57 protein-coding genes and 1 other annotated feature (1 of these 58 running past the window's edge) are annotated in these 57,174 nt (G+C 35.2%); of the genes, 43 read left to right on the top strand and 14 right to left on the bottom strand.

The window, feature by feature from the left end; translation table 11 throughout:
- The coding region (locus tag BM260_RS05100) for an IS3 family transposase (RefSeq protein WP_139219897.1) at positions 1-102 on the top strand (102 nt) is incomplete at its 5' end.
- A 481-nt stretch (positions 103-583) separates the two neighbouring features.
- Here the strand turns inward: BM260_RS05100 and BM260_RS05095 are convergent.
- Positions 584-772 (bottom strand): YjzD family protein, encoded by a 189-nt coding sequence (locus tag BM260_RS05095; RefSeq protein ID WP_093535621.1) that lies wholly within the window; start codon positions 770-772, stop codon positions 584-586.
- A 163-nt stretch (positions 773-935) separates the two neighbouring features.
- Between BM260_RS05095 and BM260_RS05090 the strand changes: the two genes are divergently transcribed.
- From BM260_RS05090 to BM260_RS05060, 7 genes are all read left to right on the top strand, one after another.
- Positions 936-1,871, top strand: coding sequence for a beta-ketoacyl-ACP synthase III (locus tag BM260_RS05090; RefSeq protein WP_093535619.1), 936 nt, complete (start codon positions 936-938; stop codon positions 1,869-1,871).
- Positions 1,872-1,899: 28 nt separating this feature from the next.
- Positions 1,900-3,135 (top strand): beta-ketoacyl-ACP synthase II, encoded by a 1,236-nt coding sequence (gene fabF / locus BM260_RS05085; RefSeq protein WP_093535617.1) that lies wholly within the window; start codon positions 1,900-1,902, stop codon positions 3,133-3,135.
- Positions 3,136-3,536: 401 nt separating this feature from the next.
- A complete protein-coding gene (locus BM260_RS05080; RefSeq protein WP_245762632.1) occupies positions 3,537-4,550 on the top strand; it encodes an ABC transporter ATP-binding protein in 1,014 nt (337 codons plus the stop codon).
- Complete coding sequence (locus BM260_RS05075; protein ID WP_093535613.1) at positions 4,547-5,494, top strand: ATP-binding cassette domain-containing protein; 948 nt, start codon at positions 4,547-4,549, stop codon at positions 5,492-5,494. Before BM260_RS05080 ends, BM260_RS05075 begins: the two co-directional genes overlap by 4 nt.
- Before the next feature lies 1 nt (position 5,495).
- Positions 5,496-6,458, top strand: coding sequence for an oligopeptide ABC transporter permease (opp4B, locus tag BM260_RS05070; protein ID WP_093535611.1), 963 nt, complete (start codon positions 5,496-5,498; stop codon positions 6,456-6,458).
- A 28-nt stretch (positions 6,459-6,486) separates the two neighbouring features.
- Positions 6,487-7,395, top strand: a complete 909-nt coding sequence (locus tag BM260_RS05065) for an ABC transporter permease (protein ID WP_093535609.1) — start codon at positions 6,487-6,489, stop codon at positions 7,393-7,395.
- Between the two features lie 63 nt (positions 7,396-7,458).
- Complete coding sequence (locus BM260_RS05060) at positions 7,459-9,300, top strand: oligopeptide ABC transporter substrate-binding protein (protein WP_093535607.1); 1,842 nt, start codon at positions 7,459-7,461, stop codon at positions 9,298-9,300.
- Between the two features lie 242 nt (positions 9,301-9,542).
- On the opposite strand, the gene trpS is transcribed toward BM260_RS05060, so the two are convergent.
- Together trpS and BM260_RS05050 are read right to left on the bottom strand one after the other, a co-directional pair.
- A complete protein-coding gene (gene trpS / locus BM260_RS05055) occupies positions 9,543-10,535 on the bottom strand; it encodes a tryptophan--tRNA ligase (RefSeq protein WP_093535605.1) in 993 nt (330 codons plus the stop codon).
- A gap of 53 nt (positions 10,536-10,588) precedes the next feature.
- Positions 10,589-10,804, bottom strand: a binding site (T-box leader).
- 53 nt (positions 10,805-10,857) lie between these two features.
- On the bottom strand, positions 10,858-11,202 hold the full coding sequence (locus BM260_RS05050) for a DUF3899 domain-containing protein (protein WP_093535603.1): 345 nt from the start codon (positions 11,200-11,202) through the stop codon (positions 10,858-10,860).
- Positions 11,203-11,439: 237 nt separating this feature from the next.
- On the opposite strand from BM260_RS05050, the gene BM260_RS05045 reads away from it, so the two are divergent.
- The 10 genes from BM260_RS05045 (at position 11,440) to pepF (ending at position 23,807) form a co-directional block, all read left to right on the top strand.
- Positions 11,440-13,152 carry a peptide ABC transporter substrate-binding protein gene (locus BM260_RS05045; RefSeq protein ID WP_093535601.1) on the top strand — a complete coding sequence of 571 codons (1,713 nt, stop codon included), beginning with the start codon at positions 11,440-11,442 and terminating at the stop codon, positions 13,150-13,152.
- Between the two features lie 197 nt (positions 13,153-13,349).
- Entirely contained in the window at positions 13,350-14,282 is a 933-nt protein-coding gene (gene opp3b / locus BM260_RS05040; RefSeq protein WP_093535599.1) for an oligopeptide ABC transporter permease, read from the top strand.
- Entirely contained in the window at positions 14,282-15,301 is a 1,020-nt protein-coding gene (opp3C, locus tag BM260_RS05035) for an oligopeptide ABC transporter permease (protein WP_093535597.1), read from the top strand. The genes opp3b and opp3C overlap by 1 nt, the downstream gene beginning before the upstream one ends.
- A gap of 15 nt (positions 15,302-15,316) precedes the next feature.
- Entirely contained in the window at positions 15,317-16,381 is a 1,065-nt protein-coding gene (locus BM260_RS05030) for an ABC transporter ATP-binding protein (RefSeq protein ID WP_093535595.1), read from the top strand.
- Entirely contained in the window at positions 16,381-17,325 is a 945-nt protein-coding gene (locus BM260_RS05025) for an ABC transporter ATP-binding protein (protein WP_093535593.1), read from the top strand. Before BM260_RS05030 ends, BM260_RS05025 begins: the two co-directional genes overlap by 1 nt.
- Before the next feature lie 434 nt (positions 17,326-17,759).
- Entirely contained in the window at positions 17,760-18,968 is a 1,209-nt protein-coding gene (locus BM260_RS05020) for a putative glycoside hydrolase (protein WP_093535591.1), read from the top strand.
- A gap of 392 nt (positions 18,969-19,360) precedes the next feature.
- Entirely contained in the window at positions 19,361-19,756 is a 396-nt protein-coding gene (gene spxA, locus BM260_RS05015; protein WP_175453953.1) for a transcriptional regulator SpxA, read from the top strand.
- Positions 19,757-19,980: 224 nt separating this feature from the next.
- Positions 19,981-20,649 carry an adaptor protein MecA gene (gene mecA, locus BM260_RS05010; protein ID WP_093535589.1) on the top strand — a complete coding sequence of 223 codons (669 nt, stop codon included), beginning with the start codon at positions 19,981-19,983 and terminating at the stop codon, positions 20,647-20,649.
- Between the two features lie 123 nt (positions 20,650-20,772).
- Entirely contained in the window at positions 20,773-21,924 is a 1,152-nt protein-coding gene (locus BM260_RS05005; protein WP_245762640.1) for a competence protein CoiA, read from the top strand.
- A 62-nt stretch (positions 21,925-21,986) separates the two neighbouring features.
- A complete protein-coding gene (gene pepF, locus BM260_RS05000; protein ID WP_093535585.1) occupies positions 21,987-23,807 on the top strand; it encodes an oligoendopeptidase F in 1,821 nt (606 codons plus the stop codon).
- Positions 23,808-24,298: 491 nt separating this feature from the next.
- Here pepF and BM260_RS04995 read toward each other — a convergent pair whose 3' ends face one another.
- The 4 genes from BM260_RS04995 to BM260_RS04980 form a co-directional block, all read right to left on the bottom strand.
- Positions 24,299-25,114 carry a ClpXP adapter SpxH family protein gene (locus BM260_RS04995; protein WP_245762631.1) on the bottom strand — a complete coding sequence of 272 codons (816 nt, stop codon included), beginning with the start codon at positions 25,112-25,114 and terminating at the stop codon, positions 24,299-24,301.
- Positions 25,111-25,509 carry a globin domain-containing protein gene (locus BM260_RS04990; RefSeq protein WP_093535583.1) on the bottom strand — a complete coding sequence of 133 codons (399 nt, stop codon included), beginning with the start codon at positions 25,507-25,509 and terminating at the stop codon, positions 25,111-25,113. Before BM260_RS04990 ends, BM260_RS04995 begins: the two co-directional genes overlap by 4 nt.
- A gap of 248 nt (positions 25,510-25,757) precedes the next feature.
- Positions 25,758-26,408 (bottom strand): lytic transglycosylase domain-containing protein, encoded by a 651-nt coding sequence (locus BM260_RS04985; protein WP_245762630.1) that lies wholly within the window; start codon positions 26,406-26,408, stop codon positions 25,758-25,760.
- Between the two features lie 5 nt (positions 26,409-26,413).
- The gene (locus BM260_RS04980; RefSeq protein ID WP_093535581.1) at positions 26,414-26,989 is read right to left on the bottom strand and encodes a CYTH domain-containing protein; all 576 of its coding nucleotides are present in this window, start codon (positions 26,987-26,989) and stop codon (positions 26,414-26,416) included.
- A gap of 98 nt (positions 26,990-27,087) precedes the next feature.
- On the opposite strand from BM260_RS04980, the gene BM260_RS04975 reads away from it, so the two are divergent.
- The 6 genes from BM260_RS04975 to BM260_RS04950 all read left to right on the top strand — a co-directional run bounded on the left by BM260_RS04975 (position 27,088) and on the right by BM260_RS04950 (position 32,043).
- Positions 27,088-27,471, top strand: a complete 384-nt coding sequence (locus BM260_RS04975) for a UPF0738 family protein (RefSeq protein ID WP_093535580.1) — start codon at positions 27,088-27,090, stop codon at positions 27,469-27,471.
- Between the two features lie 32 nt (positions 27,472-27,503).
- On the top strand, positions 27,504-28,178 hold the full coding sequence (locus BM260_RS04970) for a GTP pyrophosphokinase (protein ID WP_093535578.1): 675 nt from the start codon (positions 27,504-27,506) through the stop codon (positions 28,176-28,178).
- A gap of 3 nt (positions 28,179-28,181) precedes the next feature.
- A complete protein-coding gene (locus BM260_RS04965) occupies positions 28,182-28,988 on the top strand; it encodes an NAD kinase (protein ID WP_093535576.1) in 807 nt (268 codons plus the stop codon).
- Complete coding sequence (locus tag BM260_RS04960; protein ID WP_093535574.1) at positions 28,985-29,896, top strand: RluA family pseudouridine synthase; 912 nt, start codon at positions 28,985-28,987, stop codon at positions 29,894-29,896. The genes BM260_RS04965 and BM260_RS04960 overlap by 4 nt, the downstream gene beginning before the upstream one ends.
- A gap of 343 nt (positions 29,897-30,239) precedes the next feature.
- Entirely contained in the window at positions 30,240-31,625 is a 1,386-nt protein-coding gene (gene mgtE / locus BM260_RS04955) for a magnesium transporter (protein ID WP_093535572.1), read from the top strand.
- A gap of 52 nt (positions 31,626-31,677) precedes the next feature.
- The gene (locus BM260_RS04950) at positions 31,678-32,043 is read left to right on the top strand and encodes an LSm family protein (protein ID WP_093535570.1); all 366 of its coding nucleotides are present in this window, start codon (positions 31,678-31,680) and stop codon (positions 32,041-32,043) included.
- A gap of 129 nt (positions 32,044-32,172) precedes the next feature.
- On the opposite strand, the gene BM260_RS04945 is transcribed toward BM260_RS04950, so the two are convergent.
- Positions 32,173-32,691: a CotY/CotZ family spore coat protein gene (locus BM260_RS04945; RefSeq protein WP_093535568.1), complete on the bottom strand. Its 519-nt coding sequence runs from the start codon at positions 32,689-32,691 to the stop codon at positions 32,173-32,175.
- A 134-nt stretch (positions 32,692-32,825) separates the two neighbouring features.
- Here BM260_RS04945 and BM260_RS04940 point away from each other — a divergent pair, with 134 nt between their 5' ends.
- From BM260_RS04940 to BM260_RS04910, 7 genes are all read left to right on the top strand, one after another.
- Positions 32,826-33,218: a YhcN/YlaJ family sporulation lipoprotein gene (locus BM260_RS04940; RefSeq protein WP_093535566.1), complete on the top strand. Its 393-nt coding sequence runs from the start codon at positions 32,826-32,828 to the stop codon at positions 33,216-33,218.
- The gene (spoVAC, locus tag BM260_RS04935; RefSeq protein WP_093535564.1) at positions 33,218-33,673 is read left to right on the top strand and encodes a stage V sporulation protein AC; all 456 of its coding nucleotides are present in this window, start codon (positions 33,218-33,220) and stop codon (positions 33,671-33,673) included. The genes BM260_RS04940 and spoVAC overlap by 1 nt, the downstream gene beginning before the upstream one ends.
- A complete protein-coding gene (locus BM260_RS04930; protein ID WP_093535562.1) occupies positions 33,667-34,674 on the top strand; it encodes a beta-ketoacyl-[acyl-carrier-protein] synthase family protein in 1,008 nt (335 codons plus the stop codon). The genes spoVAC and BM260_RS04930 overlap by 7 nt, the downstream gene beginning before the upstream one ends.
- Before the next feature lies 1 nt (position 34,675).
- A complete protein-coding gene (spoVAE, locus tag BM260_RS04925; RefSeq protein WP_093535560.1) occupies positions 34,676-35,041 on the top strand; it encodes a stage V sporulation protein AE in 366 nt (121 codons plus the stop codon).
- A 67-nt stretch (positions 35,042-35,108) separates the two neighbouring features.
- Positions 35,109-35,267: a YjcZ family sporulation protein gene (locus BM260_RS04920; RefSeq protein ID WP_093535558.1), complete on the top strand. Its 159-nt coding sequence runs from the start codon at positions 35,109-35,111 to the stop codon at positions 35,265-35,267.
- Between the two features lie 32 nt (positions 35,268-35,299).
- Complete coding sequence (locus BM260_RS04915; protein ID WP_093535556.1) at positions 35,300-35,545, top strand: stage VI sporulation protein F; 246 nt, start codon at positions 35,300-35,302, stop codon at positions 35,543-35,545.
- A 98-nt stretch (positions 35,546-35,643) separates the two neighbouring features.
- Complete coding sequence (locus BM260_RS04910; protein WP_093535554.1) at positions 35,644-35,946, top strand: hypothetical protein; 303 nt, start codon at positions 35,644-35,646, stop codon at positions 35,944-35,946.
- Positions 35,947-36,104: 158 nt separating this feature from the next.
- Here BM260_RS04910 and BM260_RS04905 read toward each other — a convergent pair whose 3' ends face one another.
- Positions 36,105-36,479, bottom strand: coding sequence for a hypothetical protein (locus BM260_RS04905; protein ID WP_093535552.1), 375 nt, complete (start codon positions 36,477-36,479; stop codon positions 36,105-36,107).
- 182 nt (positions 36,480-36,661) lie between these two features.
- On the opposite strand from BM260_RS04905, the gene BM260_RS04900 reads away from it, so the two are divergent.
- From BM260_RS04900 to BM260_RS04885, 4 genes are all read left to right on the top strand, one after another.
- The gene (locus tag BM260_RS04900) at positions 36,662-37,186 is read left to right on the top strand and encodes a hypothetical protein (RefSeq protein ID WP_093535550.1); all 525 of its coding nucleotides are present in this window, start codon (positions 36,662-36,664) and stop codon (positions 37,184-37,186) included.
- Between the two features lie 76 nt (positions 37,187-37,262).
- On the top strand, positions 37,263-38,834 hold the full coding sequence (locus BM260_RS04895; protein WP_175496190.1) for a DUF2642 domain-containing protein: 1,572 nt from the start codon (positions 37,263-37,265) through the stop codon (positions 38,832-38,834).
- A 125-nt stretch (positions 38,835-38,959) separates the two neighbouring features.
- Positions 38,960-39,550, top strand: a complete 591-nt coding sequence (locus BM260_RS04890) for a DUF6897 domain-containing protein (RefSeq protein WP_093535546.1) — start codon at positions 38,960-38,962, stop codon at positions 39,548-39,550.
- A gap of 208 nt (positions 39,551-39,758) precedes the next feature.
- The gene (locus tag BM260_RS04885; RefSeq protein WP_093535544.1) at positions 39,759-41,114 is read left to right on the top strand and encodes an arsenic transporter; all 1,356 of its coding nucleotides are present in this window, start codon (positions 39,759-39,761) and stop codon (positions 41,112-41,114) included.
- Positions 41,115-41,423: 309 nt separating this feature from the next.
- Here the strand turns inward: BM260_RS04885 and BM260_RS04880 are convergent, their stop codons facing one another.
- The 3 genes from BM260_RS04880 to BM260_RS04870 are packed head-to-tail and all read right to left on the bottom strand — an operon-like array spanning position 41,424 to position 43,154.
- Positions 41,424-41,852 (bottom strand): GNAT family N-acetyltransferase, encoded by a 429-nt coding sequence (locus tag BM260_RS04880; RefSeq protein WP_093535542.1) that lies wholly within the window; start codon positions 41,850-41,852, stop codon positions 41,424-41,426.
- Positions 41,853-41,855: 3 nt separating this feature from the next.
- Positions 41,856-42,371: a YjcG family protein gene (locus tag BM260_RS04875; protein WP_093535540.1), complete on the bottom strand. Its 516-nt coding sequence runs from the start codon at positions 42,369-42,371 to the stop codon at positions 41,856-41,858.
- 60 nt (positions 42,372-42,431) lie between these two features.
- Complete coding sequence (locus tag BM260_RS04870; RefSeq protein WP_093535538.1) at positions 42,432-43,154, bottom strand: alpha/beta hydrolase; 723 nt, start codon at positions 43,152-43,154, stop codon at positions 42,432-42,434.
- A 100-nt stretch (positions 43,155-43,254) separates the two neighbouring features.
- On the opposite strand from BM260_RS04870, the gene BM260_RS04865 reads away from it, so the two are divergent.
- Positions 43,255-43,839, top strand: a complete 585-nt coding sequence (locus BM260_RS04865) for a phosphatidylglycerophosphatase A family protein (protein ID WP_093535536.1) — start codon at positions 43,255-43,257, stop codon at positions 43,837-43,839.
- Between the two features lie 44 nt (positions 43,840-43,883).
- On the opposite strand, the gene BM260_RS18760 is transcribed toward BM260_RS04865, so the two are convergent.
- Together BM260_RS18760 and BM260_RS18370 are read right to left on the bottom strand one after the other, a co-directional pair.
- A complete protein-coding gene (locus BM260_RS18760) occupies positions 43,884-44,612 on the bottom strand; it encodes a thermonuclease family protein (RefSeq protein WP_093535534.1) in 729 nt (242 codons plus the stop codon).
- 107 nt (positions 44,613-44,719) lie between these two features.
- A complete protein-coding gene (locus tag BM260_RS18370; RefSeq protein ID WP_175496189.1) occupies positions 44,720-44,860 on the bottom strand; it encodes a hypothetical protein in 141 nt (46 codons plus the stop codon).
- A 288-nt stretch (positions 44,861-45,148) separates the two neighbouring features.
- On the opposite strand from BM260_RS18370, the gene BM260_RS04855 reads away from it, so the two are divergent.
- From BM260_RS04855 to BM260_RS04825, 7 genes are all read left to right on the top strand, one after another.
- Positions 45,149-46,537, top strand: coding sequence for an aldehyde dehydrogenase (locus tag BM260_RS04855; RefSeq protein WP_093535532.1), 1,389 nt, complete (start codon positions 45,149-45,151; stop codon positions 46,535-46,537).
- A gap of 229 nt (positions 46,538-46,766) precedes the next feature.
- A complete protein-coding gene (locus BM260_RS04850) occupies positions 46,767-48,944 on the top strand; it encodes a sensor domain-containing protein (RefSeq protein ID WP_093535530.1) in 2,178 nt (725 codons plus the stop codon).
- Positions 48,945-49,134: 190 nt separating this feature from the next.
- Complete coding sequence (locus BM260_RS04845; RefSeq protein WP_093535528.1) at positions 49,135-50,184, top strand: M42 family metallopeptidase; 1,050 nt, start codon at positions 49,135-49,137, stop codon at positions 50,182-50,184.
- 313 nt (positions 50,185-50,497) lie between these two features.
- Entirely contained in the window at positions 50,498-52,072 is a 1,575-nt protein-coding gene (locus BM260_RS04840; RefSeq protein WP_093535526.1) for a peptide chain release factor 3, read from the top strand.
- 310 nt (positions 52,073-52,382) lie between these two features.
- Entirely contained in the window at positions 52,383-55,448 is a 3,066-nt protein-coding gene (locus tag BM260_RS04835) for an efflux RND transporter permease subunit (protein ID WP_093535524.1), read from the top strand.
- A 65-nt stretch (positions 55,449-55,513) separates the two neighbouring features.
- The gene (locus BM260_RS04830; protein WP_093535522.1) at positions 55,514-56,602 is read left to right on the top strand and encodes an SDR family oxidoreductase; all 1,089 of its coding nucleotides are present in this window, start codon (positions 55,514-55,516) and stop codon (positions 56,600-56,602) included.
- A 301-nt stretch (positions 56,603-56,903) separates the two neighbouring features.
- Positions 56,904-57,174, top strand: partial view of a TerC family protein gene (locus BM260_RS04825; RefSeq protein ID WP_093535520.1) — the 5' end (the start) only. It continues 500 nt past the right edge of the window; only the first 271 of its 771 coding nucleotides appear in the window; its start codon is at positions 56,904-56,906; its stop codon lies off the right edge, out of view.

Below are 57,174 nucleotides of genomic sequence, written 5' to 3'. Positions count from 1 at the left end.
ATAGAAACCTATATTGAATATTACAATACACTACGCATCAAACAAAAACTCAATGGGATGAGCCCCATTGAGTATCGCTTAAACTATGAAAAAGCTGCATAATAAGAGTACAACTTTTGGGGTTCATATCACTGTCCCACTGGAGTCGCCGCTCTGCGCTCCAATCAACTAGACACACTTTATATAAAAGTATAATTGGATTTAAAACCACTTAAATATACTAGTTCTATCTTAAAATAAGTAATGATGAAATAGACTCAAATAAAAGAAAACCCAATCGCCTCTACATGATAAAATAGTATTCCTAACTAGGCAGACGGTTTTATCACTTTATTAACTTTGATTACTCTTATTATCTTAGGGATATACTTTGCCCTATCTCAGAGTGAAGAACTACACTTTATATTGCTTGAAGTGGAAGGTGTCGACTCTTAGCGGGAGAGCTTGAGCTGAAGAATCCACAAACCGAAATCAGTAGCATTATTCATTCTTAAAAGTCCCGTAACACCAGTGTTCAAGTTGCATTATTATATATTTTCTTTTCTATCACTAAAAAAAAAGCCTCCCGTGTGGGAAGGCTTTTTTAGTGATGTGCTTTAGCTGTTGGTTCCTCAGGAATGATAGCTGCGATAATTAGAACCATAATTGCAACTGGAATGGACATGATAATACCATTGATGAACACAAATTCAACGTTTTGCACGGAACTTACTACATAATTTAACATTGTAACTAAAACTACTGACCAAAATACTGTCATTATATATTGCATGTAATTTCACCTCAGGCGCTAATTTTATATATATATCATAACATAGCATAGCATATTACAAAAGAATATTTGCAAAAGGAACTCTGTTGTTGAAAAATGTACATATATTCGGTATTATTAATACCAGGTACTAATAATAGATTATAAGAAAAGAGGAACTTTCATGAATGCGGGAATAATTGGTTTAGGAACATATTCACCTGAGCATGTTTTGACAAATGAAGACCTTGAGAAAAGAATGGATACATCTGATGAATGGATAAGAACAATGACGGGTATAGAAGAACGTAGAATTGCTGGAGAAGAAGAAAATACATCTCATATGGCTGTAAAAGCTGCAAAAGAAGCTATAAAAGACGCAGGAATAACAGCTGATCAAATTGGATTGATACTTGTAGCGACGGTAACACCAGACCGTCCTTTTCCAAGTGTTTCAACAATGATACAAGAACAAATTGGCGCAACAAATGCTGCTGCAATGGACTTGTCGGCTGCTTGTGCAGGTTTTATGTATGGACTTGTTACAGCGAAGCAATTTGTGGAGTCTGATACATATTCCCACGTGCTTGTTGTGGGAGTAGAAAAACTCTCTAAAATTACTAATTGGGAAGATAGAAATACAGCAGTATTATTCGGAGATGGTGCTGGTGCTGCGGTAATTAGTAAAGTGTCAGAAGGACGAGGAATTTTATCTTTTGAACTCGGTGCTGATGGTAGTGGTGGGAAGCATTTATCACAAGAAGGTCCTCATCTTCACATGAATGGACGAGAAGTTTTTAAATTTGCAGTAAGACAAATGGGCGAATCTGCGATCAATGTAATAGAAAAAGCTGGTCTAAACAAAGAAGAAGTGGATATGCTCATTCCACATCAAGCCAATATCCGTATAATGGAATCGTCCAGAGAAAGACTAGGATTACCAATTGAAAAGATGTCTAAAACAATCCATAAATACGGTAATACATCTTCGGCTTCTATACCATTGTCGTTACATGATGAAGTGATAAATGGCAAAGTAAAAGATGATGATATTATTGTGATGGTTGGCTTTGGTGGAGGATTAACTTGGGGTGCAATTGCATTAAAATGGGGAAAATAAGCGAACAATTTGGAAGGATGAATCTTACATGATGAAACGCAGAGTAGTAGTTACGGGTTTAGGAGCTGTTACACCACTAGGTAATAATATAGAAACAACTTGGTCGGGTATTAAAGAAGGAAAATCTGGTGTAGGTATGCTGACAAGATTAGATGCATCACAGTTTGCTGCTAAGGTTGCTGCTGAAGTAAAAGACTTTGATATAGAAAAATATATTGAAAGAAAAGAAGCACGAAAAATGGATCGCTTTACCCATTACGCATTAGCTGCTTCTATTATGGCTGTCGAAGATGCCAACCTGACAATAACAGAAGAAATTGGTCTTCGTACAGGAGTATGGATTGGTTCTGGTATAGGGGGAATGGAGACTTATGAAGCACAATTCCGTGTCTTTTTAGAAAAAGGAGCACGCCGAGTAAGTCCATTTTTTGTACCAATGATGATTCCAGATATGGCAGCAGGGCAAGTATCCATTCATTTTGGAGCGAAGGCTATTAATTCTTGTTCGGTAACAGCGTGTGCATCTGGCACAAACTCAATTGGAGATGCATTTAAGGTGATTGAACGTGGGGATGCTGACGTGATGATTACAGGCGGAGCAGAATCACCTATTACTCATATGTCTGTAGCAGGATTTGTATCAAATACTGCCCTTACGTTAAATACAGATCCTGAGAAAGCATCTCGTCCATTCGATGCAAATCGCGATGGATTTGTAATTGGAGAAGGCGCTGGGATTATTATTTTAGAGGAATATGAACATGCCGTTGCACGTGGAGCTAAAATTTATGCGGAAATTATCGGATATGGCTCAACTGGAGATGCACATCATATTACAGCACCAGCACCAGGAGGCGAAGGTGCAGCTCGTGCGATGAAACAAGCACTTGACGATGCTACAATTTCACCAGAACAAGTAGATTATATTAATGCGCATGGAACGAGTACACCATACAACGACCATTTTGAAACAATGGCAGTGAAAACTGTGTTTGGAGAACATGCATATAAACTTGCTATGAGTTCTACTAAGTCTATGACAGGCCATCTTTTAGGTGCTGCAGGTGGCGTTGAAGCAATCTTCACTGTATTAGCATTAAAAGAGGGAATATTACCACCGACAATGAATTTAGACACTCCAGATCCAGAATGTGATTTAGACTATGTGCCAAATGGTGCAAGAAAAGAAGACATCGAATATGCTATGAGTAATTCATTAGGTTTCGGTGGACATAATGCAAGTATTTTATTCAAAAAAATATAAAATTATTCTCTCAAAGCATTTCCAAGGTTTATTTGGAAATGCTTTTTTTGAATTCTATAATTCATCGCTTTAAAGTGTTGATTCGTCAGTGTTTTAATACACAAAACAACTTTTTTGTAAGAGAAAATGTTGAAATATGACGAATATATTAATATTCCAATAAAATATTTTAATTATTTATATATGCTTCAATCCTATGTTATAACTAGCTTTTTAGATTATTTAAATTTTCTCAAAGTATCCAATTAATCAAATAATGAAAAAATAATATTGCGATTGTAATAGAACTGTAATAGAATTTAACCAGAAGGTAATAATAAACAGAAAATTTAAATATTGAGTAAGCAAGTAGACTTCTAAAATAATAGTTTAGTAGAGCGATTACTGAAAGGAGCAATATGTTGAACAACTTAGATCAGCTTTTAACCATAAACGACTTACATACAGGTTTTCGCATAAAAGATACATATTACGATGCGGTTGATGGTGTATCCCTAACCTTAAGAAGAAATGAAATACTTGCAGTAGTGGGCGAGTCAGGTTGCGGGAAATCTACATTAGCCACTTCTATTATTGGACTATATGACCATAACAAGACACGAGTTCAAGGAGAAATTCTATATAATGGGGAAAACCTAGCTCTGTTGAAAGAGGATAAGTTAAATGATGTCCGTGGAGAAGAAATAGGAATGATTTTCCAAGATCCGTTATCAGCTTTAAACCCATTAATGAGAATTGGTGAGCAGATTGAAGAAGGTCTTGTGTATCATACTAAAATGTCAAAACAAGAGCGCAATACGCGTGTATTAGAATTACTAAAACAAGTAGGAATCCCGAATCCAGATCGAATTGCTAAACAGTTTCCCCACCAACTTTCAGGCGGGATGAGACAACGTGTAATTATTGCAATTGCTATTTCTTGTAAACCAAATATTATTATTGCTGATGAACCGACAACTGCATTAGATGTTACAATTCAAGCTCAGATTCTGGATCTGTTGAAAGAACTTCAAAATGAAACAGGAGCAGGTATTGTATTAATCACACATGATTTAGGTGTAGTAGCTGAAACGGCTGACCGTGTTGTAGTTATGTATGCTGGGCAAATTATTGAAGAAGCACCTGTAGATGAGTTGTTTGCAAATCCTAGACATCCATATACACGTTCACTACTAAATTCTATTCCACAGATGAATAGTGAGAATGAAAAGCTACAAGTAATACAAGGAATGGTACCATCGTTAGTAAAATTACCAAGAGTAGGATGTAGATTTGCAGATCGTATCCCTTGGATTCCTGCTGAAGCACATGAAGAAAATCCGACATTGCATGAAGTATCTCCAGGTCATCTCGTTAGATGTACATGCTGGCAGCATTTTCACTTTGAAAGTGAAAAAGGAGGTAATCCCCTATGAGTTTCATGCAAATTAATGACCTAAAGGTGCATTACCCTATTCGTGGAGGATTTTTCAATACAGTTGTAGATAATGTGCACGCTGTAGATGGAATAAATCTTGAATTTGAAAAAGGGAAAGCATATGGACTAGTAGGAGAATCAGGTTGTGGAAAATCTACAACTGGCAAATCTATTATCGGTCTAGAGAAAATTACATCTGGAAACATTATTTATGAAGGCGTGGATGTTACAAACAAAGTAAGAAGTAGAAATTCCGCCTATAACCGTGATATCCAAATGATTTTCCAGGATGCACACTCTAGTTTGAATCCGCGAAAAAGAGTAGAGGATATCATCGCAGAACCTATTCGTAATTTCTTGAAACTTTCTCCTGGTGAAGAAAGAAAAAGAATAAATGAATTACTGGCGATTGTTGGGATGAGTGAAGAAGCAAGAATCAAATATCCCCATGAATTTTCAGGTGGACAAAAACAACGTATAGGTATTGCAAGAGCAATTGCAAGTAATCCCAAACTAATTATTGCTGATGAACCAGTATCGGCACTCGATTTATCCGTTCAGGCACAGGTTTTAAACTTTTTAAAAGATATTCAAGAGGAGTTTGGATTGAGTTTCTTATTTATATCCCACGATCTGGGAGTAGTTAAACATATGTGTGATAATATCTCGATTATGTATAAAGGACGTTTTGTAGAGTCTGGTAATCGAAATGATATTTATACAAATCCTCAACATATATACACGAAAAGATTACTGTCTGCAATACCGGAAGTAAATCCGACAAATCGCGAAGAGCGAAAGAATATTCGAAGAGCTGTAGAAGTAGATTATTTAACGAATCACCATAATTATTATGATGAGAATGGAAGAGTTTTTGATTTACAAACAATCTCCAATACACATCAAGTGGCAATGAGTGCTCAGAACAAAGGGGGCATGTAATATGTGGAAAACAATAATTAGGCGCATTCTCGTAATGATTCCACAATTATTTGTACTTAGTCTTTTAATATTTATTATGGCGAAGTTTATGCCTGGGGACCCTTTTACAGGATTAATCACTCCAGAAACAGATCCTGCTAGAGTAGAAGAACTTCGTATTAAAGCTGGTTTCTATGACCCATGGTATGTTCAATATGTGAACTGGATTGGGAATGCTTTTCAAGGAGACTTTGGACGTAGCTACACCTTTAACGTCCCTGTTGCTGATTTAATCGGAGAGCGTGCGTTGAATACATTATGGTTATCTTTGTTAAGTGTATTTTTATTATATTTAATTGCCATTCCACTAGGAGTTATAGCTGGTAGATTCCATGACTCTCTCCTAGATAAAACGATTGTATTGTATAGCTTTATAGTATTTGCCATACCAACATTTGTATTAGGATTGATCAATCTGTTCTTCTTCGGATATGAATTAGGTTGGTTCCCTACTAGTGGGACCGTAGATATTAAATACGAGTCTGGAACAGCTGGCTTCATATGGAGTAAGTTCTATCATATTTTATTACCAGCGATTACGTATGCCTTACTTGCGACTACTGGGATTATTCAGTACCTACGTTCCGAAATTATTGATTCTAAGTCGTTAGATTATGTACGGACTGCGAAAAGTAAAGGTATTCCGATCAATAAAGTATACTCTCGTCATATATTACGTAACTCGTTGTTACCGATTGCAGCCTTTTTAGGGTTTACAATTACAGGACTTCTAACTGGATCTATCTTTATTGAAACTATTTTTGGATATCATGGTATGGGACAATTGTTCATTCACGCAATTAATGGGCGTGATTATAGTGTAATTACAGCACTTGTTATGCTTTTTGGATTCTTAACATTATTAGGAAGTCTATTATCCGATATCATCATGAGCATCGTTGACCCTCGAATTAGGATTGACTAAAAAATAATGGATAAGGAGAGTCCAAATAATGAAAAATACGGAAGCTATTGAAGCATCAAAAGAGATGAAAGTAAGCTCTCCCCCGACTGGTTTCCAAGTTATTGCGCGGGAGTTCATGAAAGATAAATTAGCAATGTTCTCATTAATATCGTTAATTGTAGTTATTGGAAGCATATATATATGGGCATGGCAAATTGACCAAACTCAGCTTATGCGAATAAGCTTGCGTGACAAGCTAGCAGAACCAGGTGAAAAATTCTGGTTAGGAGCCGATAAAGGCGGGCGGGATATCCTTGGCCAATTAGTAGTAGGTGCGCGTAACTCATTGACAATTGCAATATCAGTTACATTATTAACAGGGTTTATCGGTGTAGTCATTGGTTTAGTGACAGGCTATTTTGGAGGATGGATTGATAATATCTTTATGCGTATTATTGATTTCTTCATTACTATACCTTCTCTAATGATTATCATTGTATTTGTAACTATCGTACCAAAATATAATATTCTCATATTCATTTTAATAATGAGTGTATTCTTATGGGTAGGTACTGCGCGGGTTATTCGAAGTAAAGCTCTTTCTGAAAGTAGAAGAGACTATATAAATGCATCGAAAACATTAGGCACAGGTAATTTCGTTATTATTTTCAAAGAAATGATGCCGAATTTAAGCTCTCTATTAATCGTGGAGATGACACTAAATTTTGCCGGAAATGTCGGATTGGAAACTGGACTATCGTTTTTAGGTTTTGGTTTACCGCCGTCTACACCAAGTTTAGGAACACTTGTAAGCTATGCAACAGATCCATTCATCATGGAAAATGCCTGGTGGAACTGGTTGCCAGCAGCATTACTAATCTTATTACTTATGTTAGCGATCAATTATGTTGGTCAGGCAATTCGAAGATCTGCTGATGCACGTCAACGACTTGGTTAAAAAATAGTTATTAGACGCTAGAGCGTTTGATATATAAAAAGAGAATAAAAAGGAGGAAAAAGAATGAATAAGAAACTTTTAGCTTTACTTGCATTACTTTTGACAATGATGCTAGTTCTTGCCGCGTGTAATTCAGATGAAGACACTTCAAAACCTGCTGATGAGCCGGATAAGACAGAAGACGGTGGAGAAAAGGAAGAGGATGGTGCAGAGGAAAATGCTGAAGAGCCTGCCTCAGACGATTTATTCTCTGTAGTACTTGATAACGAAGGCGAAGCTATTAAAGGAGGAACTTTACAAGTTGCATTAGTAAATGATTCTCCATTCCAAGGTATCTTCTCTTATACTCTATATGAAGATGCTTATGATTCTGAAATTATGGCTTACTCAAGTAATGTACTATTTGACACTGATGGAGATTTCCTAATTTCTGATGGTGGCATTGCTACATTAGATGTTGACGAAGCTAGCAATAAAGCAACTATTAAGATTCAAGAAGGAGTTAAATGGTCAGACGGTGAGCCACTTAAAATTGAGGATTTAATCCAACCTTACTTAATTATTGGCCATCCTGATTATGCAGGAGTTCGTTATGATTCAGACTTCCAAAATATCGTTGGTGCTGTAGAATATCATGATGGAAAAGCAGATACAATTTCTGGTTTGAAAAAAGTGGATGAAACTACTTTAGAAATTTCATTCAACAAAGTTTCTCCAGCAATCTACTCAGGTGGAGATGGACTATGGTTTTATGCTGAACCAAGTCACATCGTAAAAGATATTCCTGTTGCTGAATTACTTGAAAGTGATGCTGTACGTAAAAACCCAGTTACTCTAGGGGCATTCAAATTCGACAAAATCGTTCCTGGTGAGACTGTACAATTTGTACGCAATGACAACTACTGGAAAGGTCAAGCGAAACTGGACGGCGTAGTGATCAAAACAGTTCCAACTGCATCAGCTGCGAAAGCATTAGAAACTGGTGAGTACGATTTAGCTCTTTCTTTCCCAACAAGCGCTTATGAAAATGTAAAAGATCTTGAAAATATTTCGCTTCTTGGTCGTCAAGAATTGTACTACTCTTATGTAGGATTCAAACTTGGGAAATATGACTATGATGCAAGTCTTGCAATTACAAATGAAGAAGAAGCAAAAATGGGTGACAAAGTATTACGTCAAGCAATGGGTTACGCTTTAGACATCGAGCAAGTTAATGAAGTATTTTACTTCGACTTACGTGAACGTGCTAACTCTCTAATTCCACCAGTATTTAAATCATTCCATGATGCATCTATTGAAGGATATAACTATGATCCAGAAAAAGCTAAAAAACTACTAGACGATGCTGGATATAAAGATACAGATGGCGATGGTCTACGTGAAGATCCAAAAGGAGAAAAACTTTCTATTAAATTAGCAGCTATGGCTGGTGATGAAACACAAGAACAAGTAATCTCTTACTATTTACAAAACTGGGGTGAGGTTGGTTTAGACGTACAATTAGCTACAGGTCGTCTAATTGAATTCAACACATTCTATGATAAAGTACAAGCGGATGATCCAGAAATCGATGTATTTATGGGTGCATGGGGTACAGGTACAAACCCATCTCCAGCAGGATTATACTCTAAAACAGCGGTATATAACTTCAGCCGTTACACATCTGAAGACCTTGAAGGATTGTTAACTGCAATCGATTCTCCTGAAGCAATTGATGGAGAATTCCGTGCTAAGAAGTTCCGTGAATGGCAAGAATATATGCAAGATGTTTCTGCTGTAATTCCTATGCAATTCCGTTATGAATTACTTCCAATCAATGATCGTGTTAAAAACTGGGACTTCGGTTATGACACTGATTTCGATTATATCGATATCGAACTAGTGGCTGATACTCCAGTTAAATAAATATTTTTAAAAAAACCGCTCTTAAACGAAAGTTTAGGAGCGGTTTTTCATATGGTCTTATAAGGATGTGATACTAATAAGATTATTAATATTTTTAGTCAGTTATGGAATAGCAGTTATTAGCTGCTCACATTTAGTACTTTATTTGAACTTTTTATCGCTAGGCTACTCTTGGAGATCCGTCCTCATGTATATGATGGTGTCGACGGATTTTATACTTTTATGTGTGTCTATACTAGCAATTACTTTAGTCGTCTTCTTCCGAGACCCATTGCAGCTTCCATCTTAACTAAAGTTTCATTTGCAAGAGCCTGGGCTTTGTCTGCTCCTAAGTCTAGAATTTCATCCAGCTCAGTAGAATTGAGCAACTGCTCATATCTTTGTTGAATAGGGGTTAAATGCGCAATAATGACTTCGGCCACGGAAGCTTTGAAATCTCCATATCCCTTGCCTTCATATTTTTGTACAAGTGTTGGGATGGATACGTCTGTTAAAGCGGATTCAATTGTTAAGAGATTAGAAACTCCGGGTTTGTTTTCAGGATCGAAAGCAACGATACCTTCAGAATCTGTAACAGAGCTTTTAATTTTCTTTTCAATTTCCTTTGGACTATCCAAAAGTCTTATCGTAGCTTTTAGATTGGAATCTGATTTACTCATTTTCTTCAGTGGGTCTTGTAAGGATTTAATACGAGCTCCATTTTTGGGTAATTGAATTTGCGGAACTGTCAATACTTCACCATATCGTTTGTTGAATCTTTCAGCTAAGTCTCTCGTTAACTCGACATGTTGAGTTTGATCATCACCAACAGGTACAATATCCGTTTGATATAAAAGTATATCTGCTGCCATCAATGGTGGATAAGTTAACAATGCTGCTGAAACTGCATCTTTACCAGTAGATTTATCTTTGAATTGAGTCATTCTTTCCAATTCACCGATATACGAAATACATTGCATAATCCAGCCAGCTTGTGTGTGAGCAGGAACTTCAGACTGTATAAATAATGTGGACTTCTCCGGATCAATACCGACAGCAATATATAATGCTGCCAATGAGCGAATATGATCACTTAGTTCTTTCGGGTCCTGCGCAATTGTAATAGCATGCTGATCTACAATACAAAACACACAATCATAATCATGTTGTAATGCAGTGAATTGTCGGAAGGCACCAATGTAATTCCCCAGTGTGATAATTCCTGTTGGTTGTACGCCTGAAAAGATCTTCTTCATTTTTACTATCTCCTTTTGTATTGAAAAATAAAAAAAACATCACGCATCCCTATAAAAGGGACGAATGATGTTAAATCCGTGGTACCACCCAGCTTGCTAAAATAATTAGCCACTCTTGTTTCGTAACGTGAACGGGACGGTATATGCTACTTTACTTTCACATATACTGCTCAGAAGCCCATTCCATCTACCGTATGATCTGTTCACAGCGACCACAGACTCTCTTAGCATACGTCAGTAAATGTACTTTTCTTCTTCAAAGCTAAATTATTTAGTTTTGATTATTATATATAGAAGAAACACAAAAATCAAGGGATCTTAATTAGCTATAATAGATGAACAAAGCGATACACATACAAAACAAACTCGATAGTCCTAATGCGATAATCGGTTTATGTGGAAAAGAAAATACTTCTGATGGTAATCGCATCTGGCTCACATCATTTTTCATATGTTTAGGAGTAAATACTTTACGTGTACTTTCAGTAAAAAAATCAAAAAAACCTCCTGAAACGACATAAGTCATTAACCCTATAAATGTAATTGTACCGCCTACAAAAAAGGACATATTTATATAAGGTACGAGTTGGATTGTTTTATTAACTGCAAGCATTAATATAACAATTATTACCTGACAACTAAGAAAGTAAATCAATCTTTTTTTCATATTTCACCTCTATCATTTTTAAATTATAAAATAGACACAGAAAATATGCAAAAAATTGATTATTTAAATTGCCAAAAAAAAGCAATTTCTTTTCCAAAGATTCACAATTGTTAGGACAATGTAATGATATTGTTACACTATTGTAAAAATATAAAAAAAAAACCTGTACAAGCTTGAAAGAAAATGTATAATAATAAATGTAATGAATTTTTCTGAATATTTAAGGAGGTTATTTATTTGAAGAATAGCAAGCTTGTATGGCTTTTAAGCCTACTGTTAGTTGTTGCTTTATTCCTAGCTGCATGTGGTGGCGATGATAAGGAAACTAAAGATGATACAACTACAGACACAGACGATAAAGACGCAACAACTGAAGAAACAGAAGTAGCAGCAGACGAGGAACAAGTTCTTAACTTGATCATGACTGCTGAAATTCCAACAATGGATTCAGCTCTAGTAACTGACGCAGTTGGTTTTGATCTACTTAACAACGTAAACGAAGGTTTATACCGTTTGAATCAAGAAAACATTGCTGTTCCTGCAATCTCTGATGGGGAACCCAAAGTTTCTGAAGATGGATTAGTTTATACTTTCACATTACGTGATTCTAACTGGTCTGATGGTACTCCAGTAACTGCTAATGACTTTGAATATTCATGGAAGCGTGCTATGAACCCAGATACTGCATCTGAATATGGTCCATATATGATGGCTGGTGTCATCAAAAACGCTACTGCAATTTCTAATGGCGAAATGGAATACACTGAGTTAGGTGTTAAAGCACTTGATGAAAAAACTTTAGAAGTTTCTCTTGAAAAACCAATTCCTTACTTCTTATCACTAATGTCATTTGGAACATTCTTACCACAAAGTGAAGCATTCGTTACTACGCAAGGTGAAAACTACGCGAAAAACTCTGAATCACTTTTATACAACGGACCGTTTACACTTGCTAAATGGGACGGAACAGGTTTATCTTGGCAACTACTTAAAAATGAAGAGTACTGGGATAAAGATACTGTAAAGCTTACTGAAATTAATTATGATGTTATAAAAGAAACTGCAACAGCAGTTAACTTATATACAAATGGTGAAAAAGACCGTGCTGGACTATCTGGAGAATATGCAATGCAATATGCTGCTGATCCAGAGTTAGTAAATGAATTAGAAACTTCAGTATTCTACTTCAAATATAACCAAGAACGTAATGGAGAAAAAACTCCACTTGCTAACGTAAATATTCGTGAAGCAATTAGTAAAGCATTCAACAAAGAAGATTTAGCTTCTGTTGTATTAGCAAATGGTTCGACAGCTGCTTATTCATTCATTCCTTCAGATTTCGTGTTTGATGAAGATGGAAAGGACTTCCGTGACGTTAACGGAGACATGGCTGTATTCAATGTAGATGAAGCAAAAGCGGCATGGGAAAAAGGTTTATCAGAACTAGGAGTTACTGAACTTTCGATAGAAATTCTAGGTGGAGACACTGAACTTTCTAAAAAAATGGATGAATACTTCAAATCTCAATTAGAAGGTAATTTACCAGGATTGTCTATTACTCTTAAAGAAGTTCCATTTAATGTTCGTTTAGATCTTGATACAAACCAAGACTATGATATTCAAGTTGCAGGATGGGGACCAGATTATCAAGATCCATTCACATTCTTAAGCCTATGGGAAACTGATGGCGGTAACAACCAAATGTCATTCTCAAATCCTGAATACGATCAATTATTACAAGATATCAATGGTTCATTGGCTCTAGATATTGAAGCTCGTTGGGAAGCAATGGCTAAAGCTGAAAAACTGATCGTTGATGAAGAATTTGCAGTTGGACCAATCTACCAACGTGGATTAATGTTCCTTCAAAAACCATATGTAAAAGGTATAATTGCTCACCCATTCGGTGGAGATTATAGTTACAAATGGGCATATATTGAAGGTAAATAAGCTTATTAATAATTTTTAAAATCTCATAGCTAGAGAGTATATGGTTCCTAATGGATCATGTACTCTCTTTTTAAATGAATCAGAATTCACAAAATATTTAATATTATATTTTAGTTTTGACAACTATCCACATTAAATGTTTAATATATTAGTAGCATGTTAATGTCAAAAAAATATTGTTTGTTGGAGGTGCAAAGATGACAAAATACATTACTCGTCGTATTTTTTATATGTTTATTACGTTTTTCCTGATTGCGACGGCAACATTTTTTTTAATGAAGGCGCTTCCAGGATCCCCGATTAGCTCTGCTTCAAAACTATCCCCTACACAACTTGCGGTAGTTGAAGCGAAATATGGATTAGATCAACCGATTCCAGTACAGTATGCTAAGTATATGCTGAATCTAGCGCAAGGTGATTTAGGAAATTCATTCCAATTTAAGAATGCCAGCGTTACAGATTTAATAATAGATCGACTAGGACCATCTCTGATACTGGGTACTCAAGGTTTAGTTCTTGGTGTGACGCTCGGTATACTATTGGGCATGATTGCAGCATTAAGGCAAAATACTATTTGGGATTACGGTAGTACATTCGTGGCTATCATCGGTATATCTATTCCATCTTTCGTTTTTGCAACTTTCCTTCAATATTGGTTGGCAGTTCAATGGGAACTATTCCCGGTGGCATTGTGGAAGGATGGCTGGATGTCCAGCGTACTCCCATCTATTGCTTTAGCAATGGGACCACTTGCAACAGCTTCTCGATTTATACGAACGGAAATGATTGAGGTTTTAAGTTCGGATTATATTACTCTAGCAAAATCTAAAGGGGCCAACGGTTTTGAAATTGCATTTAAGCATGCTTTCCGAAATGCATTGATCCCGCTAGTTACAGTTTTAGGACCACTTGCAGCTGGATTATTAACTGGATCTCTAGTTATTGAACAAATCTTTGCAATTCCGGGTATCGGAGAGCAATTTGTTAAATCCATTATGTCTAATGACTTCTCTATAATTATGGGAACTACATTATTCTTCTCTGCATTCTTAATTGTCGTAATATTCTTAGTAGATGTGCTTTATGGCATTATCGATCCACGTATTCGTTTGTCAGGAGGTAAAGATTAATGAAACACGACTTACAAAAACCACCTGCATCTTCTTTTGAAAGAATTGAAATTGATTCTAGTCATGCGGAGCGTATATCAAAACCAAGTTTGAGTTTCTGGCAGGACGCTTGGCTTCGTATACGCAAGAACAAAGCGGCTATAGTTAGTATGTTCATTTTGGCATTCATAATCATCATGGCTTTTGTCGGACCTATGATTAGTCCACATGACTCGGAAACACAAACTATCACACACGCTAATTTACCACCAAAAGTTCCGGGTATTGAAAAGCTTGGAATAATGAATGGTGTAGGAACTCTTGCAGGTAAAGAAGTAGACTTATATGAGATGAAAAAGGTTGATACTTATTATTGGTTTGGTACAGACGGTCTTGGCCGTGATATGTTCTCTCGTGTTTGGGAAGGTACTCAAATCTCCTTATTTATCGCTTTTGTGGCAGCATTAATCGATATGGTAATCGGAGTTGCATACGGCGGTATTTCTGGATACTATGGTGGTCGTGTTGATGATATTATGCAACGTATTGTAGAAATTCTATACGGAATTCCAACACTTGTAATTGTTATTCTCATGCTTAGCTTTATGGACCCAGGAATAACGGCTATTATTATTGCTATTACTATAACCGGATGGATTGGTATGTCCCGTATAGTGCGTGGTCAAGTATTAAAATTCAAAAATCAAGAATTTGTATTAGCTTCACGCACATTGGGTGCTACAGATAGTAGAATTATTACTAAACATATTTTACCTAATATATTAGGTATTATTATCATTAATACAATGTTCACTATTCCAACTGCCATTTTCTTTGAAGCCTTTTTAAGCTTCATTGGACTAGGTTTACAACCACCTGATGCATCACTTGGGACACTAATAAACGATGGATATAAATTAATTAAGTTCCAACCACATATTCTATTGTACCCATCGATTATTATTAGTTTACTAATGATTGCATTCAACTTACTAGGTGATGGACTACGTGACGCACTTGATCCGAAGATGAAAGACTAAAGGAGGAAAGCGAATATGGAAAAGATATTAGAAGTTAAAAACCTAGAGCTTTCCTTCCATACATTTGCTGGTGAAGTAAAGGCCATTCGTGGCGTTAACTTCGACTTAAAAAAAGGGGAAACACTGGCAATAGTAGGAGAGTCTGGCTCTGGTAAATCAGTTACAACAAAAGCAATTATGCGTTTGTTACCTGAATCTAGTTCAGAATTTAAAAATGGTCAAATCTTATTTAACGGAAAAGATTTAACTAAGTTATCAGATAAAGAGATGCAAAAGATTCGTGGAAAAGATATTTCAATGATTTTCCAAGATCCAATGACTTCTTTGAATCCTACAATGACTATCGGCAACCAGATTATGGAACCAATTTTGAAACACCAAAAGATTGGGAAAGCTGAAGCACGTAAAGTAGCAATAGACTTATTGCGTTTAGTTGGTATGCCGAAACCTGAAGCGCGTATTAAGCAATATCCTCACCAATTCTCTGGTGGTCAACGTCAACGTATTGTTATTGCTATTGCGCTAGCATGTAATCCACAGATTCTTATTGCGGATGAGCCAACTACTGCATTAGATGTAACGATTCAAGCACAAATTTTAGAGTTAATGAAAGACCTTCAAAAGAAAATAGATACATCTATCATCTTCATTACACATGATCTTGGGGTCGTGGCAAATGTTGCGGATAGAGTAGCTGTTATGTATGGTGGTAAAATAGTTGAGATTGGGACCGTAGATGAAATATTCTATAACCCTCAACACCCTTATACATGGGGCTTACTAAGTTCAATGCCTTCATTAGATAGTGCTGATGAAAAATTATATGCAATTCCAGGAACACCTCCTGATTTATTGTATCCACCTAAAGGTGATGCATTTGCACTACGTAGTGATTATGCTTTGAAAATAGACTTAGAAGAAGCACCACCATTTTTTAAAGTAAGTGATACGCACTCAGCTGCTACATGGTTGTTACATCCGGATGCTCCACAAGTTGAGCCTCCACTAGCAATTGTGGAACGTATGAAAAAGTTCCCAGGTAGCCGCTATTATGAAGGAACGGAAGGAGGGACTTACTAATGGCTGAAAAATTACTAGAAATTAAAAATCTTAAGCAGTATTTCAATCAAGGTAAGCCTAATGAAGTTCGTGCGGTAGACGATATCAGTTTCGATATATATAAAGGGGAAACACTTGGATTAGTAGGGGAATCTGGCTGTGGTAAATCCACAACAGGTCGAACAATTATACGCCTTTACGAAGCAACAGATGGACAAGTAATTTATGATGGTATTAACGTTCATGATAAAAAGTCGAAAAAAGATTTAAAATCATTTAACCGTAAAATGCAAATGATCTTCCAAGATCCTTATGCTTCGCTAAATCCGCGTATGAAAGTACTGGATATTATTGCGGAAGGTTTAGACATTCATGGACTTGTTAAAAATCCAAAAGAACGTAAAGAACGTGTTGTGGAATTATTAGAAACTGTAGGGTTGAACCGTGAGCACGCTGACCGTTATGCACATGAGTTTTCTGGTGGACAAAGACAACGTCTAGGTATTGCGAGAGCGCTAGCTGTTAATCCAGAATTCATCATTGCCGATGAGCCAATCTCGGCATTAGACGTTGTTTCTATTCAAGCACAAGTAGTTAACTTACTAAAAGAATTACAAGAAGAAAAAGGCTTAACTTATTTGTTTATCGCCCATGATTTATCAATGGTTAAGTATATTTCCGATCGAATCGGTGTTATGTATTTTGGTAAGTTAGTAGAACTAGCTTCTGCAGAGGATTTATATAAAAATCCAATGCATCCATATACACAGTCACTATTGTCAGCTATACCACTTCCAGATCCAAATTATGAGCGTACTCGTGTGCGTAAATCATACGATCCTGCTTCTCATAATTATCAAGATGGGGAAGAGATAGCAATGCGCGAAGTAACGCCTGGACATTTTGTATATTGTTCAACAAAAGAGCTTGCCACTTTACAAGCTATTTCAGGTTCACAAGTATAATAAATCAGCGACCATTCATATGAATGGTCGCTTTTTTTGAAAGAAAGTATATAAGGTACTGACTGGATTCCAAATAAATGATATGAAAATACTCACACCTAAGCGATAAACCTTTCATTGAAGTATTACTTACTAGATTGACTGGAGTGTAATGTGGTGCCTTCTATAGGGCCGAGAAAACGTCAGCGGAAAGTATTTTAGTGGACAAACGATGTGGTTCATCTCTTCAAGTATTAGCTGACTAATTAATAAAGCCGATATTCTGTCCAAAGTGCCTTTTATATCATAAATTGATTTAATCGTATTTTAATGGGTATACATGTAAGGTAAATATGAAATTCTCGCACTCTATTTATTTTTGGTCTAATGGCACTTTCTTTCATAGTTTGGACTTGTTAGAATAGAGTGACTTATAGGAGAGGAATTTTTAAAATATGAAAAAGTATCTAAGAGTAATAGCTTCGGCATCGATAGCAATGACTGTATTTATACCTGGTGCGGTTAGTGCGGAAACAAATTTATTTTCAAAAGAATTTTCTACTAAAGAATTTAGCTTTCAAGCAATAGACGAAACTCTTGTATCTTCATCTAAATTATTCACCTATGATTCGGGTTTAACATTTGAATATCCAGATGCGGTAAGAGGTGTATATGTAACAGGGCATTCTGCAGGTGGAGAACGTTTTAATGATCTAGTGAATTTAATGGACACAACCGATTTAAACGCAATGGTTGTTGATATTAAAGATGATTTTGGAAACCTTACATACATCCCAAAAGAAGATTCAGCATTAGCAAAATACGATATTGGGAAACCATACATAAAAGATCCGCAAAAAATGTTGAAAACCATGGAAGAAAAGAAGATTTACCCGATAGCGCGTATCGTTATCTTTAAAGATACAGAGCTTGCGGAGAGAAAGCCTGAATGGTCATTTGTAGATGGTACATCAGTCTGGAAAAATGGACGTGGGGAAGCATTTGTTAATCCTTTTATGAAAGAGGTATGGGATTATAATGTGGAAATAGCAATTGAGGCAGCTAAAATGGGCTTTAAGGAAATTCAATTTGACTATGTTCGTTTTCCAGAAGGTTTTGAGAAGAGAGAAAACACGTTAAAATACTCAATGGGTGAATATGAAAAGTCAGACCTAGATTTTGTTCAACGTAGGGTTTCGGCAGTTACAGATTTTGTAGCTTATGCAAAAGAAAAGCTTAAACCATATGGTGCTCAACTATCGGTTGATATTTTTGGATATTCAGCTACATTACCAGAGGCACCGGGAATCGGTCAAAATTTTAGTAAAATATCTGAAAATGTGGACGTAATTTCTTCCATGATTTACCCAAGTCATTGGACCTCTTACTTTGGAATTGCAAAACCAGATTTAGAGCCATATAGATTAGTACAAGAATATGCGAAGGTTGAAAATGCTAAACTGGCAGAGCTGGAAAACCCGCCTGTCTCACGTCCATGGCTACAAGATTTTACTGCTTCGTATTTAGGGGCGGGGAATTATCAACAATATGGTAAAGAGGAAGTAGAGGCCCAGATTAAGGCATTAAGCGAAGCTGGGATTAAAGAATATTTATTATGGAATGCAGGCAATAAGTATACTAAAGGCGTAGATTATACTCCTTAGGCATAGAATAACAAGAAAGTAGAATGATATTATCATTCTACTTTTTTCTTTTTTGAAACCTTTTTGCATTTAAAACGTACTATTAAGTATAACAGTTATTTTCATTAAGTATCACTAATTGAGAAAATAGTATTTTATGTTGGAGATGTTTAAGTTCTTGAAATGGTGGGTAATAATTAGTATATAACTAAAAATGATTCATTCTATATAAGGATTACCTAATAAGTAACACGAAATTGTGACAGTAATTTTTCCTAGTTAAATTTTTCATTAAAACGTATTTTAAAAAAATTAAAAGTGGTGTATACTAAAGAAAGTATATAACTACATTAAATTAATTATAATCTACTTTATATAACACAGACATTTGAAGGGACGTGTTTTTTAAAATGATGGTAACTTTATTCACTTCACCAAGTTGTACTTCTTGTAGAAAAGCAAAAGCGTGGTTAGAAGAGCATGAGATTGCATATAAAGAACGTAATATTTTTTCAGAACCACTTAGTATAAGTGAAATAAAAGAAATCCTTCGTATGACAGAAGACGGAACAGATGAAATTATATCAACACGATCTAAAATATTTCAAAAGCTGAATGTTGATTTAGAAAGTCTCCCGTTACAACGTCTTTACGAACTAATTCAAGAACATCCTGGCTTGCTACGTCGACCAATTATTTTAGATGAAAAGCGTCTACAAGTTGGTTACAATGAAGATGAAATTCGTAGATTCTTACCTAGAAAAGTACGTGCTTATCAATTACTTGAAGCACAACGTCTAGTTAACTAGTGTAATATTAAGCTAATTGTTTTTCAAAGTACTTTTTGAAAAATAATTGGCTTTTCTTTTTTTCTTCCACTTGCATTCAAGGCTAAATTTTTCTACAATCCATGTAGTTTGATTAATAATTTTAAAAGTTAAGCAGGAATCCTTTTCTTTTTTTTATAAACGACATACAATAGTAATAGACACTACACATTTGAGACGGTAAGAAGCGAAAGGAGATGTGTTAAATGGATATCGAGCGTATCAATGATAACACTTTCAAAGTATACATTTCATACATCGACATTGAAGAAAGAGGCTTCAGCCGAGATGAAATCTGGTTCAATAAGGATAAGAGCGAGCAGCTTTTTTGGGAAATGATGGATGAGGTTCATGATGATGATCATTTTGAAGAATTAGATGGTCCTTTATGGATTCAAGTTCATGCGATGGAAAAAGGTTTGGAAGTGATTGTTACAAGAACGGAATTAACAAAACAAGATGAGCGTTTAGGGAATAATTCAGATGCTGATGATATATCTAGTAAAATATTTAAAAATGGGGTATCAAGTTCTATCGGTCCACATGAGTTTGATGATTTTTCAAGTTATATGGATGAATTAGATGAAATTCCAACGGATTATACATTTGTTTTTGAAAGCTTTGAGGATGTAATTGGTCTAGCAAAAAAATTAGATGAGGCAGATTTACAGACTTCTTTGTATTTTTATGAAGAGAAGTATTATTTGCATATCGTTTTTGATTTTGATGAAACCGAATTTGAATTGGTACTTAATACATTAAGTGTTGTTTCAGAGTTTGCAAATAATTCAAAGACAACCATTCATATAATTCAAGAGTATGGGAAAGAAATAATTTCCAGTGGAGTTCTAGACGAGTTAAATAAACATTTTTAAAACCTTCTATTTATAGAAGGTTTTTTTGATTGCTTCTTTATAGAATCTTTCTGGATATGCCCTAATACTTTTGTTTAGAGTAGTTGCATTATTTTCTGAAAATTTGTATATTGGTATTTGGAGGTGATACCAATATTATCAGCTGTAACAAGAGATGGAGAAATAATCATACCTGCACAACATCCTCGAACCTTTTTAGATGTTTTAAAAACGAGCAATACCTTCTCCTGCGCTCAATGTAGCGAACAAGTTATTTTGAAAAATGGACCAATAAAAATCCCACATTTTGCTCATACTCGGAATATTTCCTGCAATCAGGCTTTTTCAGAAGGAGAAAGCGAGGACCATTTAAATGGTAAATTGGATTTATATGAGTTTTTGCAGAAACATTCATCATCCGTAGAATTAGAAGCTTACCTACCTTTTCTTCATCAAAGACCCGACCTATATGTTCAAAGCAATGTATCCAAATTTGCAATAGAATTCCAGTGTAGTCAAATCCCCGTTACCGCAATTCAGGATCGTACTAAAGGCTATATAACGAAGCAAATTATTCCTCTATGGATCTTGCGGACACCGAGAAGTTCCGACCTTCCAATCCATGAAATAGGCACTATGAAGCTATCCTCCTTCCGTCAACAGTTCTTTTATACTACCCCAAATGGAAAAGTAATACTCACTTATTGCCCTCGAACAAAGTATTTTCATTATATTGCAAATCCAATGCATGTAAAGGCTAATAATTATATTGTCAAAGTTAAGAAGCTATCCTTGGAAGAGCAGTCCTGGCCCTTTGCCATACTAAAAAAGAATTCATGGGAAGAGTTTCAAAAATACTTATGCTTATACAAGCACCAGCGGTCCAAGCATTTAGACAATCTATACTTTTTTAATAGAAAAGGAGTCCAATCCTTGTTCCTCCAAATATGCTATAGATGGCGAATGCATCCCAAGAAAGTACCTTTTTTTATAGGTATTCCAACTAAACTAGCTGTTGTTTTTCCTACCCATGCGATTGAATGGCAAATTCAGTTTATAGATTATTTACATCAACTAGGTCTATCCATTCCACAAGCAGACTATCAAAATTGTGAAACTTTTCTATTAGATAGAAAGATATCATCCCAACCTTCCTCAGAACATATAAAAGCAGTAGAAAACTATCTTAATACGCTTCAACGCTGTCTAATTTCTACTGAAGATGCAATATATAATAGTAAAATGAATTATTATTTAATGAAACGATTGTTATACAGTGAATTCCTTGCAAATTGATTTGAATATTGAGAAAATAGAAGATGATTCGAAATTCGAAACAGTAAGAGGGGGAGTTTAGTTTGACTACAGATACAAAAAATAAAATATTGACTCGTGACGAAGTAGCAGAAAATTTAACTTGGAAATTAGAAGATATTTTTGCTTCAAATGATGAATGGGAAAAAGAATATCTAGAGGTAGCGAAATTGTCAGAGAAGGCATCTTCTTATCAGGGAACAATCAGCAATGGTGCTGACGCTCTGTTAGAAGTGTTGACTTACCGTGATGAAATTACTTCAAGATTGCGTAAACTATATACATTCGCACATATGAGAACGGACCAAGATACTGCAAATAGCACATATCAGGCGATGGATAGCCGTATAAAATCATTGTATGTGAAAGTGTCTACTGTGCTATCGTTTTTAGTGCCAGAAATTCTTTCCGTCGATGAGACTGTAATTGCTAGTTATTTAGCTAAAAACAAGGATTTACAAGTTTATAAACAATTACTTGAAGAGATTAATAAAGAGCGTCCTCATGTACTTCCAAAAGAACAGGAAGCATTATTGGCACAGTTTTCGGAAGTTGCAGGTGCATCAGCTGATACCTTTGGTAAACTAAATAATGCAGATTTAGAATTTCCATTTATCAAAGATGAAGATGGCAATGATGTCCAACTAACCCATGGCAGATACTCACGTTTCTTAGAAAGTGAAGATCCGCGTGTACGTGAAGATGCTTTTAAGGCGATGTATGATACGTATGGAAAATTCCGAAACACATTTGCTTCAACGCTTACAGGGAATATTAAAGGAGACAATGTTAACGCTAAAATTCGTAACTATAAATCGGCACGTGAAGCTGCTATGTCTAACAATCATATTCCTGAGAGTGTATATGACAACTTAGTAAATACAGTCAATAAAAATGTTCATTTACTTCATCGATATGTAGCTCTAAGAAAAAAAGTATTAGGCTTAGAGGAAGTGCATATGTGGGATTTATACACCCCATTAGTGAAAGAATTGGATATGGAGTACACATACGAAGAGGCAAGTGATGCGATGCTTAAAAGCTTTGAACCTCTAGGTGAAGAATACGTGTCTATTGTCAAGCAAGGACTTGAAAATCGTTGGGTTGATGTAGTAGAAACGAAAGGTAAACGTTCTGGCGCTTATTCTTCAGGAACATATGGTACAAACCCATATATACTGATGAACTGGCAAAACAACGTTAACAACCTTTTTACGCTTGCACATGAATTTGGCCATAGTATTCATAGTTATTATACTAGAGCTAATCAGCCTTATGTTTACGGAGATTATTCTATATTCGTGGCAGAAGTAGCTTCTACATGTAACGAAGCATTATTGAATGATTATCTACTAAAAACGATTGATGATCCAAAGAAACGTATTTACTTATTAAATCACTGGTTAGAAGGGTTCCGTGGAACTGTTTTCCGTCAAACTATGTTTGCGGAGTTTGAACATATTATTCATCAATTGGATCAAGATGGTGAAGCCTTAACAGCAGACAAACTAACAGAAGAATATTATAAGTTAAATCAAAAGTACTTTGGTGATGATATTGTAATTGATGAACAAATAGGATTGGAATGGGCTAGAATTCCTCATTTCTATTACAACTACTATGTATACCAATATGCGACTGGTTTAAGCGCTGCAACTGCTTTAAGTAACCAAATTTTGACGGAAGGTAAGCCGGCTGTAGACCGTTATATTAACGAGTTCCTAAAAGCAGGTTGTTCAGATTATCCAATCGAAGTATTGAAAAAAGCTGGCGTAGACATGAACACTGCTGCTCCTATTGAAGAAGCGTGTCGCGTATTTGAAGAAAAATTAAATGAATTAGAACAACTACTTTTAGGAGAATAATAAAAAGGCTTGGCTTAATGCCAAGCTTTTTTTATGGAAATATACCGTAAGCACCAAATTACCTGAAAAAGAGATGCTGGTCGTAGTGATGTAAAATGCGATGAAACATCTAAAAAGAAACTCGGCAATCATACGGATGAGCCGTCCAGTGTAATTCACCAACGAAAAATAGGTTTTAATATAGTGTCAGCTTTATCGTTCTCAGTAAGGAGGGCGCTGATAATATGTTAGGGATAGAGGTAAGACGTCCTATGATGTATGACGAATTTGTGAAAAGATAAGCTAATATATTGTATTATATAATATGGCGTGGTAAAGTAAGAGTGTGAAATAAATCACAAGATAACATACACCCCTTTGTTTGAACGTGAACATTTCTCCCATCCCCTTTGTAAATGAAAACACCCTTTCCTCGGTAGGAGGAAAGGGTGTTTTCTGTATTTATGACAATAAACAACGGCCTATCTTATAAAAGATAGGCCGTTGTTTATTTATTTAAGCCGCCATAATACGGTATTTGGTAAGAGTAGTCTTTCAACCTTTTGCAATAATAGAAGTTTTTTAAGCTCACGTTCTGCTAATTGATTAGAAATATTATAATAGCTTGCAATCTCACTTGTAGTTAAAGAATGAAATCGATCAAAAAGCTTTTCAAGCAACGGAGGGTCTTGTATTTCAGGTTCTTTATTTAACATTTCTTGTAGAATTTGTACATATATCTCGTAAGGATAATTTCCGGAAACTTTTAAGCCTTCATCTTCGATATTTTCATTAAAGAATACAATACTTGGAAAAGAGTCGACTTCCATTTCACAAGTAATGGATAAGTCGCTTTGGAAGGACCTAGCACATTCATTGGAAATAAAATCCCGTGTAAATTCATCAACATCGAGTTTAACTTCTTCTGCTATTTCCTGTAAAACAGAAAAGGATGTAACATTTTTAGTCTTCAAAAACAAATATTCTTGTATTTTTATGAAAAACCGTAAAGCAGCTTTTTTCCCTTGGAATTCAGCAGCTTTTACAGCAATTGAAGGGAAAACTGAATGTTCTATTTTAGAAATACTGAATGGATCATTACTCAAATCGGCATTGGGAAAGTTACAAACTGTATTTAACTTATTCAGTTTAGTACTTAATACAGTGCGTACAGTAAAGTACTGGCCATACTCTACTTGCAATTTCCGTAGGGTAGGTTGCATATCCCAACAAGTTGGACAAAGTGGGTCCAAAAAAACATACATTTCAAGCGGCTTGTTTACTACTGGGGATGTGCACGTATCAGACGGAATTTGTATTCTTGTCACGTTTTCTCCTCCTCATGACTCGTTTGATTGACCATGTGGTTGGCTGTAAGTTCTAAACGGCGATAAAATGTATCCCGAGACTTCCCTTCTAAACCCACTGTATCCATCGCATCTCTCATACAGGAAAGCCATGCTTGTGCTCTTTCAGGAGTGATAGGGAATGGATTATGTCGCATTTTCATCATCGGATGTCCGTGTTCTTCTGTATATAAATTAGGTCCACCTAAATATTGAGTTAAAAATTGTTTTTGTTTTCTTGCTGTTTCCGATAAATCATTAGGGAAAATCGGTATAAGCAGTGGATGCTTTGCTACATTGCCGTAAAACGTATCAACGAGCAGATGTAATTTTTCTGCTCCGATTTCATCGTAAGGAAGTATAGGCTGTTGTGTCATTTTCTTTACCCCTTTGCTCTAGCACTATATTCATTCTATCAACGAAACCTAAATATCTCAAACAATTAGATTATCTCATAGTAAACGGTAGTCGAATTTTAGTGTAGACAACTAACGAAAAATCTAATGAAAATAAGCCTTTTAATCCCTTTTGATAGGACAAATATATTATTTTATCTTATTCCCTTACCAAAGGGAATGGCATAAAAAAACAACCTACTAATATTAATAGGTTGTTAATGTTTCGGTTATGCATGGAAGTTATTCATCACTTTTTGTACGTAATTTTGTGTTTCTTTATATGGTGGAATACCATCGTATTTTTTTACTGCTCCTGGTCCTGCATTGTATGCAGCAAGCGCCGTTTCAATATTGCCATCAAATTTAGTAAGCATTTGACTTATATATTTTGCCCCACCCATTATATTTTGTTCAGGATCTAATGAATTAGTAACGCCTAAATACTTAGCTGTACCTGGCATTAATTGCATCAATCCGGAAGCACCAGCAGAACTAGTAGCAGAGGGGTTAAAGTTAGACTCTTGTTTAATAATAGAAGAAATCAGTTTTTCTGGAACATTGTACTTTTCTGCAGCTCGTTTAATAATTTCATCATAGTCTGTCCCATTTGTAGTAGGGGTTGAATAAGAAGAGATTAAATCCGCTAAATTACTCTGTGCAGAGTTTACACTAGATGGAACAAATACAGGGGATTTTCCACTATATAATAATGAAGAAATATCTTCATTTGTCTGACTCCCTGTACTAGCTTGTAAAACTTGTCCTAACATATCAGAAAATAAGGAAGGATTGGAAGAGTCATTTTGAGAGCTTTGCACACTACCTAAAGTTTGCATTGCATTTATTTCCATTAAAACTTTTAAGGATTGAATATCCAAAGGGATCAACCTTTCAACATATTGTTATATTTCACTAGGCGAGCAATTTTCTTATCAGTGTGTCGAATTGGAATATTATGTGCTTCCAACAATTCAAGAAACACTTTTTTTCCATATTTTACATCACTACTCTCATATTCTACCTCATAATCCTCTGTTTGACTATAAATGGAGTGATCTAAAAAAAGAGTCCCGTTTTTATAGGACATTTCGACACGATTTGTTTGTAAGCTTCCGATACAGAGTAAAGGAGTGGCAAGATTAAATTGCTGTAGAAAGGGAATAGAAGGGAAAGTGGATTGATTGATAATAGCATCCCTTTCAAAATCAGACACTTCTACTGTATTTTCTTCCATCACATGTTCTTCTATCGGTCGTTTAAGAGTAAGTTCATTTTTATTTGTTAATACGCGCAAGCGAAAGCCCATCCGATTGTCCTTGAAAAAGTTATTTTGTGTATCAAAGTAATAATTTGTTTGGGTGTGAAAGTCCTTTTGAACTATTTGAAAAAAGGATACAAAGCATTCAAATTCTTGTTTTGTTAATAAATTTTTAAACTCTATTTCTTTTTCGGATTGCATATTACACGACCTTTCCTATTATTTCTATTATATGCGCTTTTCAAAGAGATTCAATATGTTAAAATAGTGGAAGCATAGACAGAAAGGAACGATTTATTTTGCCTATTACTTATAATGTGCTTAGTGGTGTCCAATTAGAAAATGATATACGCTTTACGCTAGAAGTATTACCTAATAATCCTCAGCTAAAAGCAGCGGGTCAAATGATTACTGATTCAGACTCTATGGCTTTTATTTATCTCTTAGAAGATGAAATAGGATATCATTACTTAAAGTTTGGTCAAGAAGTTTGGCCATTACTTGTAAACACCTTAAAAGCTGAAAAAGATCCATCGTTGCAAATCGGTGACAAAGAATTGATCTTACAGGGCTTTAAAGAGGAACTGAACATGCTAATTTTCAATATAGAAGGTAATGACAATTACGGTGCAGATTTCTCCAGAGCAGTGGAAGAAGCATTTAGTGAAATTTTACAACCATAGAACTAAGGTCATTGGAAGTGGAGGACAAGCTTATGGGGCAATGGGATCGCTTTTTGGAGCCATACAAGCAAGCTGTGTCAGAGTTAAAAGTAAAACTAAAAGGAATGCGCGCGCAGTTTGAAAGAGATAATACAAATTCACCTATCGAATTTGTAACTGGTCGTGTCAAACCGTTGGCAAGTATATATGATAAATCACTTGAAAAAGGAATCTTATTTGAGCCTTCTGATACGTTAGCGCAAGAAATACCAGATATTGCTGGCTTACGGATGATGTGTCAATTTGTAGATGATATAGAAACGGTCGTAGTTCTGTTGCGCGCTAGAAATGACATAAGAATAGTAGAAGAGCGCGATTATATTTCCCACAAGAAACAAAGTGGGTATAGATCCTATCATATGATTATTGAATATCCAGTTCAAACAATTCACGGGGAGATAAATATTCTCGCTGAAATTCAAATACGTACACTAGCGATGAATTTTTGGGCATCTATCGAGCATTCATTGAATTACAAATATAAAGGAATCTTTCCAGAAGAAATTAAAAAAAGACTTCAATATGCGGCAGAAGCAGCATTTCGATTAGATGAAGAAATGTCTTTAATCCGTGGAGAAATTCAAGAAGCGCAGAAATACTTTAGTGAAAATAAGGAACTATCTCATCCAAATCTCCTAGAATCCAAAAACGAAAGAGAGGGAACATGAATTATGAAATTTTTTATATTGTCCCGAAATGATGATTTATCGAATGAATTAATGGAAAGTGCCAAAACGTATCTAGTAGATTTTGGACTCGTTATTGATGAAGAAAACCCGGATATCGTCTTATCGATTGGTGGGGACGGCACATTATTACATGCATTTCATAAATATAAACATTTAACCCCTTCTGTTGCTTTTGTCGGACTTCATACAGGGCATCTAGGATTTTATGCGGACTGGAAACCAGAAGAGATTGAAAAACTAGTAATTAGCATAGCGAAAAAAGAATTTGAAGTAATAGAATACCCTTTACTTGAGGTAACGATCAATTATAAACATGGGGAAGACAGTTCGGTCTATTTAGCATTAAATGAGTCTACTGTAAAATCACCTGATGTTACATTAGTTATGGATGTGGAACTGAACGGAGATCATTTTGAGCGATTCAGAGGAGATGGTTTATGTATGTCAACTCCATCTGGAAGTACGGCATATAACAAAGCACTTGGAGGGGCCATTGTGCATCCTTCGTTAGAAGCGATGCAACTTGCGGAAATTGCATCTATTAATAACAGGGTCTTCCGAACAGTTGGTTCATCACTGGTCTTACCGAAACATCACTCATGTTTACTAAAGCCTGTGAAAGGACCGGATTTCATGGTTACTGTAGACCATCTTCAGTTATTACACAAAGATGTTCAATCTATTAAGTATCGAGTAGCAGATGAAAAAGTTCGTTTCGCTCGGTTTAGATCATTTCCTTTTTGGCATAGAGTTCATTCTTCCTTTATCGATAGTGATTTAGAAATATGAAAGAAGATTTAATCCATTTAGAATTTCGAGTAAATGAGTCGCAACAATTACTTCGGGATGCAATTCGGCAATACGGTATTTCGAAAAAAGCATTGACTAGTATTAAATACGAAGGTGGGCAAATTACGGTTAATGGAGTGGAGAAGACCGTACGCCATAAGTTAGATATAGGGGATTCGGTCAAAATTACATTTCCACCTGAGAAAAAGAGTTTGGGATTAATACCTCAGCAAGTCAACTTTCCAATTTTGATGGAGGATGACCATCTTCTCATTCTTACAAAAGTTGCCGGCATAAGCACAATTCCATCTCGCGAACATCCCACCGGAACAATGGCCAATTATATAGCTGGATATTTGGAGAAAAGTGGACTGTCTTCTACAGTACATATTGTAACTAGGCTTGATAAGGACACTTCTGGTATCATTTGTGTGGCTAAGCATCGTCACGCACATCATTTATTAAGTGAAATGCAAAAATTAGGCCAAATTTCACGTGCTTATGAGGCTTTCGTTCACGGTCATATTGAACAAGATGAATTAGTTATTGATGCTCCAATTGGTAGAAAAAATGGTAGTATTATTGAACGTATTATCGATGACAATGGTAAAGAGGCTAAAACCACTGTTCACGTATTATCTCGTTTTGAAATCGACGGAAAAAAACTTACGCATGTACGATTATATTTACATACTGGTCGTACTCATCAGATTCGAGTACATATGATGTCTATTGGTCATCCATTAATCGGAGATGATCTATATGGTGGTGAACTCCAAATCATAAGTAGGCAAGCACTTCATGCGAAAGAACTAAAATTGATACACCCATTTACAAAAGAGCGTATGCACTTAGTTGCTCCATTTCCAGAAGATATGAAAGCGCTGATTCCCACTAATTATTCCTAAGTGACAGGAAGAATGGTGGGATTTCATATTTTTAGTAACTGAGTTCGTATTTATAAAAAGTTAGTGGTAGCCAAACCAACCTCATCGGTTTCTAATCCAGAAGGACACTTCATTCCCTGTCACTTCGTCCACAGTGCGGTCTTAACATGGGAATCGCAGCTTTACGCTCCAATCAGCGAAGGTCATTAAACAAATACGAATTATAGGTTATAATATTAAGTTATTTTGTGTGTTTCATATTGTTGATTTAGTTAAAAGATTACCTAAATTTTATATTAAATTATTTCCTAGGGAATATTAACATTGCTTATTTAGTGCTTACTTCATACAATAAATAAGCAAAATGCAGAGAGGAGGAGAAAGTGTGAAAGATGAAATCACCCAAGAGCCCTTAGAGGAATCTATCTTAATTGAATTTTTATTGAATGAGTCAATGGAAGAGTTTAGAGAAGAATTTATGCAACTACATCCGTATGATCAGTCCATATTTTTTGAAAAGGTGGAGCCAGATGTACGTATGAAAATTTATCATTACCTTTCTCCTAAAGAAATAGCTGAACTATTTGAAGCGACAAAATTTGATGGCGAGCAATATGATTTGTTTATGCAGGAAATGGATATTACATATGCTGCAGATATGCTTTCCTTTATGTTTACAGATAATGCAGTAGATGTTTTAAATGAGTTAGGTAAAGATAAGGTTGCTAGTTATTTAAACATTATGGATAAGGAATCTGCAAAAGAAATTAAGGACCTCTTGCATTATGAGGAATATACAGCAGGTTCCATCATGACAACAGAATATGTAGTCATTCCAGAAAATTCAACATGTCGCTCAGCAATGACTATTTTGCGTAGCGCTGCACCTGAAGCAGAAACCATTTATTATTTATTTGTGGTGGACGATGATCATAAACTATCCGGTGTTATTTCACTACGTGATTTAATCATTGCAGATGAAGATACATTGATAAAGGATATTATGAATGACCGCGTAGTAAGTGTTTTAGTAAGTGTTGATCAAGAAGAAGTAGCAAGAATGATTAAAGACTATGATTTCCTAGCTGTTCCAGTAGTAGATTTTAAAAATCATTTACTAGGAATTGTAACGGTCGATGATATTTTAGATGTATTAGACGAAGAAGCATCAGATGATTACTCAAAACTTGCTGGTGTATCCAATATGGACACCTTTGATAAAGGACCATTACAAGCTGCTAGAAAAAGACTGCCTTGGCTTATTATTTTGTTATTCCTAGGAATGCTCACTGCTAATCTAATGAGTATTTTTGAACAAACACTAGATAAAGTTGCACTTCTTGCTGTATTCATTCCCCTAATTGCTGGTATGGCTGGTAATAGTGGGACACAAGCCCTAGCCGTCGCAGTTCGTGGTATTGCAACAGGAGATATAGAAGAAGAAAGTAAGACGAAACTACTTTTTAGGGAAGCTGGCACTGGACTGATTACCGGTCTCATTTGTGGTTTGCTTGTGGTCGGAGTAGTATTTTTTTGGAAACATGATTTACTAATTGGTATTTTGGTTGGTTCATCGATTTTTGGTTCGATTTTTGTTGCTACTTTGGGAGGTTCTTTTATTCCTTTATTGATGCATCGAATGAAAATAGATCCCGCAGTTGCATCGGGACCATTTATCACAACAGTAAATGATGTCGTGAGTATTTTAATTTACCTTGGATTGGCCACTTTATTTATTTCATCATTGTAGTTTGTATCATATTTTTAAAAATTGCATAAAGTAAAGTAAAAAGGATGTGCTAATGAACTCATTTAATGATCCTTTGCTCTTTATAAAAGGTCCTCCAGTTTTTCATCTGCCACCAAATGAACGAGCTGTAATTCCATACGAATTACTAGATGAAAGTACATCGATTTATGAAATACAGAAAAGTTATTCGACGAAGACACTAGCAATTATAGATAAATTAAAATTTTTAGCAAAACCATTTCAACGTAAAGTATATCAACCGTTAATATTTCATCTAAAGGGTGGAGTAACTGTGCCAGGTGAAGTAGAGCAGGTTGAAGATAGTCAAGTTACTTTACAAGTTGGAAAAGAAGAATTGATGACTGTTCCATTAGAAGAGATCGAAAAGATTATGTGGCGTGGAAGTATATTGAAGTGAACTTAGGCTATCCTATTGTAGGATAGCTTTTTTGTGTTTAAAGAAATCATTGACAGGTGTTTCAAATAAAAAATCACTAAAAAACCGCTCGGGTTCCCCCGAACGGAATAGACACTACAGATGAAACGATCAGTCACATACATCTAAAAATACATCGGCGATACATTCAATTGCACAGAAACACTCTAAGTCTACAGTAACACAGCTACCAGTAGATCTGAAGTTTCGAACTTTACAAAGTTTTCTTAAATCGATTTTTGTACCACAATCGTTTAATAAATCAACTTCTTTACGCTCTCTGTCAAGTGGCTCTAAAACTCTTAATGTTGCACAGCACCCGTCAAAGATATCTTCTACACGGAAGAAAACAGAAATACAATCACAATCAAATCTATCATTATCACGGAAGAATGCTTTAAAAGGATCTCCATCTTTCGTTAATAACATAAATACACGTGTGTCTGCTTGACGTCTGCTAGCAGGGCTAACAAGACCACCAAGTGGTTCTAGGAAACAATTTGTAGGACATTGAGGGCATTCGTCGTTTGTTGCTTGATCTTGAATGTCTTTAATTGCGCGGACAACATCACAAACACAGTTTCTAGAACGATGCTCGTCAGTAACATCACCTATTTTTCCACAACCCATTAAATTCACCTCCTCTTCATCTCTTACTAACGTATGTGGGAAGTTCATCTTGACAAGGGCAAATATCTCGTAAGCAATTTGCATATTTCAAATACCCGCGAGCATACTAACAAAAAAAAGGAGCAAGTAATCATATGAAAAAAAGCTTATTTGTTTTTCTAATGGTTTTATTGTTGGGCGCTTGTTCAAGCGAGAAAGAAAAAGTGATATTCCCCTCAGATAATTCCTCTTCATTAAAACCAATCATGCAAAAACAAGATACGATTTATGGATATAAAAGTGTGATAAATGAGGAAGATATTTTAGTTGCAATCAATATAAATCGCTTCGATCGTTTCAATAAAGCGAAAATCGAAAAAAAAATTACTAAACAAATTGAAAAACAATTTCCGGAAAAGAAAGTACTTGTTACAGGTGATCAAAAACTTATGTGGGAAGTAGAAACCATCATCGAAAAGAAATTGAAACAAAAGGAACTGAAAAAGTCGATTGAAAAAATAAAATTGTTATCAAAGGAAGAGACCTAATGGACCAACAACAATTTCAAAAAATAGTAGATGAAAAAAATCCCAAAGTGCCATTTTTTATGAACATACTCAAAGCATTCATTGTTGGAGGAATCATCTGTACTATAGGACAACTTATTACATTTTTCTATATGCGCTTTTTCCCTTTTACAGAGGGGACTGCTGGAAATCCAACGGTTGCTACTTTAGTATTTATCGCAATGATTCTTACCGGAACTGGTTTATACAAAAAAATTGCCCAAATCGGAGGTGCTGGATCAGCGGTACCTGTTACAGGATTTGGTAATGCAGTAATTTCAGCTGCAATAGAGCATAAATCGGAAGGGTATGTATTAGGGGTTGGAGGCAATATGTTCAAACTTGCAGGATCGGTCATTTTATTTGGTGTACTATCAGCATTTGTCGTTGCACTTATTAAAACAATATTAGTGAATATAGGTGTTGTCTCATGGTAAATACGTTTGGAACTCTTCAGTTTACAACTAAAATTTGTATAGCCAATACGGGAACAGTGGTGGGACCAGTAGAAAAGGATAGTACTTTTGCTGATTCCTTTGATGAGGTTCTTTCATTAGAAGCAGAAAAAGATGAAACAAATGAGCAGGCACATGCTCGGATGATTGAAAGTGCATGTCATTGGGCTGCTAAAAAAGGTCATACTCAAGTAGATAAAGTAGATGTTCTGATAGGAGGAGATCTTATCAATCAGTTATCTCCAACGAATTTTGCAGCGCGGAGCCTGGCTATCCCATACTTGGGGGTTTTTTCAGCTTGCGCCAGTTCGATGGAATCGGTTATTCTTGGCTGTCTTTTGTTGGAGTCAGGAAATGCGCGGACTGTACTTGCGGGAGCTTCTAGTCATCATCAAGCTGTAGAGCGTCAATTTAGGTACCCGTTGGAGTATGGTACTCAAAAACCCAAAACATCTCAATGGACTGTAACTGGAGCAGGTTTTTCTCTGTTAGAAAAAGACTTGAAAAATACTCCAGTCGTCACCCATGCAACTATTGGCAAAGTGGTGGATAGTCAACAAACAAACCCATTACATATGGGTGCAGCAATGGCCTCGGCTGCTAGAGATACAATCGAGCGACATTTAACGAATACGAATAGTAAAATGGCTGACTTCGATGTAATTATGACAGGGGATTTAGGCAATATAGGAATTTCTATATTAAAGGAAATGTTTCAAGATGAAAATACTGGTGTTATCTTGCAAGATGCGGGTGCTCAGTTCTATGGAAATGATAAGTTTTTCAATGCAGGTGGTAGTGGAGCAGGCTGTTCTGCTGTTGTTTTCTTCGGTCAAATATATGATCAGTTAAAAAAAGGATCTTTTAAACGTGTTTTGTTAGTAGCTACAGGGGCATTATTATCCCCTTTAACATTTCAACAAGGGGAAACAATCCCTTGTATTGCTCATGCTATTGAATGTCGTATGGAAAAGAGGGGTTAACATGATTTCATCATTAGTGACTGCTTTTATCGTTGGTGGTTTGATATGTGTTGTTGGTCAAATTTTCATGGATGTATTTAAACTAACACCTGCACATACATTAAGTACTTTAGTGGTATTAGGTTCTATATTAGATGGGTTTGGTTTATATGAGCCATTGATTGACTTTGCTGGTGCAGGAGCGACGGTTCCTATAACTTCCTTTGGAAATTCTTTGACACATGGAGCACTAGCAGAAGCAGAAAAGCATGGGTTAATCGGTGTATTGACTGGAATGTTTGAAGTAACAAGCTCTGGTATAAGCTCTGCAATATTGTTTGGTGTCATTGGAGCGTTCATTTTTCAAAAGCGGAAGACAACGTACTAGTTGATTCGCCCTTTTTTCCTTTCTCCTCTCGCATACAATAAGTTGAAGAGGAGAGGAGGGAAAGAGTATGTATGACTACTGTGGTGGAGGATGCCAAGGATACCAAGGATACCCGGGGTATGCTGGAGGCAACGAATATGGTGGCAACAAAAGTTCAACCTTTGTACTAATCGTTGTATTGTTTATATTACTAATCATTGTTGGTAGAAGCTTTCTCCCTTATTAATAAAAAACAATAAGATGTGAGGGGGAAAAATTATGCAAAATTCATTTTTTAAATCTATAGAAAATAAAACCGGTGTGTCAATGGATGACCTATTTACGCTTGCCAATGCCATCTCACATGCTGATTTTACGGATGATAAACAAGTTCGTAAAATTGTACGTAAAGTTGGCAAGTTAGCAAATAAACCTGTTTCTCAGGAATTAGAAGATGAACTTACACGCTCTATTTTACAGAGTGGGAGTTCGTTAAGTTTAGCAGATATTCAAAAACTATTATAAGTTTGTAAATTAATTAAACTTTTTATAAAAAAATAGGTTTAAGAATAATAGGATGGGGTAAAGCGTAATATAATAAAAATAATGTGGGGGTGGAGAACGTGGGATATATTCTTCCAATACAACCGATTCAATCACAAGTTTATGCTAATAGAATGATTGGGAATGATTATAATTTTGCTTATATTGATAATATTCAACCTGTAAAATTTAAATCTGGTTTTGATGATCACTTAGAAGAGCAGGAACAATTTTTAGAAGAGGAAGCAGAGCAATTAATGGAACAAGAAAGACCATCAATCCAACCATTATTTAAAGGCTTTATCCATCCAAATCCAGTAAACTTATCTCCACTAATAGCTGAAATCAGTGGTAAAGGAAACAGTGTTAATACGTATGTTTAGTTCATAGTATTAGAAAAATCGCTTATCTACGATAAGCGATTTTTTCAGGATGAATCTCAATTTTGAACTAACAAACAACGAAAATAAAAGGTCCAGCTAATTCCATCATGGGATTAGCTGGACCTTTGTTTATTACTCCGTCTGACTTAGTACTATGGTTATTTTTTATGTCCTTTTTTCTTTTCGTCTGAATGTTTCTCATCGTCAGCACTCTTTTCACTTGATTCTGATTTTTCATGTTTTTTCTTTTTATCTTTTTTGTCTTCATCTGTATTTTCAAAATTACTGGATTCTTTATGTTCTTTTTTAGTGTCTTGTTTTTTCTCTGAATCCTTCGAGGTCTTTTTTTCCTTTTTCTCTTTATCTTCTTTACTATCTTTTTCTTTTTTCGCATCCTTGTCTTTTTTGTTCTCTGATCCTTCCTTTGCTCCTATTGTTTCATCTTCTGATACGCTTACATTTTTATCAGCAATATCATTTGATGTATCTTCCGACTTATGATGAGGCATTTTTTTCTTTTTGTGGTCTTTCAAAATACTCACTACTTTCTATGATTTAATGACACTATTACAGAATATGAAGAGATGTATCATATTGTTCGGGGAGTTAAGATGATGGGTGCTTGTATAATTAAAGTGAAATGGGCGTTTAACCAATACTCAGGTCCTCCAAGATACATATAGATACAAGGATAACTAAAAAGGAGGTTAGAAAGATGAATAAGAAAATGTTACTCTCTCTAGTAGACAAAGTAATTAAAGTAGATAGAGGAGGCCCAGAATCGAGAGTAGGTTTACTCTTGTCAGCTGAGGACGATTACTTTACTTTATTAACAGAAAACGATGGAATTATATATTATAGTACACAACATATTAAAAGTTTGACGAATCATTCTAAAAACCAGACAGAATTCAATCTTGAAATACCGAAAGATTTTGAGTATATTCAAGCCGATGATTTCAAAGGTATTTTAAATTGTCTAACATTACAGTGGGTAAAAATTAATCGTGGTGGGCCTGAGACACTAGAAGGTGTTTTAGATTCAGTTACAGATGATTACGTAATAATTGTGGCGAACGAAGAAATAATTCGGGTTGCTTTATTCCATATTCGTAATATTAGTTATGGAGTGAAGATTGAAAAAACGAAAAAAGACAAAGATAAAAGTGGTAAAGAGGAAAATAAAAATAACAAAGAAGATAATAAAAATGAATCAAAAAATCAAGAAGAAGCAAAGTAAAGCTAGTAAATAAGTATGCATTCGTCGCTTTTTTAATTAAAAGCGACGAATATTCTATAAGGGAGGTGACCTCCAAGTGCAGAAAAGAAACTTCGAAAACGTATTATATGCCAATGAAAAGAAGAGTATAGGATTGTATTTAGCTAATAATCAATTCGTTGAAGGTATCTTATTAGATATTCAAGAAAATCATATTGTTTTGGAAGTGAATGAAAATACTTTCTATATAGCGATACATCAAATACAAGCAATTTCTAAGAATACTACCGATTTGTCTCTAGCAAAGAAGTTTAGTCCATATCTAGTTAGAAATGATATGACAGATGTGTTAATTGCATTAAGATACCAATGGGTTACGGTAAACAAATACGGAATTCCTACTCTTTATGGAATATTAAGCAGTATATTCGAGGATCATATCATTCTAATAAATAGGAAAGAGTTATTTTTTATTCCTATTCCACATATTACCGATATTTCTAGCAATATATCTGAAAGTGACCTCTACTTTTCTAATAAGAAGGAACAATTGGCTATCCAAAAACTATATAGATTTACTATTAGCAAAGGTTCTATTGAGGTTAGAAATGAGAATTTATCTGTGGAACAGGACAGAACTAAACTAATGGCCAATAAGATTGTTACAAATGTGACAGCTCCTCTACCCGAACCGGAAGTAAGGAAGAATCCAACCCCTGGTGAATTAACAGAGAAAGTTAGTACTTTAGTTAGTAAACAAGAAGTTGAGGCAGTGACGATTGGGATTACTGATATATTAGTGGACCCGATTAAAATAACCGGGTTAGAGGATAATGACACTTCTGCTAATGCTGAATTGGAGCTAAAAGGTAGCAGTGGAGATTTAGCAATTGCCGAGGCCATTATTTTAGAGTTCGAAGAGGAAGTATCCAGTATAGATGAAGTCGAAATTGAAGTAACGGACTTAATAGCTGAAGATAAATTATTAGATAAAGCTATTCCTCCTCAATCAGAAGAAAAACTTGAGATTTACCTAGATGAAATAAAAGATCAAATTGAAGAAGAACAAGTTAGTTTTGAATCCAATGAAGAACTAAATATTCCTGAAAAAAGGTCGAAAGAGAAGGGGAAAGATGTACTTCTAACGGCTTGGAGCTCAATGAATAGTGATCAATCTACTATTACATTACCAAAAAATAATGATTTGAAAAATAAAATGACACCCCCAATTGAAAATAAATTAGTGACCACGTCCAAGCCGGAGCTAAATGAACAGACAGATTATTCAAAACAACTTGGTGGAAACTCGGATGGGCAAGACAAACTAGATATCTTAGATAATCCACCGCGAACATTAGAAAAAAAAAAACCTCAATTAAATGTAAATGTGATGAGTAAAAAAGAAGTGAATGAAATGTTGGAGCAGCAATACTTTGCCTTGATGAATTACGCAGCAGTTCAAATTTCAAATGCGGTAAATTTTAAACAAACAGATAACAAATTATATTTTCACCCAAGAGTCGAGGGCAGTCCAGAAAAAGTGAGACAGTATGAAATGATTTATGGTTATCCAATATATGACTCTAGGCACGACACAGCTGCAATTGAAAAACAATATATATCGCTAATGAGACATGCAACGACAATGTACCGGAAGTTAAGACGGTAGTGTTTCAAGGACGAGTAAATACTAAAAGGAGTTGTGACCTTGAATAAAATTATTCAAAGTCTACTGAAGGAGTATGTCCAAATAGAGGTGTCAGGAAAAAAGTATTAAAGGGTACTCTAATTGATGTGGGAACAGATATTATAGTTATTTTTAATGGTACAGATTATATGTATATTCCTATCATTCATATCCATAGCTTCTGTCCTCTAAAGAAAAATGAGTTAGATACCCTTGCCCCAATAGAGTCTTCTAGTATTAAAACTGGTGGAAATAATCATGAACTATCCTTACGAGTAACGCTACATCAAGCTCAGGGAAAGAGCACTGAAATATACTTAATAGATGATCAGCCCCTACATGGTTATATCACTGAGATAATGGATGATTATTTTGAATTTTATTCGCCGATTTATAAAACTATGTATATATCTACCAAACATTTAAAGTGGCTAATTCCTTATCCTACAAATGAATGTCCTTACGGGTTAAATAATCTGAAGTTCCAACTATCAGCAGTGACAGAAGCTAGTGTAGATACTTTTAAAAACAAAATAGAAAAATTTATAGATAAGATTATTGTGTTTAATATTGGTGGAAGTAAGAGTCATATTGGAACTATAAAAAATGTAGAAGAACAAGTTGTACTTTTGGAGGCAGCTAGAGCAGTTAAGGATTATATAAATATAGATCATATAAAAACGATTCACGGAGTATAAAAAAAGTATATATAAAATTAGAAGCATGAAATATTTCATGCTTCTTGAAGTTGGGGATAGATAGAATTTATTTATTCTATTATGTAAATTAGTGAGATTCATAAAATATTTTAGAGAATATGGACATACACCTCGTTTCTCTAATGCGAAAGAGAATATACATACAAGGAAGGGGACAATCATAACAAGGAGAGGAAATGGTATATGTATGAGTTTGCAAATTGGGATCGCCATTTTGGTGTTCCTATCTACGATGTTAGTCATTTTTGTAAGACCTAGAGAAGTAAATGAAGCTTGGCCAGCAACAATTGGCGCTGGGATATTATTATTTGCAGGAATTGTGACTTTAGCAGACGTGTTTGATATTATCGATAAAGTTGGAGGGGCGTCCATTACGATAATATCGACAGTTGTCATGGCTGTTATATTGGAAAGCTTTGGTTTTTTCAACTGGGTAGCTACTAGAATTGTAGGTTTTTCAAAAGGATCAGGTTATCGATTGTATTGGTATATACAGTTATTATGTTTTGGAATGACATTATTGTTCAATAATGACGGAAGTATTTTGATAACAACTCCCATTTTAATACTACTACTTAAGAACATGAGACTAAAACCTCCTCAACAAATCCCCTATTTAATCAGTGGAGCTTTAATTGCGACTGCCTCCAGCGCACCTATCGGAGTAAGCAATCTAGTTAACTTAATAGCATTAAAGATTGTTGATATGTCTTTATGGATGCATACTTTAATGATGTTTGTCCCAGCAACTTTAGGGTTATTATTTATGTCCTGTTTGATGTTTGTTATTGTGAAGAAAAGACTGCCTGAAACTTTACCAAACTCTCTCATAAATGTGGAGGAATCATTTTTTACTCAAAACTTTCATCCACTGAAAGCAAGCATCTCCCTGGAGACGAAACATAAGCGTAGTAAATTTATGTTCAAGATCCTATTCTTTGTCTTAGTTGTAAGAGGGATGCTATTTTTTGCTTCTTATGTAAATATTCCCATTGAAATTGTTGCAGCAATTAGTTCGCTGATTCTATTACTATGGAGAGGGTATTATTTAAAATCTAATCCAATAGATATTTTGAAAAAGACTCCATGGCATATTCTACTTTTTGCATTTTCTATGTACGTAATTATCTACGGCCTACACAATGTCGGTCTAACTGCACTACTAGTTGAGTGGTGTGAACCGATTGTTCAGCAGGGGTTATTCCAAGCTAGTTTCATCATGGGGGGGTTAGTGTCTATACTATCAAACCTTTTTAACAATCATCCTGCCTTAATGATTGGGACGATAACATTAACAGAAATGGGCTTAGACCCGATTACTTTAAAAACGATTTATCTTGCCAATATTATTGGGAGCGATATGGGTTCACTGTTGTTACCAATTGGCACACTTGCTTCCCTTATTTGGATGGACATTTTAAGGAAAAATAAAATTAAAATTACATGGAAAGATTATTTGAGCATCTCGATAAAAGTAATTCCTATAACAACGATTGTAACGTTAACCCTCTTATACTTTTGGGTGCAAATCGTTTTTAATTGAAAGAGATGAAAAGCCTATGATTAAGCGGGAACTTTTCAAACAAAATGGAGATTTCCTGCTTTACTATTTAAAACAAAAAACCATAAAAAGTCTTATCTCCAACTAGGATGTTTATGAAGTTTGGAATATTTTGATGAATTTTATATGGATACATATATGGTTTGAATTCATTCGTTAATAGTATATATATGATATAGCATGAAAGAATGTCACGGAAATGAAAATTTTGTAAATATTGGTCACTAAAAAAGTTTTAAACGTAAAATGGAGAGTCTGACGTTAGTCAAAACTCTCCATAAAATTGTCGTATTAAATTTGTTTCTCCATCGCTCTGTGAGGAATTCCAGCCTCTAAAAATTCAGGTGAAGTAATAGTATACTTTCTTTTTTCATAAAAAAGAATGGCCTGACTTTGTGCATTTAGCTTTAGCTTATTAATGCCGGTAGAATTCGAGTAGTCCTCCATGCATTGCATCATGAGATTACCTAACTTTCGTCCACGATAACTTGGAAGAATACATACTCTTTCTACTTTACCTATTCCAGGTTCAATAACTCTAATTCTACCTGCGCCGAATGGAGTGCCTTCGTCGTATGCTACAAAATGTACTGCCTCTTCGTCATGCTCATCCAGTTCAAGATGAAGAGGGACGTCCTGTTCTTCAACAAAAACTTTTCTTCTAATTTTTATAGCATCTTCATATTCTTTTTCAGTTTCCACTTTCTTTGCGTACACCAATACTTACTCAGCTCCAGACAATCTAAATGTTTCGTATACAGTCCATGATCCATCTTCCAGTTGATATAAAAGATGTAGGCGATCGATTTCTTCTTCAAACTGTGCACCAATCATTTTTAATTGAGGCAGTATATCATCATGTTCACTTGCGTTCATCTTTTGAGCAATTGTAATATGAGGAACAAAAGAATAGCTTTCATCCTCATTATATTGAATATCATTTAAATCCTCATGCAGTTTAACTAGCTCAGCTGTTGGTTCCACATGAAAGTATATAGCATTAGTAACAGGGGCAAATGAACTTACCTTAGTTGTTTTTAAAGTAAATGGTTTATGATTACGCACTACTTTATTAACCTTTTCAGCGATGGTTTTAATCTCATTTTCATCGGCTTCAAATACACCTTTGACCGTCATATGTGGAGTGATTAAAGCATAGTGAGGGTCATAACGCTTTCTATAGGAGTTTGCGAAGTCCTGTACCTTTTTAGATGGAAAAGCAACAATTCCGTATTTCATTTTTCATTACCTCCTCAAATTATTAAAATAACAATATTACCTATTATAACAAATCTTTCTCTATAGGCTAAAATTTTGCAACAACGCTCTTTTTATATCTGGTTGCCAAAGCTTCCAAGTATGGTCTCCTCTTAATTCGTCATAAAAGGTCAAAAATCCTTTATTTTTAAATAAATTGTGTAACTCTCTATTTGGAGTAATGAAGTCCGTTAATAAACCGTCCCCTGTTTTCACGGCTTTTTCTTCCGTTCCAATGACGTGGTAAAGAGAAAATGCATGAACGTCTTTATATTTCTCGACGGATTCTATTACAGCCTGATTGACAAGTGGGGAGTGCATTATTACTCTTCCAAATGTATTTGGATAGGCTAAAGCTGTCATGAGTGAAACAGTAGCAGCTAACGAATCGCCTATTAGTGATCTGCCCATTCCAACTTGATAAGTAGGATAGTTTTCATCTATATACGGTACTAATTCTTGCGCCAAGAAACGTTTGTAAGCAGGAAATTGAGAACCATCTGGATGATATTTATCTCTTCGATCTTTTACGTTTTTATAAGGTACTCCAACTATGATTAAGTTCTCAATTGCTTGTTCTTCATATAACTCATCAGCCATTCGAGAAATTCTTCCTAGTTGAAAATAGTCTTTTCCGTCAGATGCTATTAGTACAGAGTATTTATAGAGAGGTGAATAATTTGGAGGCAAGTATATTAGAAGTTGCATTTCTTCCTGTAAAGCCTCACTAAAAAACGATATATCTTGTATAGTTCCCTTGTTCATAATTTCCTCCTAATATCATTCATGTAGTACAGAAATTGTATCATATACTAGCAAAGAGGTATAATAAACGAAATGATGAAACAACAAGGGGGATAACAATATGGATAGACAAACATCTAGAGTCCATTCTCGTGAAGTAGAGCAAGCTACAAAAGACGCGTTAAAAAGACGTGGAGTTACTTTAGAAGAAATAGCAGAGATTGTATTTGAGATGCAATTTCCTTACAATAAGGGACTTACTATAGAACATTGTATAGAATCTGTTAAAAGTGTATTGAAAAAAAGAGAAATGCAACATGCGATATTAGTTGGTATCGAACTTGACGAGTTGGCAGAGAAGAAAATGCTATCTGCACCATTGCAACAAATAGTGGAAGCGGATGAAGGTTTGTTTGGGGTAGACGAAACGATTGCATTGGGAGCTGTATTTACTTATGGCAGTATAGCAGTAACTACATTTGGCCATTTAGATAAAAATAAAATTGGACTTATTTCAAAATTAGATACTAAAATTGGAGGAGCAGTTCATACATTTTTAGATGATTTAGTGGCGAGCATCGCTTCTAGTGCAGCTTCACGTTTAGCGCATCGGACAAGAGATTTAGAAGAACAAAATGAAACCTTTGCAGATATTTCACCTGAAGAAACAGTTCCAGAAGCTAAAATAAAAGGCGCAAGAACATAATAAAAAAATACAGTCAGTGGCGCCATCTCCCACTGATTGTATTTTTATTCACCGGACTTTTTGAAACCGGCTTGTATAGCATCCTGCTCAGTACAAAACCATTCTTCAGGATTAGTTTGTTCATAATATTTCCCGCTAGGTATATGGTAAATTTTTTTGCCTTGCCGATTAATATTGCCTTTGATATTACATTGTTCAGTTGTGGATTTTTCTTCAGCATTATTATTAGTTAGAACTTCAGTATTAAAACCTCTATTAGTAACGTAGTTATCTGTCTCCCATATACCAATACTTCTTTCTTTAGCCACTTTAGAAGCTTCCTCAAACTCGTCTAAATATCGAGTGTTCGGAGGGAAGATATAGGCTATCCTTGCTAGTCCCTCTTCGAGCAATGTTTCTTGGACGCTTTCGCCGTCTACATACACATAAGCGAGCATTCTACCATAGTCGTCTAGTCGATTTCCTACATCAAACTCAATGGTTACATTCCCACTCTTTAATATTTCCTTGTTGCGTTGCTTTGCTTCTTCACCAAATGGTTGTTTTCCTAGAGTGTGATGATTTGTTTCGGGAGTGTCTATTAACAAGTATCGAACTTTTTCTATGTCTCCATTATATTTAACTTTAATCGTATCACCGTCAATAACTTCCACAACTTCAACAGCTATTTGATTGGTACTTCCATCAGTTTGAATCACACCATTAGTGGAACTTTCATCACAACCATATAGAAGTATAGTGAATAGAACTAGATAAGCAAAAATCTTCTTCATTTATTATCACCCATTGTAGTTTAGCATATAAATAAAGAGGAAATAAAAAATCAGCTTTTCCTTATACAATAGAAGGGAAAAGCTGAAATCCTAAATAGATTATTCAATTAGTGTTTCTCCATTTCACCTTGATCCTCTTGAAAATATAAAAATGTTTCTTCTTCTAATTCATTTAAACGCTCTTTATTTAGCCCTAATGCGAAAGCTCCTGTAAAAATGGGCTCCCACCAAGTTTCTGTTTCAGTCATTATTATTTCCTCCCTTTTAATAATTCGTTTTGTTTATATATACGATTTTTATACCCTGCTGAGCTTCGCATATAAACCAATTACGTGAAAAATGAATCGTTTAGCACAGGGATTCTGAAGTCTTATAGACTTATAGTTGTAGTCTATTGGTGGAAATGACTTCTTACAATTAGTATTCCACGAAAGGGAGACTTCATGTATTGCATATTAAATGTTTATTCTTTCTTCTATTAGAAAAAAATAGTATGATTCCTTTAAGATTAAATGAATAAAAGGGGAGAATAAAAAATGAAATTTTCAGAGCAACAATTAAACCATATGCTAGAAGAGCATCAAGCCTATTTTTATGCTGGAATGACTCGACCTGTAGAATTTCGAATAGCCCAATTAGAAATACTTAAAAGTACGATTAAGAAATATGAAGTAGAAGTAATAGAAGCATTATACAAGGATTTAAGAAAGAGTGAATTCGAAGCCTATGTCACAGAAATAGGATTAGTTTATGACAATATTTCCTTTATGATTAAAAATATTGCGCAGTGGATGGAACCGAAGTACGTAAAAACACCTGTTGCTTTAATGCCATCTAAAAGCTTTGTTGTAAATGATCCTTATGGAACCGTATTAATAATTGCACCATTCAATTATCCATTCCAACTTATTATGGAGCCGCTAATTGGAGCAATTATTGGAGGAAATTGCGCAGTTATTAAACCTTCAGAAGCAACACCTCACACCACTAATATTGTGAAGAAAATTATTTCTGAAGCATTTGATCCGAGATATATTAGAGTATTAGAGGGAGAGAAGGAAGAAACTTCTTTGTTAATACATGCTCCTTTTGATTTTATATTTTTTACTGGAAGCGTCCAAGTAGGAAAAATAGTGATGAAAGCAGCTGCAGAGCGATTAACACCCATTGCTTTAGAATTAGGTGGGAAAAGTCCAGCGATTGTGGATCATACTGCAAATTTAGCTGTAGCAGCTAAACGTATTGTGTGGGGGAAATTTGTGAATGCAGGTCAAACATGTATAGCGCCCGATTATGTATTAGTGGAAGAATCGGTAAAAGATAAGTTTATCGAACAGATGAAAAAAGCGATTACACAGTTTTACGGAAAAGAATTGCAACAAAGTCCTGACCTTGGAAGAATAGTAAATGGTAATCATTTTGATCGTCTTAAGAGAATTTTAGAAGAGGAAAGTGACCATATTATTTTTGGAGGGAAAACGGATCGTGATGATTTATTTATGGAACCAACTTTATTGAATGGAGTTGATTTCAATAGTCCGTCGATGGAAGAGGAATTATTTGGGCCGATACTACCTATAATCGCTTACAATGATTTACGGACTATAATCCAGCAAATTCGTAAATTCCCAAAACCTTTGGCTGCTTATATGTTTAGTGAACATGAGAAAGCGCAACAATTCTTTCTTCAAGAGCTACCATTTGGAGGAGGCTGTATAAATGACACAATCACGCATGCTGGAAGTGCTCATTTACCATTTGGGGGAGTAGGGAACTCAGGAGTACAATCCTATCACGGAGAAGCAAGCTTTACTCTATTTACACATCAAAAGTCTATCGTGAAAAAAAATACAAGCTTACCAGTAAATATCGTTTTCCCACCTTACAAGAACAAAGTGAAGTTAGTGAGAGGCTTACTAAAGTAATGATATCAGCCAATAATTAGCTACGCGGGGGCTTTATAAAATGAGATAAGTCATTCTAGTCTTTGTACTAGAATGGCTTTTTTTAAATACTTAATAGATTTCAAAATGTCACAATTCATAAATAATAGGTGAGTTATTATGGTGATTCCATTGACAAAGGGTGACTATTTTACTAAAATTGACGTATATTACTAATACTAAACAATCATTTTTAGGTAGGTGAGGCACTATGGAGTCTGTATTTAATACAAATACCGATGAATTATTATATAAAGTTAAAACTGCAATCTTCAATGAGTCATTGGGTAGCGATATAGCACTTCAGGAAAAGCTAGATGATGCCTTTTTTAAAATGGAGCTCATGGACTATGCAGTGAATGAAACGATGATAATAGCGGTAACCAATAAGGTAGGACAAATATTATTCGTGAATGACCGCTTCTGCCAGATTACAGGATACTGTAAAGAAGAACTAATTGGAAATACACATAGAATTATTAACTCGAAAACTCATCCTGAAGCTTTCTTTAAAAACATGTGGTCTACTATTCTAAATGGACATACATGGACAGGTGAAATATGTAATAGACGTAAGAATGGCGAATTATATTGGGTGAAAACGTATATAATACCTGTTGAAAATAACGGATATGATACCTATTTTCTAAGTATCCGCACTGATATTACTATAGAAAAAGAAAAGGAAATATTATTGCAGTCCAAACTACTTTCTTCCTTTGAAACTGTGGCACACCATATAAACAATCTTGTCTTCAAAGTGGAAAAAGATAGTGAAAATAATTATGGTTTTTCATTGTTGACCGGAAAATTAGCCTCAGAGTTTTTAGCAAAGAAAGGTCTACAAACGATTCAACCTAGCATAAATTCTATAAAAAATAAAATATTAATTCCTATTTATAATATGAATACATACATCTCAGAAGAGATGACGAATCGGTTATTATTTAATCTAAAAAAAGTTATTACAGGTGAGAAAGTCTCTTATAAGGAATGGTTAGATGATAGATGTATACATATTACAATCTCTCCTATTGAAACAAATGGAACAATAAGTGGCGCGATTGGTATTGGAAACGATATTACGGAACTAGAGTCGGCAAGGACTAAATTGACTGAGCTTGCCTACCGCGATCATTTGACAAATACGTTTAATACTGCAGCTTTAGAAAGAGATATTGTACAAGTGATAAACGAAAACACACCTTTTAGTTTTCTATATATTGATTTGGACAGATTTAAAAACATTAATGATTCCCTTGGTCATTTTACTGGTGACTCCCTCTTGAAGTTAGTAACGGCTAGGATTAAGGATTTTTACAACACTACAGGGGAGTTATATCGCATTGGTGGGGATGAATTTGTTGTGCTTATTAAGGGGGAAACAGAAAGAACTAAAATGCTAGAAAACGCAAAGCTACTTATTCAAAAGGTAGAAGAACCTTTTAATATAGAAGAAATGGAAATTCATATATCCTGTTCGATTGGGATAGCGTTCTTTCCACTACATGGATCTAGTTATAAAGAAATTCATAGAGCGGCTGATTTAGCGTTAAATATTTCAAAGGAAAATGGTAAACGAAATGCGGTGCTGTTTGATTTGAAACATATGGAGGGCTATGTCAACAAAGTAAGCTTAGAAAGTGATATACGTAGCGGATTGGACAAGCATGAATTTTATCTTGTCTATCAACCAAAAGTCAATTTAAAAAGAGGAACGATTGAAGGCTATGAAGCATTGATACGTTGGAATAAAAAAGGAAAAGAAATTATTCCTCCAAATGATTTCATACCTTTCGCAGAAGAAACGGGTCTCATTATCTCAATTGGTAAATATGTTTTAGAAGAAGCATGTAGACAAGCTGCATTATGGATTAAACAAGGGGTCCGTTTTAAAACTATTTCCGTTAATATAAGTCCTATAGAGCTAGAGCAAAATGATTTCTTAGCAAATGTACATACAATTCTAGAAAAAACAGGTTTACCTCCTCATTATTTAGAAATTGAGTTGACTGAAAATGTTTTAATGAAAAATATGGAAAGATTATTGAAAATATTACATGACCTTGAGTCAATGGGTATTATACTTGCAATGGATGACTTCGGTTCTGGTTTTTCTAATTTCCGATATTTAAGTGAGTTACCGATTCATACATTGAAAATTGACCGTAGTTTGACAAGCCAAGTATTAATAGGTAGAGATGCAGTAATTGTATCCTCTATTATTAATATTGGTCACAGCCTTGGTCTCGAAGTAGTAGCAGAAGGAGTAGAGACAGCGGAGGTCATTGAGTTTTTAAGAGAAAATGACTGTCATACTGTCCAAGGATATTATTTCTCTAAACCTTTAGAGGTCCATCAAGTACCTGAATTTGTGCTGGGAAATTAAATAAAAAAGTGGATTTACTCTTTCGTCTAGTCTATGACAACAGATAAGTAGTATTACTTTATCTAATGATAATCTAGATACTTAAAGTGAATCCGCTTTTTTAGTTGTTGAAATAGTATCCTAATTAGGTGTATCTGATTATATAAGATTTTGTTAAGATAAGACTAAGGTAGTGAAAGGGGATAAAAAAGTGTCATATACATTTGAAGCAAAAGAAACGGTAGCATTATTAAAGCAATTAGTAGAAATTCCTAGTCCGTCTGGTTATACAAAAGAGATTATGGACTTCATGGAAAATATATTAAAGCAACTGCAAGTGAATTATATTCGCACTAATAAAGGTGCATTAATCGCTACTATAAAAGGAACAGATGATACAAAGCATCGACTTTTAACAGCCCATACAGACACATTAGGTGCGATGGTAAAAGAAGTGAAAGGTAGCGGAAGGTTAAAACTTACGATGGTAGGCGGCTTTAATTGGAATGCTGTGGAAGGTGAGTATTGTACTATTCATACAGCAGATGGCAAAAAAATTAGAGGTACTATTTTAATGCATCAAACAACTGTGCATGTATATAAGAATGCCAGTGGTTTACCTAGGGATGAGCAAAATATCGAAGTTCGTATAGATGAAAAAGTATTAACGGCTGAAGATACACGTAAATTAGGTGTAGAGGTTGGAGATTTTGTTTCATTTGACCCTCGATTTGAAGAAACTGAAAATGGTTTTATCAAATCTCGCCATCTCGATGACAAAGCGAGTACAGCATTACTACTTCAATTAGTCAAAACCATTCAAGATACAGACATGACATTACCTCATACAACACATTTCTATATTTCTAATAATGAGGAGATCGGATATGGGGGTAACTCTAATGTGCCTGCTGAAACAGTAGAATATTTGGCTGTTGATATGGGTGCTATCGGAGATGGTCAATCGTCTGATGAGTATACCGTGTCTATTTGTGCAAAGGATTCTTCAGGACCTTACCATTACGAGCTAACTCGACGATTAGTAGAATTGGCGAAAAATGAAAATATTGAATATAAGTTGGATATTTATCCTTACTATGGATCTGATGCATCGGCGGCTATTCGTGCAGGATATGATGTGAAGCATGCACTTTTGGGACCTGGTATTGAAGCATCTCATGCATACGAGCGTACACATATTGATTCGTTGAGAAATACAGCAAAACTTTTATATAGTTACGTAAATACAAAAATGTCATAAGAGTCCTGCTTATTTAAGCTTAGCGCCTAACCTGCCAGATTCAATTTCGAATATAGGTTAAAGGTATACTGTGCCTTTAACCAATTTTTGAAGTGATTTCTAGGTCGAAATTGGCGCTTTCGCTTTTTTTATCAAACTTCAACATCATGCTCCATGAGTGATAACATATGGTTCGATAAAGAGGAAAATGTTTTTTGCTGCGGTGTTTCCAATGATTTTCAGAGTAAACATAAGCACTTACACTTTTTTTACTTGTTTTTTGCTCCCTAAATCCATATGATAAGAAAGTGAAATAAGAAGGAGATATAACAGAATGGATATAAAATTACAAGATGAAATATTGAAAAGAAGAACCTTTGCAATTATTTCCCATCCCGATGCTGGTAAAACGACTATTACGGAAAAGCTTTTGTACTTTGGTGGAGCTATTCGTGATGCAGGTACAGTTAAAGGTAAAAAATCCGGGAAATTTGCAACGTCTGACTGGATGGAAATCGAAAAGCAACGTGGAATTTCGGTAACATCATCCGTTATGCAATTTGACTATAATAATTGTCGTATAAATATATTGGATACACCTGGACATCAGGACTTTAGTGAAGATACGTACCGTACACTAATGGCTGTTGATAGTGCAGTTATGATAGTCGATGCTGCAAAAGGTATTGAAGCTCAAACGTTAAAACTATTTAAAGTTTGTCGTATGAGAGGAATTCCTATTTTTACGTTTATAAACAAACTTGACCGTCAAGGGAAAGAACCTCTTGAACTTATGGAAGAGTTGGAAGAGGTACTAGGTATTCAATCATATGCCATGAACTGGCCAATAGGTATGGGGAAAGAATTTTTAGGGATTTATGATCGTTTTAATGGACGGATTGAACAATTCCGTACGGATGAATCAGAGAGATTTCTTCCTATAGATGAGAATGGAGAACTTGCCGTAGATCATTCGATGAAAGCAACTTCTTATTACACTCAAGCAATGGAAGATATTATGCTGCTAAATGAAGCAGGTAATGATTTTGATGAGGAAAAAGTACTTGCAGGTGATTTAACACCAGTATTCTTTGGTAGTGCTTTAACAAATTTCGGGGTTCAAACATTTTTGGAGACTTATTTACAGTTTGCTCCAACCCCTCAACCACGCATGACTGAAAAAGAGGAAGAAGTAAATCCACTAAATGAAGATTTTTCTGGGTTTATCTTTAAAATTCAAGCAAATATGAATCCAGCTCATCGTGACCGTATTGCTTTTGTGCGAATTGTCTCTGGTAAATTTGAGCGTGGAATGACCGTGACTTTGGCTCGGACGGGGAAAACCTTCAAAGTGACACAATCTACACAATTTTTAGCAGATGACCGTGAAACAGTTGAAACAGCAGTTGCGGGAGATATTATTGGGCTATACGATGTGGGGAACTATCAAATAGGGGATACCGTTGTCGGAGGTAAAAAAGCATTTACGTATGAAAAACTACCTCAATTTACACCGGAATTATTTGTGAAAGTAACTGCTAAAAACGTACTTAAGTCGAAGCATTTCCATAAAGGAATCCAACAGTTAGTGCAAGAAGGAGCAATCCAATACTATAAGACACTTCATACAGAAGAAGTTATTTTAGGTGCTGTTGGACAGCTTCAATTTGAAGTGTTTGAGCATCGTATGAATAACGAATACAATGTCGATGTTCGAATGGAATCGATTGGCTCAAAAGTAGCACGATGGATTGAAAATGAGGAAGATGTAAAGGAATCGATGACAGGTCCACGCTCGATGCTTGTCCGAGATCGATATGATAATTATGTATTCCTGTTTGAAAATGAGTTCGCTACTCGTTGGTTCCAAGACAAATACGAGCATATTAAACTTTATAATTTACTTTAATCTCCAAGAGGTTGCCTATCAGGTGACCTCTTTCTTTTGTAATAATGGAAATTGTTTTACTAGCGGTCGAGAGCCAAATACTAGTGCTTCCAGTGGTTATACCTCTCGGAGCTCTATATATTACTGCAAGTCATACTAGACTAAGCGTTCTCGAGGCACAATAACTTTCCAAGTGAAATTTTTATCCGAAAAAAGCGTGTAATAGCGTTCAATCTCATGGGGGCTTTTATTTACATGTGATAAAAATTTGAACTCTTCTTCTGTAGAGCATATGATATAAATAGCACAATAAGAAGGTGGTCCCCCGAAAATGAAAATTAGTGACTTTTCTATAAAAAGACCCGTATTTACAATTGTTATAATGTTCTTAATCATAATTCTGGGCGGGGTTTCATTTTTTAAAATACCTGTTACGTTAATACCAGATTTAAATCCACCAATCGCAGTAGTTGTTACAAATTATCAAGGGGCAAGCCCAGTTGAGGTAGATGAGAAAATTACGAAGCCTTTGGAAGCTTCACTTAGCACTTTGCCAGGAATTGAGTCTGTAAATAGTACTTCACAAGAAGGGGCAAATTTCATCTTGCTAGAATTTGATTGGTCTACGGATATGGATGCCATTCAAATGGATGTTATGCAGCGTATCGATATTATTCCTCTCCCTGATGGAGCAGACAAACCACGATTCCTTAAATTTGACCCTGCCCAATTCCCGGTTATCCAACTTGCACTGAATGCGGAGAATTCTGAAACTGATATTCAGCTAATAGCTAAGCAATTAGAGAAAGAACTGTTAAGAACTGAAGGAGTTGCAAGTGTTAATATATCTGGTTCTTTGGTGGAAGAAGTGCAGATTTTACTGGATCAAGAGAAATTAAAAGCTAAAGGACTTACACAGTCAGATATTGTACAAGTCATTCAAGTAAATAATATTTCCCTTCCAGGTAATCCCGTTGAAACAAACGAGGGTAAATCACTTACTACTCGTATCATTAGTACACTAACGTCTGTAGATGATATTAAAAACTTAGTTGTCACAGTTAACCCGTTAGATGGGACGGCAGTTACAATTGCCGATGTAGCAACGGTAGATTTAACAAAGGCAGAGCAGTTTTCGGAAACTAGAGCCAACGATGCACCGGCTGTTTTACTATCAGTTTTCCAAGAATCTAGTGCTAATACAGCTAATGTCTCCACATCTTTTCAAGAAGCATTAGATAAGCAATTGGAGAAAAAGGCGTTTCAAAATGTAAATGCCAACATACTTTTTGACCAAGGTGACTATGTAAAAATTGCTATTAATAATATTGGAACTACTCTTATAACGGGTGGATTACTGGCAATGGTTATATTATTTATATTCTTAAAGGGAATAAGAAGTCCTATTATAGTTGGGGTTGCTATTCCGTATTCCGTTATTGTAACGTTTGTTCTTATGTATTTTGCTGGTTTTTCTCTAAATATTATGACGTTAGGCGCATTAGCTCTTGGTATAGGGATGCTTGTGGATAACTCCATTGTTGTTATTGAGAATATTGAACGACATTTAGGTTTAGGAAAAACACCAAAAGAAGCTGCCAGTATTGGAACGAAGGAGGTAGCAGGTGCTATAACTGCTTCCACTTTGACTACAATAGCTGTGTTTGTTCCAGTTCTCTTTTTATCTGGTCTAATTGGACAGATATTCACAGAATTTGCGCTTACGATATCTTTCAGCTTGTTTGCATCATTAGTAGTAGCCATTACTGTTATTCCGATGATGGCAAGTAAATTATTGAAAAAGCCAAAAGGAAATATAGAGGCTAGAAGAAGAAGGTCGAAAACGTATAGTAATTTTGAACGATCGATTAAGTGGACTTTAGGTCATCGTGCCATGATATTAATAATTACTGTGATTCTTTTAGTAGTTTCGACTATCGGCTTATTCCGCGTTGGGACAGAATTTTTACCCGCTACAGATGAAGGATTTGTTACTATTGCGGTAGATCTAGAAAAGGGCTCTTCTTTTGCAGCTACCGATAAAGTAGTCAAGAAAGTAGAAAAGATTCTTAAAAAAGAAGAGGATATCGAGGTTTATGTCAGCTTTGTTGGAGGCAGTCAAGAAGGACAGTCTAGAGGAAGTGCAAATTCTAATACAGCAGAAATTTCTGTGAAATTAAAAGCATTAGAGGATAGAAATCGTTCTGTTTTCACTTTTGTAGATGAAATGCAACCTAAGGTGGTAAAAGCTGTAGGAGCTGATGCAGAGATAAATTTCAATGTCCAAACTGCTTCAGGTTCTTCTCCGAATGTTGTGTCATTTACTGTGTCGTCTAACGATAAGAAAAAATTAGACACAGCAGTGAATCAATTACAGCAAGATTTAACAAACTTAGATGGAGTTGTCCAAGTTACAAATGATTTAACTACTAAAGTAGAAGAAGTTCAGATAAATGTCATTCGTGAGAATGCTATAGATTATGGAATTCCTCCTGCGCAAATAGCTCAGACAGTAAATAATATGACGAGAGGGGTATTAACTTCTCAAATTATTGATGAAAATGATCAAGTTTTAGGTGTGTATGTAAAGTTTGATGAAAAGTATAGAAGTAATCTAGAGCAGTTGAAGCAATTGCAATTACGTACTCCTTCTGGTCAGTACATTGCTCTGGAAGAAATTGCGACAATTGATATAGCAGAAGGACCTGTAGCCATTCGAAGTGTCGATCAAGCTAGTGCAATCTCATTTTCAGTAAAATATGAGTCAGCGTATTCGCTAGGTGAAATGTCAGATTTAATCGATGAGATTATTCAGGAACAGAAATTTACAGAGGATATTGCCGTATCTTTTGGAGGCGATCGAGAATTATTAGATAACTCCAAGAATGATATGATATTAGCTGTAATACTTGCTGTAGTATTGGTGTTTATAGTCATGGCAGCACAGTTTGAATCATTCAAATATCCTTTTGTAATTATGTTCACTGTTCCACTCGTGGTGATAGGTATTTTCATTGGACTATTTACGACTAATTTACCAATAAGTATTTCTGCTATAATAGGAATTTTAATACTAGTGGGAATTGTTGTAAACAATGGTATTGTGTTGGTCGATTATATTAACCAACGTAAAAGTGATGGTATGTCTTCATATGATGCAATTATTACATCTGTACGTGATCGTGTACGTCCAATACTGATGACAGCATTGACGACAATATTAGGCTTAGTACCATTAGCTTTAGGAATTGGGGAAGGTACCGAGATTAATCAGCCAATGGCAATCACAGTAATAGGGGGATTAATAAGCTCCACTTTCCTCACACTATACGTAGTTCCGGTCATCTATAGTCTATTTGATAAAGAAACCAGAAGGAAACATCCAAATATTCTGTAAAATAGGGAAAAGAGTCTTCAGTTGGAGACTCTTTTTTTGTATACTGTAAAAAAGGGGTGTTTTTATTGTCGTCAGCATTAATAACAGGATTTCCAGGCTTTTTGGCAAAGAATATTATTAAAGAGTTAAGAAAGCAGGATGCTTATTCCAAAATATATGTACTTGTACTCCCTTCACAAACTGGTTTAGCGGAGAAAATGATTGCTGAAATTTATCAAGATCAACACCATTCTCAAACTATTGAAATAATAGAAGGAGACATAACTCTACCGGATGCGGGGATTATTAAGAATACACTTGAAAAGTTACGAGACGAAGTCGAATATATTTGGCATCTTGCCGCTATATATGATTTAGCTGTCCCTAAGGAAATTGCATGGAAAGTAAATGTTCACGGTACAGAAATGTTTAATAGAGTAGTTCCACAGTTCTCTAAACTAAAGCGATATACATATTTTAGTACGGCTTATGTTGCAGGTTTGAGAGAAGGGAAATTATTAGAAACAGAATTAATTCGTCCAGCAGGATTTAAAAACCATTACGAAGAAACAAAATATGAGGCTGAATTACTTGTTGAAAAGTTAAAGGAAACAATACCCGTTACAATTATTCGACCGGGAATTGTAAGAGGCCACTCACAAACTGGAGAAACGATTAAATTTGATGGTCCATACTTCTTTGTAAATATGATTTCTAACCTAAGAAAGCTTCCTTTTCTCCCGTATTTAGGTAAATCCACTGCATGTATAAACGTAGTTCCAAGTGATTACATAACGAAAGCAGCCATCTATTGTTCACATAGCGAAGAAGCCATTGGTAAAACGCTTCATTTAACTGATCCCAATCCTTATCCAGTGGAAGAGGTATATAGAGCATTCGTAAAAGAACTTACAGGAAAATATCCTAAAGGAAGGCTCCCGCTACCAATTGCGAAAACCGCAGTTGCTTTGTCTCCAGTTCGGAAATTCTTACAAGTTGAAAAAGAAACATTAGATTATCTAACATGGAATGCCACATTTGATACGACAAATGCTGAAAGTATTCTTACCAAAGGAGATATTACATGTCCAGACTTCATTCAAACGGTACCGACAATGATAGCATTCTATAATAAGCATAAGAATGACACTTCTTTTCATATTCCGATAAAGTGAACTTGAGCCCTCATTTATTTAAGACGTTTTAGCAGATTAAAAGTGATAATCATACGAATCGTTAATGTAGCATATAGTAGTTATTAGTTTACAAGAGGAAGAATAATGGTATAATTAGAACATAATTAAATAAACTTTTGACTAACGTCAAAGGGGAGTAGCTATAGGGAAACCTATTTCATAGTCGTCATTACGTGGTTATGCCACCGGTTATGATAGCAATTATAATATTTTTGCTTAGCAAGACCTTTGCCTTTTTAAGGCATGGGTCTTTTTATATGCAAAAAAGGAGGATTTTTTTATGGACACGGCAATATTATTGGAATACGGTTGGGTGTTATTAGTTCTAGTTGGTTTAGAAGGATTATTAGCAGCCGATAATGCAGTCGTAATGGCTGTAATGGTAAAACATTTACCGAAGGCGCAACAGAAAAAAGCATTGTTTTACGGTTTACTAGGTGCTTTTGTATTTAGATTTTTAGCGTTATTCATGATTACTTTCTTGGTGAATATTTGGCAGGTTCAAGCATTAGGAGCGGCATACTTGTTATTCATATCTATAAAACATATTT

Source organism: Psychrobacillus psychrotolerans (assembly GCF_900115805.1).
Taxonomy (GTDB): domain Bacteria; phylum Bacillota; class Bacilli; order Bacillales_A; family Planococcaceae; genus Psychrobacillus; species Psychrobacillus psychrotolerans.
This window is presented reverse-complemented; position numbering and strand designations above follow the sequence as displayed.

What these genes read in the sequence shown, in the direction of transcription:
- BM260_RS05095 (WP_093535621.1), bottom strand. Translation starts at nt 772, where the DNA reads ATGCAATATATAATGACAGTATTTTGGTCAGTAGTTTTAGTTACAATG.
- BM260_RS05090 (WP_093535619.1), top strand. Translation starts at nt 936, where the DNA reads ATGAATGCGGGAATAATTGGTTTAGGAACATATTCACCTGAGCATGTT.
- fabF (WP_093535617.1), top strand. Translation starts at nt 1,900, where the DNA reads ATGATGAAACGCAGAGTAGTAGTTACGGGTTTAGGAGCTGTTACACCA.
- BM260_RS05075 (WP_093535613.1), top strand. Translation starts at nt 4,547, where the DNA reads ATGAGTTTCATGCAAATTAATGACCTAAAGGTGCATTACCCTATTCGT.
- opp4B (WP_093535611.1), top strand. Translation starts at nt 5,496, where the DNA reads ATGTGGAAAACAATAATTAGGCGCATTCTCGTAATGATTCCACAATTA.
- BM260_RS05065 (WP_093535609.1), top strand. Translation starts at nt 6,487, where the DNA reads ATGAAAAATACGGAAGCTATTGAAGCATCAAAAGAGATGAAAGTAAGC.
- BM260_RS05060 (WP_093535607.1), top strand. Translation starts at nt 7,459, where the DNA reads ATGAATAAGAAACTTTTAGCTTTACTTGCATTACTTTTGACAATGATG.
- trpS (WP_093535605.1), bottom strand. Translation starts at nt 10,535, where the DNA reads ATGAAGAAGATCTTTTCAGGCGTACAACCAACAGGAATTATCACACTG.
- BM260_RS05050 (WP_093535603.1), bottom strand. Translation starts at nt 11,202, where the DNA reads ATGAAAAAAAGATTGATTTACTTTCTTAGTTGTCAGGTAATAATTGTT.
- opp3b (WP_093535599.1), top strand. Translation starts at nt 13,350, where the DNA reads ATGACAAAATACATTACTCGTCGTATTTTTTATATGTTTATTACGTTT.
- opp3C (WP_093535597.1), top strand. Translation starts at nt 14,282, where the DNA reads ATGAAACACGACTTACAAAAACCACCTGCATCTTCTTTTGAAAGAATT.
- BM260_RS05030 (WP_093535595.1), top strand. Translation starts at nt 15,317, where the DNA reads ATGGAAAAGATATTAGAAGTTAAAAACCTAGAGCTTTCCTTCCATACA.
- BM260_RS05025 (WP_093535593.1), top strand. Translation starts at nt 16,381, where the DNA reads ATGGCTGAAAAATTACTAGAAATTAAAAATCTTAAGCAGTATTTCAAT.
- BM260_RS05020 (WP_093535591.1), top strand. Translation starts at nt 17,760, where the DNA reads ATGAAAAAGTATCTAAGAGTAATAGCTTCGGCATCGATAGCAATGACT.
- spxA (WP_175453953.1), top strand. Translation starts at nt 19,361, where the DNA reads ATGGTAACTTTATTCACTTCACCAAGTTGTACTTCTTGTAGAAAAGCA.
- mecA (WP_093535589.1), top strand. Translation starts at nt 19,981, where the DNA reads ATGGATATCGAGCGTATCAATGATAACACTTTCAAAGTATACATTTCA.
- BM260_RS04990 (WP_093535583.1), bottom strand. Translation starts at nt 25,509, where the DNA reads ATGACACAACAGCCTATACTTCCTTACGATGAAATCGGAGCAGAAAAA.
- BM260_RS04980 (WP_093535581.1), bottom strand. Translation starts at nt 26,989, where the DNA reads ATGCAATCCGAAAAAGAAATAGAGTTTAAAAATTTATTAACAAAACAA.
- BM260_RS04970 (WP_093535578.1), top strand. Translation starts at nt 27,504, where the DNA reads ATGGGGCAATGGGATCGCTTTTTGGAGCCATACAAGCAAGCTGTGTCA.
- BM260_RS04965 (WP_093535576.1), top strand. Translation starts at nt 28,182, where the DNA reads ATGAAATTTTTTATATTGTCCCGAAATGATGATTTATCGAATGAATTA.
- BM260_RS04960 (WP_093535574.1), top strand. Translation starts at nt 28,985, where the DNA reads ATGAAAGAAGATTTAATCCATTTAGAATTTCGAGTAAATGAGTCGCAA.
- mgtE (WP_093535572.1), top strand. Translation starts at nt 30,240, where the DNA reads ATGCAGAGAGGAGGAGAAAGTGTGAAAGATGAAATCACCCAAGAGCCC.
- BM260_RS04950 (WP_093535570.1), top strand. Translation starts at nt 31,678, where the DNA reads ATGAACTCATTTAATGATCCTTTGCTCTTTATAAAAGGTCCTCCAGTT.
- BM260_RS04945 (WP_093535568.1), bottom strand. Translation starts at nt 32,691, where the DNA reads ATGGGTTGTGGAAAAATAGGTGATGTTACTGACGAGCATCGTTCTAGA.
- BM260_RS04940 (WP_093535566.1), top strand. Translation starts at nt 32,826, where the DNA reads ATGAAAAAAAGCTTATTTGTTTTTCTAATGGTTTTATTGTTGGGCGCT.
- spoVAC (WP_093535564.1), top strand. Translation starts at nt 33,218, where the DNA reads ATGGACCAACAACAATTTCAAAAAATAGTAGATGAAAAAAATCCCAAA.
- BM260_RS04930 (WP_093535562.1), top strand. Translation starts at nt 33,667, where the DNA reads ATGGTAAATACGTTTGGAACTCTTCAGTTTACAACTAAAATTTGTATA.
- spoVAE (WP_093535560.1), top strand. Translation starts at nt 34,676, where the DNA reads ATGATTTCATCATTAGTGACTGCTTTTATCGTTGGTGGTTTGATATGT.
- BM260_RS04920 (WP_093535558.1), top strand. Translation starts at nt 35,109, where the DNA reads ATGTATGACTACTGTGGTGGAGGATGCCAAGGATACCAAGGATACCCG.
- BM260_RS04915 (WP_093535556.1), top strand. Translation starts at nt 35,300, where the DNA reads ATGCAAAATTCATTTTTTAAATCTATAGAAAATAAAACCGGTGTGTCA.
- BM260_RS04900 (WP_093535550.1), top strand. Translation starts at nt 36,662, where the DNA reads ATGAATAAGAAAATGTTACTCTCTCTAGTAGACAAAGTAATTAAAGTA.
- BM260_RS04885 (WP_093535544.1), top strand. Translation starts at nt 39,759, where the DNA reads ATGAGTTTGCAAATTGGGATCGCCATTTTGGTGTTCCTATCTACGATG.
- BM260_RS04875 (WP_093535540.1), bottom strand. Translation starts at nt 42,371, where the DNA reads ATGAAATACGGAATTGTTGCTTTTCCATCTAAAAAGGTACAGGACTTC.
- BM260_RS04870 (WP_093535538.1), bottom strand. Translation starts at nt 43,154, where the DNA reads ATGAACAAGGGAACTATACAAGATATATCGTTTTTTAGTGAGGCTTTA.
- BM260_RS04865 (WP_093535536.1), top strand. Translation starts at nt 43,255, where the DNA reads ATGGATAGACAAACATCTAGAGTCCATTCTCGTGAAGTAGAGCAAGCT.
- BM260_RS18760 (WP_093535534.1), bottom strand. Translation starts at nt 44,612, where the DNA reads ATGAAGAAGATTTTTGCTTATCTAGTTCTATTCACTATACTTCTATAT.
- BM260_RS18370 (WP_175496189.1), bottom strand. Translation starts at nt 44,860, where the DNA reads ATGACTGAAACAGAAACTTGGTGGGAGCCCATTTTTACAGGAGCTTTC.
- BM260_RS04855 (WP_093535532.1), top strand. Translation starts at nt 45,149, where the DNA reads ATGAAATTTTCAGAGCAACAATTAAACCATATGCTAGAAGAGCATCAA.
- BM260_RS04850 (WP_093535530.1), top strand. Translation starts at nt 46,767, where the DNA reads ATGGAGTCTGTATTTAATACAAATACCGATGAATTATTATATAAAGTT.
- BM260_RS04840 (WP_093535526.1), top strand. Translation starts at nt 50,498, where the DNA reads ATGGATATAAAATTACAAGATGAAATATTGAAAAGAAGAACCTTTGCA.
- BM260_RS04835 (WP_093535524.1), top strand. Translation starts at nt 52,383, where the DNA reads ATGAAAATTAGTGACTTTTCTATAAAAAGACCCGTATTTACAATTGTT.